The sequence below is a fragment of the Curtobacterium sp. 179-B 9B NHS genome, assembly GCF_045370965.1.
Classification (GTDB): Bacteria; Actinomycetota; Actinomycetes; order Actinomycetales; family Microbacteriaceae; genus Curtobacterium.
On the sequence record NZ_JBIQDQ010000003.1, the window covers coordinates 54,127 to 111,242 of the forward strand.

At 69.1% G+C, this 57,116-nt stretch carries 51 protein-coding genes and 3 tRNA genes (2 of these 54 only partly in view); 27 read left to right on the forward strand and 27 right to left on the reverse strand.

From position 1 onward, the window contains the following. The 4 genes in view from ACH0A8_RS03875 to ACH0A8_RS03890 are tightly spaced (at most 23 nt apart) and all read right to left on the reverse strand, a layout consistent with a single transcriptional unit that may run on beyond the window. On the reverse strand, nt 1-1,278 hold the 5' portion of the coding sequence (locus tag ACH0A8_RS03875; RefSeq protein WP_251160812.1) for an FAD-dependent oxidoreductase. Its footprint begins 123 nt before the window's first position; only the first 1,278 of its 1,401 coding nucleotides appear in the window; the start codon lies at nt 1,276-1,278; its stop codon lies beyond the left edge, outside the window. Nucleotides 1,279-1,298: 20 nt separating this feature from the next. Further along, a complete protein-coding gene (locus tag ACH0A8_RS03880) occupies nt 1,299-1,715 on the reverse strand; it encodes an arsenate reductase ArsC (protein ID WP_251160826.1) in 417 nt (138 codons plus the stop codon). A 23-nt stretch (nt 1,716-1,738) separates the two neighbouring features. Beyond that, on the reverse strand, nt 1,739-3,142 hold the full coding sequence (locus tag ACH0A8_RS03885) for an arsenic transporter (RefSeq protein WP_251160813.1): 1,404 nt from the start codon (nt 3,140-3,142) through the stop codon (nt 1,739-1,741). Then, a complete protein-coding gene (locus tag ACH0A8_RS03890; RefSeq protein WP_251160814.1) occupies nt 3,142-4,530 on the reverse strand; it encodes an FAD-dependent oxidoreductase in 1,389 nt (462 codons plus the stop codon). Before ACH0A8_RS03890 ends, ACH0A8_RS03885 begins: the two co-directional genes overlap by 1 nt. Nucleotides 4,531-4,641: 111 nt before the next feature. Here ACH0A8_RS03890 and ACH0A8_RS03895 point away from each other — a divergent pair, with 111 nt between their 5' ends. The 3 genes from ACH0A8_RS03895 to ACH0A8_RS03905 all read left to right on the forward strand — a co-directional run bounded on the left by ACH0A8_RS03895 (nt 4,642) and on the right by ACH0A8_RS03905 (nt 6,358). Then, nucleotides 4,642-4,998, forward strand: coding sequence for a helix-turn-helix transcriptional regulator (locus ACH0A8_RS03895; RefSeq protein ID WP_058724395.1), 357 nt, complete (start codon nt 4,642-4,644; stop codon nt 4,996-4,998). A gap of 51 nt (nt 4,999-5,049) precedes the next feature. Then, nucleotides 5,050-5,454: a hypothetical protein gene (locus ACH0A8_RS03900; RefSeq protein WP_175325521.1), complete on the forward strand. Its 405-nt coding sequence runs from the start codon at nt 5,050-5,052 to the stop codon at nt 5,452-5,454. 130 nt (nt 5,455-5,584) lie between these two features. Then, on the forward strand, nt 5,585-6,358 hold the full coding sequence (locus ACH0A8_RS03905; protein WP_251154403.1) for a hypothetical protein: 774 nt from the start codon (nt 5,585-5,587) through the stop codon (nt 6,356-6,358). Between the two features lie 278 nt (nt 6,359-6,636). Here the strand turns inward: ACH0A8_RS03905 and dnaB are convergent, their stop codons facing one another. The 6 genes from dnaB to ACH0A8_RS03935 all read right to left on the reverse strand — a co-directional run bounded on the left by dnaB (nt 6,637) and on the right by ACH0A8_RS03935 (nt 11,864). Then, nucleotides 6,637-8,001, reverse strand: coding sequence for a replicative DNA helicase (gene dnaB / locus ACH0A8_RS03910; RefSeq protein WP_066657525.1), 1,365 nt, complete (start codon nt 7,999-8,001; stop codon nt 6,637-6,639). A 527-nt stretch (nt 8,002-8,528) separates the two neighbouring features. Continuing rightward, nucleotides 8,529-8,981 carry a 50S ribosomal protein L9 gene (gene rplI / locus ACH0A8_RS03915; RefSeq protein ID WP_058728351.1) on the reverse strand — a complete coding sequence of 151 codons (453 nt, stop codon included), beginning with the start codon at nt 8,979-8,981 and terminating at the stop codon, nt 8,529-8,531. Between the two features lie 14 nt (nt 8,982-8,995). Continuing rightward, a complete protein-coding gene (gene rpsR, locus ACH0A8_RS03920; protein ID WP_017887834.1) occupies nt 8,996-9,253 on the reverse strand; it encodes a 30S ribosomal protein S18 in 258 nt (85 codons plus the stop codon). A 50-nt stretch (nt 9,254-9,303) separates the two neighbouring features. Next, nucleotides 9,304-9,879, reverse strand: coding sequence for a single-stranded DNA-binding protein (locus tag ACH0A8_RS03925; RefSeq protein ID WP_209684775.1), 576 nt, complete (start codon nt 9,877-9,879; stop codon nt 9,304-9,306). A gap of 3 nt (nt 9,880-9,882) precedes the next feature. Then, complete coding sequence (gene rpsF, locus ACH0A8_RS03930; protein WP_058728349.1) at nt 9,883-10,254, reverse strand: 30S ribosomal protein S6; 372 nt, start codon at nt 10,252-10,254, stop codon at nt 9,883-9,885. Between the two features lie 173 nt (nt 10,255-10,427). Next, a complete protein-coding gene (locus ACH0A8_RS03935) occupies nt 10,428-11,864 on the reverse strand; it encodes a CCA tRNA nucleotidyltransferase (protein ID WP_066658858.1) in 1,437 nt (478 codons plus the stop codon). Between the two features lie 123 nt (nt 11,865-11,987). Here ACH0A8_RS03935 and ACH0A8_RS03940 point away from each other — a divergent pair, with 123 nt between their 5' ends. The 6 genes from ACH0A8_RS03940 to ACH0A8_RS03965 all read left to right on the forward strand — a co-directional run bounded on the left by ACH0A8_RS03940 (nt 11,988) and on the right by ACH0A8_RS03965 (nt 20,851). Beyond that, nucleotides 11,988-16,163 carry a DUF6049 family protein gene (locus tag ACH0A8_RS03940; protein ID WP_406906578.1) on the forward strand — a complete coding sequence of 1,392 codons (4,176 nt, stop codon included), beginning with the start codon at nt 11,988-11,990 and terminating at the stop codon, nt 16,161-16,163. A gap of 149 nt (nt 16,164-16,312) precedes the next feature. Beyond that, nucleotides 16,313-17,311 (forward strand): thioredoxin-disulfide reductase, encoded by a 999-nt coding sequence (gene trxB / locus ACH0A8_RS03945; RefSeq protein WP_271825893.1) that lies wholly within the window; start codon nt 16,313-16,315, stop codon nt 17,309-17,311. A 63-nt stretch (nt 17,312-17,374) separates the two neighbouring features. After that, a complete protein-coding gene (gene trxA / locus ACH0A8_RS03950; protein ID WP_022832611.1) occupies nt 17,375-17,701 on the forward strand; it encodes a thioredoxin in 327 nt (108 codons plus the stop codon). A gap of 177 nt (nt 17,702-17,878) precedes the next feature. Then, nucleotides 17,879-19,183: a PLP-dependent aminotransferase family protein gene (locus tag ACH0A8_RS03955; RefSeq protein WP_209684773.1), complete on the forward strand. Its 1,305-nt coding sequence runs from the start codon at nt 17,879-17,881 to the stop codon at nt 19,181-19,183. Nucleotides 19,184-19,223: 40 nt separating this feature from the next. Continuing rightward, entirely contained in the window at nt 19,224-20,186 is a 963-nt protein-coding gene (locus ACH0A8_RS03960; RefSeq protein ID WP_066657533.1) for a D-alanine--D-alanine ligase, read from the forward strand. A gap of 107 nt (nt 20,187-20,293) precedes the next feature. Further along, nucleotides 20,294-20,851, forward strand: a complete 558-nt coding sequence (locus ACH0A8_RS03965) for a YdcF family protein (protein WP_209684771.1) — start codon at nt 20,294-20,296, stop codon at nt 20,849-20,851. Between the two features lie 1,808 nt (nt 20,852-22,659). Here the strand turns inward: ACH0A8_RS03965 and ACH0A8_RS03970 are convergent. From ACH0A8_RS03970 to rpmH, 8 genes are all read right to left on the reverse strand, one after another. Continuing rightward, nucleotides 22,660-23,637, reverse strand: a complete 978-nt coding sequence (locus ACH0A8_RS03970; RefSeq protein ID WP_251154398.1) for a ParB/RepB/Spo0J family partition protein — start codon at nt 23,635-23,637, stop codon at nt 22,660-22,662. Beyond that, nucleotides 23,637-24,530, reverse strand: a complete 894-nt coding sequence (locus ACH0A8_RS03975; protein WP_066657539.1) for a ParA family protein — start codon at nt 24,528-24,530, stop codon at nt 23,637-23,639. The genes ACH0A8_RS03970 and ACH0A8_RS03975 overlap by 1 nt, the downstream gene beginning before the upstream one ends. 80 nt (nt 24,531-24,610) lie before the next feature. After that, the gene (rsmG, locus tag ACH0A8_RS03980) at nt 24,611-25,255 is read right to left on the reverse strand and encodes a 16S rRNA (guanine(527)-N(7))-methyltransferase RsmG (RefSeq protein WP_406906583.1); all 645 of its coding nucleotides are present in this window, start codon (nt 25,253-25,255) and stop codon (nt 24,611-24,613) included. Further along, nucleotides 25,252-25,755, reverse strand: coding sequence for a R3H domain-containing nucleic acid-binding protein (locus ACH0A8_RS03985; RefSeq protein ID WP_209684765.1), 504 nt, complete (start codon nt 25,753-25,755; stop codon nt 25,252-25,254). Before ACH0A8_RS03985 ends, rsmG begins: the two co-directional genes overlap by 4 nt. Continuing rightward, a complete protein-coding gene (yidC, locus tag ACH0A8_RS03990) occupies nt 25,756-26,718 on the reverse strand; it encodes a membrane protein insertase YidC (RefSeq protein WP_066658860.1) in 963 nt (320 codons plus the stop codon). It abuts the gene before it with no gap. A gap of 8 nt (nt 26,719-26,726) precedes the next feature. Beyond that, nucleotides 26,727-27,122: a membrane protein insertion efficiency factor YidD gene (gene yidD, locus ACH0A8_RS03995; protein WP_081985178.1), complete on the reverse strand. Its 396-nt coding sequence runs from the start codon at nt 27,120-27,122 to the stop codon at nt 26,727-26,729. After that, nucleotides 27,119-27,481: a ribonuclease P protein component gene (rnpA, locus tag ACH0A8_RS04000; RefSeq protein WP_406906585.1), complete on the reverse strand. Its 363-nt coding sequence runs from the start codon at nt 27,479-27,481 to the stop codon at nt 27,119-27,121. Before rnpA ends, yidD begins: the two co-directional genes overlap by 4 nt. Before the next feature lie 61 nt (nt 27,482-27,542). Next, on the reverse strand, nt 27,543-27,680 hold the full coding sequence (rpmH, locus tag ACH0A8_RS04005) for a 50S ribosomal protein L34 (RefSeq protein WP_043595303.1): 138 nt from the start codon (nt 27,678-27,680) through the stop codon (nt 27,543-27,545). Nucleotides 27,681-28,198: 518 nt separating this feature from the next. Between rpmH and dnaA the strand changes: the two genes are divergently transcribed. The 10 genes from dnaA (at nt 28,199) to ACH0A8_RS04055 (ending at nt 39,629) form a co-directional block, all read left to right on the forward strand. Then, nucleotides 28,199-29,665 (forward strand): chromosomal replication initiator protein DnaA, encoded by a 1,467-nt coding sequence (dnaA, locus tag ACH0A8_RS04010; RefSeq protein ID WP_400340207.1) that lies wholly within the window; start codon nt 28,199-28,201, stop codon nt 29,663-29,665. A 553-nt stretch (nt 29,666-30,218) separates the two neighbouring features. Next, entirely contained in the window at nt 30,219-31,364 is a 1,146-nt protein-coding gene (gene dnaN / locus ACH0A8_RS04015; protein WP_066651122.1) for a DNA polymerase III subunit beta, read from the forward strand. 69 nt (nt 31,365-31,433) lie between these two features. Beyond that, a complete protein-coding gene (gene gnd, locus ACH0A8_RS04020; RefSeq protein WP_066651124.1) occupies nt 31,434-32,321 on the forward strand; it encodes a phosphogluconate dehydrogenase (NAD(+)-dependent, decarboxylating) in 888 nt (295 codons plus the stop codon). A gap of 33 nt (nt 32,322-32,354) precedes the next feature. Continuing rightward, entirely contained in the window at nt 32,355-33,533 is a 1,179-nt protein-coding gene (recF, locus tag ACH0A8_RS04025; protein ID WP_066651126.1) for a DNA replication/repair protein RecF, read from the forward strand. After that, complete coding sequence (locus ACH0A8_RS04030; protein WP_066651128.1) at nt 33,533-34,033, forward strand: DUF721 domain-containing protein; 501 nt, start codon at nt 33,533-33,535, stop codon at nt 34,031-34,033. The genes recF and ACH0A8_RS04030 overlap by 1 nt, the downstream gene beginning before the upstream one ends. A gap of 133 nt (nt 34,034-34,166) precedes the next feature. Continuing rightward, nucleotides 34,167-36,176, forward strand: a complete 2,010-nt coding sequence (gene gyrB, locus ACH0A8_RS04035; RefSeq protein ID WP_245172033.1) for a DNA topoisomerase (ATP-hydrolyzing) subunit B — start codon at nt 34,167-34,169, stop codon at nt 36,174-36,176. Between the two features lie 131 nt (nt 36,177-36,307). Further along, nucleotides 36,308-38,971: a DNA gyrase subunit A gene (gyrA, locus tag ACH0A8_RS04040; RefSeq protein ID WP_066651131.1), complete on the forward strand. Its 2,664-nt coding sequence runs from the start codon at nt 36,308-36,310 to the stop codon at nt 38,969-38,971. After that, nucleotides 38,964-39,371: a DUF3566 domain-containing protein gene (locus ACH0A8_RS04045; RefSeq protein WP_066651132.1), complete on the forward strand. Its 408-nt coding sequence runs from the start codon at nt 38,964-38,966 to the stop codon at nt 39,369-39,371. Before gyrA ends, ACH0A8_RS04045 begins: the two co-directional genes overlap by 8 nt. Before the next feature lie 76 nt (nt 39,372-39,447). Then, nucleotides 39,448-39,524 (forward strand) — tRNA-Ile (locus tag ACH0A8_RS04050). A 32-nt stretch (nt 39,525-39,556) separates the two neighbouring features. Continuing rightward, a tRNA-Ala gene (locus tag ACH0A8_RS04055) sits at nt 39,557-39,629 on the forward strand. Between the two features lie 640 nt (nt 39,630-40,269). Here ACH0A8_RS04055 and ACH0A8_RS04060 read toward each other — a convergent pair. Beyond that, nucleotides 40,270-40,845: a hypothetical protein gene (locus tag ACH0A8_RS04060; protein ID WP_066651134.1), complete on the reverse strand. Its 576-nt coding sequence runs from the start codon at nt 40,843-40,845 to the stop codon at nt 40,270-40,272. A gap of 116 nt (nt 40,846-40,961) precedes the next feature. Here ACH0A8_RS04060 and ACH0A8_RS04065 point away from each other — a divergent pair, with 116 nt between their 5' ends. Both ACH0A8_RS04065 and ACH0A8_RS04070 read left to right on the forward strand, forming a co-directional pair. Next, nucleotides 40,962-41,501 carry a peptidylprolyl isomerase gene (locus tag ACH0A8_RS04065; protein WP_066651135.1) on the forward strand — a complete coding sequence of 180 codons (540 nt, stop codon included), beginning with the start codon at nt 40,962-40,964 and terminating at the stop codon, nt 41,499-41,501. A gap of 5 nt (nt 41,502-41,506) precedes the next feature. Next, a complete protein-coding gene (locus ACH0A8_RS04070; RefSeq protein WP_066651137.1) occupies nt 41,507-42,373 on the forward strand; it encodes a rhomboid family intramembrane serine protease in 867 nt (288 codons plus the stop codon). 404 nt (nt 42,374-42,777) lie between these two features. Here the strand turns inward: ACH0A8_RS04070 and ACH0A8_RS04075 are convergent, their stop codons facing one another. After that, on the reverse strand, nt 42,778-43,032 hold the full coding sequence (locus tag ACH0A8_RS04075; RefSeq protein WP_022907010.1) for a cell division protein CrgA: 255 nt from the start codon (nt 43,030-43,032) through the stop codon (nt 42,778-42,780). A gap of 82 nt (nt 43,033-43,114) precedes the next feature. Here ACH0A8_RS04075 and ACH0A8_RS04080 point away from each other — a divergent pair, with 82 nt between their 5' ends. Beyond that, entirely contained in the window at nt 43,115-43,759 is a 645-nt protein-coding gene (locus ACH0A8_RS04080) for an aminodeoxychorismate/anthranilate synthase component II (RefSeq protein WP_066651138.1), read from the forward strand. Between the two features lie 124 nt (nt 43,760-43,883). Here ACH0A8_RS04080 and pknB read toward each other — a convergent pair whose 3' ends face one another. From pknB to ACH0A8_RS04115, 7 genes are all read right to left on the reverse strand, one after another. Beyond that, on the reverse strand, nt 43,884-45,719 hold the full coding sequence (gene pknB / locus ACH0A8_RS04085; RefSeq protein WP_406906593.1) for a Stk1 family PASTA domain-containing Ser/Thr kinase: 1,836 nt from the start codon (nt 45,717-45,719) through the stop codon (nt 43,884-43,886). Nucleotides 45,720-45,840: 121 nt separating this feature from the next. Further along, nucleotides 45,841-47,574, reverse strand: coding sequence for a protein kinase domain-containing protein (locus ACH0A8_RS04090; RefSeq protein ID WP_406906595.1), 1,734 nt, complete (start codon nt 47,572-47,574; stop codon nt 45,841-45,843). Further along, on the reverse strand, nt 47,571-49,025 hold the full coding sequence (locus tag ACH0A8_RS04095) for a peptidoglycan D,D-transpeptidase FtsI family protein (RefSeq protein WP_406906597.1): 1,455 nt from the start codon (nt 49,023-49,025) through the stop codon (nt 47,571-47,573). The genes ACH0A8_RS04090 and ACH0A8_RS04095 overlap by 4 nt, the downstream gene beginning before the upstream one ends. Beyond that, entirely contained in the window at nt 49,022-50,470 is a 1,449-nt protein-coding gene (locus ACH0A8_RS04100) for an FtsW/RodA/SpoVE family cell cycle protein (protein WP_251154392.1), read from the reverse strand. The genes ACH0A8_RS04095 and ACH0A8_RS04100 overlap by 4 nt, the downstream gene beginning before the upstream one ends. After that, nucleotides 50,467-51,852, reverse strand: a complete 1,386-nt coding sequence (locus tag ACH0A8_RS04105; RefSeq protein WP_406906600.1) for a Stp1/IreP family PP2C-type Ser/Thr phosphatase — start codon at nt 51,850-51,852, stop codon at nt 50,467-50,469. The genes ACH0A8_RS04100 and ACH0A8_RS04105 overlap by 4 nt, the downstream gene beginning before the upstream one ends. Before the next feature lie 7 nt (nt 51,853-51,859). Continuing rightward, the gene (locus tag ACH0A8_RS04110; protein ID WP_251154391.1) at nt 51,860-52,429 is read right to left on the reverse strand and encodes an FHA domain-containing protein; all 570 of its coding nucleotides are present in this window, start codon (nt 52,427-52,429) and stop codon (nt 51,860-51,862) included. Beyond that, nucleotides 52,426-53,106, reverse strand: a complete 681-nt coding sequence (locus ACH0A8_RS04115) for an FhaA domain-containing protein (RefSeq protein WP_406906602.1) — start codon at nt 53,104-53,106, stop codon at nt 52,426-52,428. Before ACH0A8_RS04115 ends, ACH0A8_RS04110 begins: the two co-directional genes overlap by 4 nt. A 110-nt stretch (nt 53,107-53,216) precedes the next feature. Between ACH0A8_RS04115 and ACH0A8_RS04120 the strand changes: the two genes are divergently transcribed. The 5 genes from ACH0A8_RS04120 to ACH0A8_RS04140 form a co-directional block, all read left to right on the forward strand. Next, nucleotides 53,217-53,303 (forward strand) — tRNA-Leu (locus ACH0A8_RS04120). A 272-nt stretch (nt 53,304-53,575) separates the two neighbouring features. Beyond that, a complete protein-coding gene (locus tag ACH0A8_RS04125) occupies nt 53,576-54,571 on the forward strand; it encodes a matrixin family metalloprotease (protein WP_251160823.1) in 996 nt (331 codons plus the stop codon). Nucleotides 54,572-54,665: 94 nt separating this feature from the next. Then, nucleotides 54,666-55,382: a GntR family transcriptional regulator gene (locus tag ACH0A8_RS04130; protein WP_209684753.1), complete on the forward strand. Its 717-nt coding sequence runs from the start codon at nt 54,666-54,668 to the stop codon at nt 55,380-55,382. Nucleotides 55,383-55,472: 90 nt separating this feature from the next. Beyond that, complete coding sequence (locus tag ACH0A8_RS04135; protein WP_251154389.1) at nt 55,473-56,471, forward strand: sugar phosphate isomerase/epimerase; 999 nt, start codon at nt 55,473-55,475, stop codon at nt 56,469-56,471. Beyond that, nucleotides 56,468-57,116 carry the 5' portion of a 3-hydroxyacyl-CoA dehydrogenase family protein gene (locus tag ACH0A8_RS04140; protein ID WP_406906605.1) on the forward strand. The gene runs 305 nt beyond the window's last position, so 649 of the gene's 954 nt are visible here — the first part of the coding sequence; its start codon is at nt 56,468-56,470; its stop codon lies off the right edge, out of view. The genes ACH0A8_RS04135 and ACH0A8_RS04140 overlap by 4 nt, the downstream gene beginning before the upstream one ends.

Genomic DNA, 57,116 nt, shown 5'->3' on the forward strand with positions numbered 1-57,116 from the left:
GTCGGTGGTGCAGACGCCGGTCTCGGGGAGGACAAGCTGCACGTCGCGGGCGGCCTGGTGGTCGCCGGCGAGTTCCGCGGCGATGGAGCGGACCTGCTCGTAGCCGGTGAGGAGCAGGAACGTGGGGGCGCGGCCGTAGGACTTCATGCCTGCGATGAAGAAGTTCGGTTCCGGGTGCGACAGTTCCGCGACACCGTGCGGCGGGACGGAGCCGCAGGAGTGGAGGTTCGGGTCGATCAGGGGTGCGAGGGCCCGGGGTGCTTCGACGACGTCGTCGAGTCCGAGGCGGATCTCGCGGAGCATGTCGAGGTCGGGGCGGAACCCGGTGGCGTTCACCACAACGTCGACCGCGACGGTGAACGGCTCCCCGGCGCGGCGGCCGGTGACGGTGACCTGGTCACCGTCGCCCCGGACGTCGTCGATCTCGAACGAGGCGAGCTGCTGAACCTGCCCGGACTCGACGAGGCCGTGCACGGTGGATCCGAGCTGCCCGCGGGCGGCAAGCCCATCGGCGGCATCCGCGCCGAGACGGGCGGTGCCGGCGTTCCGGATCGCCCACAGCAGCGTCGTGCCGGGTTCGTCCTTGGCGAGAGCGCCGAGCTTGATGAGCGTGTTCGCGGCCGAGTGCCCGGCCCCGACGACGAGGACCCGCTTCCCGGCGAACCGTGCCCGGTCCTCGCCGAGCACGTCAGGGAGAGCATGCACGATGCGGTCGCCGAGGTCCGCTGTGGGGGCGAGGCCGGCGGCTGTGAGCGGGTTCGGGGACGTGTAGGTGCCGGAGGTGTCGATGACGGCGCGGGCGGTGATGTCCTCGACACCGTCCGCGGCATGGAGGCGGAGGAGGAACGGGGTGTCGGCGCGGCCGGTGGAACGGGTGCGGTCCATGCCCTGCCGGGACACCGCCTCGACGCGGACGCCGTACCGGATCACCGGCGCCAGCTGGGGCGTCCGGGCGAGGGGGTCGAGGTACTGCTCGACGAGGTCGTGCCCGGTCGGCAGCGACGATCGGCGCGGCTCGGTCCAGCCGGTGGGTTCGAGGAGGCGGCGGGCGGCGTCGTCGATGACGTACCGCCACGGGGAGAACAGTCTGGTGTGCCCCCACGCCCGAACGGACGTGCCGACCTGGTATCCGGCTTCGTAGACGACGACGGATAGGCCCTGCTCGAGCAGGTGCGCGGCGGCTGCGAGCCCGACGGGGCCGGCGCCGATGACAGCGACGGGCAGCCCGGTCAGGCGGTCCGCGTCAGCACGGGGTGGGACGGTGAGGGTGAGGGTCATGGTCGTGGTCCTTCCGGTGGTTAGGCGGATGCTTCGGTGGGCAGCAGCTCGGCCAGGAGTGCCTGCACGCGGGTCTTGATCTCGTCGCGGATCGGGCGGACGTCGTCGATGCCCTTCCCGGCGGGATCGGTGAGGTCCCAGTCCTCGTACCGCTTGCCGGGGAAGATCGGGCACGCGTCACCGCAGCCCATCGTGATGACCGCGTCGGACTCGCGGACAGCGTCGGTGGTGAGGATCTTCGGCTGGTTCGAGGCGATGTCGATGCCGTCCTCCGCCATCGCTTGGATCGCGATCGGGTTGATCTGGTCCTTCGGCGCGGAGCCGGCGGAGAGGACCTGGACGCGTTTGCCGCCGAGGGCCTGGGCGTAGCCGGCGGCCATCTGGGAGCGGCCGGCGTTGTGGACGCAGACGAACAGGATCGTGGGGGTCGCGGTCATGGCGGTGCTTTCGGTTCGGGCGGTCATCGGATGAGGGTGAGCCAGCCGGCGAGGGCGGCGAGGGTGACGGCGAGGACGGGGACGGTGAGGACGATGCCGGTGCGGAAGTACTGCCCCCAGCCGATGTGGATGCCCTTCCGGTCGAGCACGTGCAACCACAGCAGCGTCGCCAGCGACCCGATCGGTGTGATCTTCGGGCCGAGGTCGGAGCCGATGACGTTGGCGTAGATCATCACCTCATGGGTCAGGCCGGTCGCTCCGGCTCCGCCGATCGCGAGGGCGGCGATGAGGACGGTCGGCATGTTGTTCATCAGCGACGCGAGGATCGCGATCACGAACCCGACCCCGAGCGCAGTGACGAGGACCCCGTGGTCCCCAAACACGTCGAACAGGCGGGCGAGGTAGTCGGTGAGGCCCTGGTTCTGCAGCCCGTACACGACGAGGTACATGCCGATCGAGAACAGCACGATCTGCCACGGCGCCTCCCGGATCGTCTTCCACACCGGAATCACCCGCCCCGACCCGCCACCGGTCCCACTGCCACCGGTGGTGACGGTGGCGGTGCCGCCGGTGGTGACGAGGACTGGGGACGCCGCCTGGCGGGCGAAGAGGAACGCGGGTTGCCGGGCGGCGACGAGGACGATCACGACCGCGCCGACACCGGCGACCGCGGCGAGGGGAACCCCGAGCGGGTCGGCGGCGAAGTAGCCGACTAGCAGCACGGCGAGGACCACCCATCCGGCGCGGAACGTCGCCCGGTCCTTCACAGCGGCGGCGGGCCGGGTGAGGGCGAGGACGTCGTACTGCTTCGGGATGCTCCTGCCGAAATAGGCCAGCAGCATCCCGAGGGACGCCAGCACGGACACGATGCCGACGGGCACCATGACGGCGGCGTACTCGGCGAACCCGAGGCTGAAGTAGTCGGCGGAGACGATGTTGACCAGGTTCGACACCACCAGCGGGAGGCTGCCGGTGTCGGCGATGAACCCGGTGGCGAGGATGAACCCTAGCGCCGCCTTCGCCGGCATGTTCAGCGCGCGGAGCATCCCGACGACGATCGGGGTGAGAATCAGCGCGGCCCCGTCGTTGGCGAACACGGCCGCGATGACCGCGCCGAGGCCGACGATCAGCACGAACAGCAGCCGACCGTTCCCGCGACCCCACCGGGCTACGTGGAGCGCGGCCCACTCGAAGAACCCGGCCTCGTCGAGGATCAACGAGATCAGCACCACCGCGACGAACGTCAGCGTCGCGTTCCACACGATCCCAACCACCGTCGGCACATCACCGAGCCCCACCACCGTGGTCACGAGAGCGATGACGGCACCGATGAGCGCGGTGTAGCCGATCGGGAAGCCCTTGGGCTGCCAGATCACCACCACGAGCGTCGCGACAAAGATCGCCGCAGCGACGACCGCCAGCACCATCAGACGCCCACCCCGGCCTGGCTCGACGCCGCGGCGGCGCGCTCCCAGCCCTGCGCGGCGACCTGCACGGCATCCCACGGGGACCCGAGCGGCGGCGTGTAGCTGAGGTCCAAGTCGATGACGTCGTCGACCGACAGGCCGGCGTGCAGGGCGGTGGCGAACGTGTCGATCCGCTTGCTGATCTCCGCGGTGCGTTCCCCGACGATCTGCGCCCCGAGGAGCCGTCCGGACGTGTGGTCGCCGGTGACGCTGATCGTCAACGGCACTGCACCCGGGTAGTACCGCTTGTGGTCGTCCGCGACCGTGACACGGGTCAGCGGCGACACGTCCAGCGGGGCGGTTTCGTGTTGGCGGAGGCCGGTGCGGGCGGCGACGAGGTCGAACACCTTCACCACCTGCGTCCCCACCGAGCCCGCGAAGGTCCGGGACCCGCCGAGCATGTTCTCCCCGGCGACGCGTCCCTGCTTGTGCGCGGTTGTCCCGAGCGGCAGCCAGGTCGTCCCGAGCAGGCGGTGGTGTGTCACGACGCAGTCACCCGCTGCCCACACGTGCGGCACCCCGGTGCGCATCTGCTCGTCGACGACGATCGCGCCGGCCTGCCCGAGCTGCGCACCTGCCGCGACCGCGAGATCCGTCACCGGCCGCACCCCGACACAGACCACCACGAGCGCGAACGTTCCGGCGGCGTCACCAAACGTGGAGGTAGTCGCGACGCTCCACTGCCCGCCGCCCGCGGGCGTGATTCCGGTGACGGTCGCACCGGTCAGCACCGTCGCACCGTGCCGACGGACCTCCTCGGTGACCAGGGACCCGAGTCCCGGGTCGAGGGTGGAGAGCACTTCCGGGCCGCGCTGGATCAGCGTCGTGTCGAACCCGCGGGCGACGAGCCCCTCGGTCATCTCGAGACCGATGTAGCCGGCGCCGACGACCGCGACGCGGCTGCCGGCAGGCAGGAGCTCCAGGGCGGCGACAACCTGCTCGGCGTCGGTCATCGAGTGCAGCAGGTGGATGCCGGGCTTACCGAACGGGATCCCGGCCGGGCGGACCGGCTCCGCGCCGGTCCCGATCAGCAGCTCGTCGTAGGCGATCTGCTCCTCACCAGCCGGTCCGGTGACGGACAGCAACTGGCGGTCGACGTCGACGGCGGAAGCCCAGGTGGAGGAGCGGACGGTCATCCCGGCGGCTTCGAGGTCTCCGCGGGTGCGGTGCGCGAGAGACGCTTCCGTAGCGACGTCGCCGGAGACCCAGTAGGGGATGCCGCAGATGGAGAAGTTCGGGAACTCGTCGGCGAGGACCACCGTCACGTCGGCCGACGGGTCCAGCTCACGGGCGCGGAGCGCTGCGGCGATGCCGGCGTCGCTGCCCCCAACGGCAACAAGGTGAGTCATCGGAGTCGGTCCTTCACAGATCGAGCGGAAGTCGAACAGGGGTATCGAAGCACGTCGATATCGATGAGCGCAAATATCGACGTGCATCGAACGACGTGGGATGATGGTGCGATGACGACGATCGAGCTGCTCCCCATTCAGGACGTCACCGCATGCTGCTCGCCCGTCACGACGGAAGCGATGACGCAGGAGTCCGCGGAAGTCCTCGCGAAGTCGTTGAAGGCGATCGCCGACCCGGCGCGGCTCCGGCTGATCTCGATGGTCGCCGCGCACGAGGGTGCAGAAGCGTGCGTCTGCGACCTGCAAGAACCGCTCGGCCTGTCCCAGCCCACCGTCTCGCACCACCTCAAGGTGCTCGTCGACGCCGGCATCCTGCACCGCGAGAAGCGCGGCACCTGGGCCTACTTCTCCCTCGTCCCCGGCGCCCTCGAATCAGTCGCGGCACTGCTCACCTCACCCACCCGGTGAGATCACCAAACTCACCTCGCGATGAAGCCTCCGCACGGTGAGGATGAAGACATGACCGACGAGCAAGAATCCAACCCAATTGCGGACGCCCGTGCACAGATCCGTTGGATGATGGAGGAGCAACGCAAGCAGCCGAAGGTGTTCACCGAGGTGAAGGACAGAGACCTTGTCACCTTGATGGACCGATTCGCTGGATCGCTTGAGTTCAACTCGATGCTCGTTGCTTCGCAACTGATCGCGGAAGTCAGCCGACGACAACTGTGGGATGCCGTCATCGAGCGGCGCACCGCCATGCTTGCTTTGGGACATCCTGACGAGGACCGAGCGACACTCCGAGATCGTGCGCAGCTGGAGCTGGACCACTTCCGGAACGAGCACTTCCCAGTCGACCCTGACATCTTCGGTGATGACGGAGCAAAAGCAGAGGCAGCTTGGAACGGCTACATCCAATTCTGATCGAACGATCGAAACCCGCGTCCAGCAAAGCGGTAGAGCATGGGACCGTGGCGGCGACCACTCCCAACGAGCCCGACGACGGAGACGGCACGCTGAGTCAGCGACCAGTACGACGTCGCGGGAGGTTCGCGTGGCGACGGTAGTGCTCGAGATCCGCTATCAATGGCCGGCGCATCAGGTCGACCACTCTGCGGTCCGCCGTCACTTCAACGCTCCCCGCCTGACCGTCGCCGGCGAGGAGAACGGGCCAGAGACGTTGCGGTTCCAACCCGATGCGACTCAACGGGCCACTCTGACGTGGGTCCTCGGGGACCGAACCATGTGGACGATTGAGCCACCCGGCGAGACGCTGCCGGAGCCTGCGGAGGCATGGGACGACTGGCAGAAGCAGGCGGACATGGCGCTGTGGATGTTCCGCGGCGATCTCGCCAGCAGAGGTAAACGTCACTCAGTGGTCTACGCCCTACTGACCGGTGAGGTTGTGTTTTACGCAGCGGACGGAAACACCATCATGCGGTACCCCCATGAACCAATCCCGGACGAGACGCCGGAACCCGACGGCTACGTCGCAAGTGAGCTCGGAAAGGCGTGGGCCGACAACTGGGAGTTCGGTTTCGAGCCCTTGTCCGGCGATGAACGCGACTACGTTGGCCTGATTTGGCAGGCAGATGAACATCGATGGCTGGATGCTGGCACGTACAAACCGGTCGACAAAGACGAATACCCGGAGCTAATCAGCTTCGCCGAGCAGGATCTCCAGCGCATCCGCCGCGCTGAAGAGATCGCAGATGAGTGGTACGAGGCGTACCTACTGGTCCTCATCAACCTGTTCCCTGGCGGAGTCAGCATCGAGCATCGACGACGGGCAGTTCGGCACGACGATCTGAGCGCCGGGCTGGCGTAACGCCGAGTAGGGACACACCACTCCTCGCGGGCGCCGAGGTAGCGAGCGGTCACGACGCCACCGCGTGGTCACTCAGGTCTGAGGAAGACCGGCGGGACTGCCAAATAACGTGTCCACCTCCGTATTTCAGGACACGTTGTGTGGCAGTTGGACACGTTCGTTGGCGGACGACATCAACGACGAACTCTGCCGCCGTGTACTGCGTTTTCAGGCCCACATGCCAAGCTTACAGTTTGGCAAACTTGTTGAACAAGCGCGAGAAAAAATAACTTTGTCTATCACTGCGGCATGTCGACGAACCGCGAGAACATCCCGTGGAACGCCACCGTGATGGTGTCCGTCGGGCCGTTGCGGTGCTTCGCCACGATGAGGTCCGCCTCACCCTGACGCGGGTTGTCCTTCTCGTACGCCGACTCACGGTGCAGCAGGATGACCATGTCGGCGTCCTGCTCGATGGAGCCCGACTCACGCAGGTCCGAGATCATCGGCTTCTTGTCGGCGCGCTGCTCGGGACCACGGTTCAGCTGCGACAGCGCGATGACCGGCACGCCGAGCTCCTTCGCCATGAGCTTCAGCGCACGCGAGAACTCCGAGACCTCCTGCTGACGGCTCTCGACCTTCTTGCCCGAGGTCATCAGCTGCAGGTAGTCGATGACCACGAGCTTGAGGTTGTGCTGCTGCTTGAGCCGGCGGCACTTCGCCCGGATCTCCACCAGGGTCATGTTGGGGGAGTCGTCGATGAAGAACGGGGCGTCGTTGATGCGCCCGCGGGTCTGCGCGATGGTCGTCCAGTCACGGGAGTCGACGGTGCCCTTGCGCATGTTCTGCAGCGGCACGCTCGACTCGGCGGACAGCAGACGCATCGCGATCTCGGCGCGACCCATCTCGAGCGAGAAGAACGCGGCGGTCTGGTCGTGCTTGAGCGCTGCGGCGCGGCACAGGTCGAGCGCCAGGGTCGACTTGCCGAGCGCGGGCCGGGCGGCGACGATGATGAGCTGCCCGGGGTGGAAGCCGTTCGTCAGGGCGTCGAGGCCACTGAACCCGGTCGGGACGCCGGTCATCTGCCCGTCGCGCCCCTTGGCGGCCTCGATCTCGTCGATCGCGGCGCCGATGGCGTCGGTGAGGGGCACGTAGTCCTCGGTCTGCACGCCGCCGGCGACGTTGTAGACCTCCGCCTGCGCGCTGTTCACGAGGTCGGTGACCTCACCCTCGGACGCGTAGCCCATCTGCACGATGCGGGTGCCCGCGTCGACCAGACGGCGGAGCACGGCCTTCTCGGCGACGATCGCTGCGTAGTACCCGGCGTTCGCCGCGGTCGGCACCATGCTCGTGACGCTGTGCAGGTACTCGGCGCCGCCGGCCCGGGAGAGCAGTCCGGTCTTGGTCAGCTCGTCGGTGACGGCGATCACGTCGGTGGGCTCACCGTGCGAGTACAGCGACAGGATCGCGTCGAAGATGACCTCGTGCTTCGGGATGTAGAAGTCCACCCCGCGCGCGGTCTCGATGACGTCGGCGACGGCGTCCTTCGACAGCAGCATGCCGCCGATGGTGGACTGCTCCGCGAGCAGGTCGTGCGGCGGCGTCCGCTCCGAACCCCGTTCGGACAGGTCCTGCGGGGACGGATCGAGATGCGCGATCGACACACGGACTCCCTCTTGTCGTGACGGTGCGGGCCTCGGCCCACACCGGCTTTCCTACCCCGGACGACCGACATCCCCTGCCCTCCGCCGAGTCGCTGGGCCAAGCTACGGGGACAGAGTTATCCCCAGCAAACGGCCCTGTGGATAACTCTGTGGAGAGGATGCGGAACACGCCGGACTCGCATGTGCACAACTGTGGATGGACGTGTGGACAAGTCGGCATTCGAACACGTGTTCTTGCCCCGGACCTGGGCTTTTCCGTTCCACACCGTGTGTGGAGAACCGCGGTTCAAGTACACCTTGAAGGTTCCGATTCGGGGCGTTTCGACTGTGTAAAACGACTTGACAACAGGCCCTCCTGTGGGGAGCGTTCTCGGTTCGTTCCCAGCAAGCCCGGACGGGCGCGAGGGGTAACCGGCCAACGCAGCAACACCTGTCCCACAGCAACACCCTCGCGCGCGGCGAGCCGCGCGCACGACGAAGGGCGGGCCTCCCGGAGGAGACCCGCCCTTCGACGGTGGTGACGCTGCTTACTTGGCGGCGACGACCTGCAGGGAGATCACCGCGGTGATGTCCTCGCGCAGACGCACGGTGGCCTCGTGGTCACCGACGGTCTTGATGGTCGCGGGGACCTCGACCTTGCGCTTGTCCAGCGAACCGACGCCCTGCGCCTGGACCGCGTCGGCGACGTCCGCCGGGCGGACCGAGCCGAACAGGCGGCCGTCCTTGCCGGCCTTGACGGTCAGCTTGATGGTCGCGTTCTCGAGCTTCATCTTGAGGTCCTGGGCCTCTTCGATGGTGGCGAGCTCGCGAGCGGCACGGGCCGCACGGATCGACTCGACCTGCTTCTCGCCGCCCTTGGACCACGCGACGGCGAAGCCCTGGGGGATGAGGTAGTTGCGGGCGTAGCCGTTCTTGACGTCGACGACGTCACCGGCGGAACCGAGGCCGGAGACCTCGTGGGTGAGGATGAGCTTCGACATGGTGATCCTCCTGATCAGCGGCCGGAGCCGGCGTAGGGGAGGAGCGCCATCTCACGGGCGTTCTTCACGGCACGGGCGATGAGGCGCTGCTCCTGGACGGAGACGCCGGTGATGCGACGGGCGCGGATCTTGCCACGCTCCGAGATGAACTTGCGCAGGGTCGCGACGTCCTTGTAGTCGATGACGCCGACCTTGATCGACTTCGCGGGAGCGGCGTTCTTGCCACCCTTGCCGCGAGGCTTCCGGCGGTCGCCGGTGCTCTTTCCAGCCATTGTTTGTCCTTAGAGAAGAAGAAGTTGTGTGTCCGTCAGACCGCTGAGGATCAGAACGGGGTCTCGTCGTCGTACGAGCCGCCGGGCTGGCTCCACACGTCGTTCGACTGTGCGTTGCCGCCCTGCTGGCCGCCCTGGGGCGACCACGGTGCGTCCGACTGACCGCCGCCGCTGTTGTTGTTCCAGCCGCCGCCGTTCCCGCCCTGGCCACCGCCGGAGGCGTTGCCGCCGCCGACCTGGCCACGACCGCCACCGGAGCCACCCGCAGCGCGGGTGATCTGGGCGGTCGCGTAGCGGAGCGACGGGCCGATCTCGTCGACCTCGAGCTCGATGCTCGTGCGCTGCTGGCCCTCACGGTCCTGGTAGGAGCGCTGACGGAGACGACCCTGCGCGATGACGCGCGAGCCCTTCGTCAGCGAGCCCGCCACGTGCTCGGCGAACTCGCGCCACACGCTCGCACGGAGGAACAGCGCGTCGCCGTCCTTCCACTCGTTCGCCTGACGGTCGAACGTGCGAGGGGTGGAGGCGATGGTGAAGTTCGCCACCGCGAGCCCGTTCTGCGTGTACCGCAGCTCCGGGTCTGCGGTGAGGTTGCCCACCACCGTGATGACGGTTTCGCCGGCCATGAGCTACTCGGCGCTCGCGGTCGCGTTCGCGGCCTTGCGGGCCGCGCGGGCCTCGTCGCGCTGCTTCTGCGCGGCGACCTGGGCGATCGCCTCTTCGGCGCGGAGGACCTTCGTGCGGAGCACGGCCTCGGAGAGACCGAGCTGACGGTCGAGCTCCTTGGCGGCCTCGGGCGTCGAGGTGAAGTCGACGACGGCGTAGATGCCCTCGGACTTCTTCGCGATCTCGTAGGCCAGGCGACGACGGCCCCAGACGTCCACGTTGTCGACGGTGCCACCGTCGTTGCGGATGACCGCGAGGAACTTGTCCAGGCTGGGAGCGACGGTGCGCTCGTCGATCTCGGGGTCGAGGATCGCCATCAGTTCGTACTGGTGCATGCGGAACCCACCTCCTTTGGTCTCGGCGGCTCCGGGCGGTTCCCGGAGCAGGAGGGTTGATGCATGTGTCCGGACGCGCAGGAGCGCGTGGACAACTCGAGTAGCTTAGCCCACGGCCTGGAGGCGCGCCACCGGTCGTGCAGAGCGGCCGGCGTCGTCAGGCGGTCGCGCCGTCAGGTGGTCGCGTCGCGCTCGGCCCACCAGGCGCGCAGGCGCTGCTCGGCCTCGTCGGTGCCGAGGGGACCCTCGTCCATGCGGACCTCGAGCAGGTGGCGGTACGCCTCGCCCACAGCACGCCCCGGCGGGATGTCGAGGATCCGCATGATGTCGTCGCCCGTCAGGTCCGGACGGATCGAGTCGAGTTCCTCCTGGTCGGCCAGCGCCGTGATGCGGTCCTCGAGGTCGTCGTACGCGAAGCCGAGCCGGTCGGCCTTGCGGCGGTTCCGCGTCGTGACGTCCGAGCGGGTGAGCTCGTGCAGGCGCTCGAGCAGCGGGCCGGCGTCCCGGACGTAGCGGCGGACGGCGGAGTCGGTCCAGGCACCCTCGGTGTAGCCGAAGAACCGCAGGTGCAGCTCGATCAGTCGGGAGACGGCGGCGATGGTGTCGTTGTCGAACCGCAGCGCCCGCAGTCGCTTCTTCGCGAGCTTCGCGCCGACCAGGTCGTGGTGGTGGAAGCTGACGGCACCGCCGGGCTCGAGCTTGCGGGTGGCCGGCTTGCCGATGTCGTGCAGCAGGGCCGCGAGCCGGAGCACGGTGTCGGGGGCCTCGCCCGGGTGCCGCTCGGCCTCGTACCCGATGGCCTGGGACAGCACCGTCAGCGAGTGCTCGTACACGTCCTTGTGGTGGTGGTGCTCGTCGATCTCCAGCCGCATCGCGGGGAGCTCGGGCAGGAAGCGCTCGGCGAGCCCGGTGTCCACGAGCAGGCGGATGCCGGGGACCGGCTCGGACGTGTTCAGCAGCTTCACGAGCTCGTCACGCACCCGCTCGGCCGACACGATGTCGATCGAGTCGGCGAGGTCCGTCATCGCGGCACGCACCTCGTCGGACACCGTGAAGCCCAGCTGCGCGGTGAATCGTGCGGCGCGCATCATGCGCAGGGGGTCGTCGCGGAACGAGACGGGCGCCGCCTGCGGGGTGTGCAGGCGCCCGGCGAGCAGGTCCTCGACCCCGCCGTGCACGTCGACGAGCTCACGCTGGGGGAGGCGGAGCGCCATGGCGTTCACCGTGAAGTCACGGCGGAGCAGGTCGTCCTCGATGGTGTCGCCGAACGCCACCTCGGGCTTGCGGGTCTCGCCGTCGTACACGTCGCTGCGGTAGGTCGTGATCTCGACCTGCTCGCCGGCGACCCGGGCGGCGATGGTGCCGAACTGCCGACCGACGTCCCACGTCGCGCTCGCGATCGGCTCGACGATGCGCAGGACGTCGTCGGGGCGGGCGTCGGTCGTGAAGTCGAGGTCGGTGACGGCACGGCCGAGGAAGGCGTCGCGGACGGGGCCGCCGACCAGCGCCAGCTCGTGTCCGGCGTCGGCGAACGCCCGAGCGAGGACGGCGACGGGCTCGGTGGCTGCGAGTGCGTCGAGTCGTTCGACGGCCTGGGCAACGGACTGCATGACGGACCTCATCCTCCCAGATCGGTGCGCCGAGTTCTCCACACGGCCCGCGCGCACGGGATCGTCCCCGTCCGCCCCTCGTACACTCGTGCTCGGCCGGAACCGACCCTCGGGCCCTCCTGTATGCACATCCTCCGCTCCACGCTCGCCGCCGCTGCCACGGCCCTCGTCGCCGTCGGCCTCGTCGCCACGCCCGCAGGTCCGGACCCGGCGCACGCCGCCTCCGTCGACCGCACCACGACGCGCACCGCGGCTCCGGCCGCCGCCGACCAGGGGAAGACCACCGTGTCGATCGCCCCGGCCGACCGCGGGATCGTCCGACGGGACGAGGACCTCCAGGTCACGGTCACGGTGACGAACGACACCGACACGGACGTCCCCGCCGGGTCGGTCGAGCTCGACATCTTCCGCTCCGAGAGCACGCGCGACGTCCTCTCCGACTGGCTCTCCGACACCACCACGACCGGTTACCTCGGCGCCCCGATGGACTCGGCGGACGTCCCGATCGTCCCGGCGCACCGCTCGGTGACCCAGACGGTGACCATCGTGCCGGGCAACGTCGCACTCGGCGGCTACTCGTCCTTCGGCGCCCGACGCATCGCGGCCGAGTACACCGCGGGCGACACCTTCGCCGTCGCCCGGTCCGCGATCACCTGGTACCCGGACTTCCAACAGACCCCGGTCGGTGTCTCGGTCGCGATGCCGATCACCCTGCCGAGCACGGCCGACGGCGTGATCGGTGCCAACGACCTCGCGGCGGCGACCGCAGTGGACGGCACCCTCACGCAGCAGCTCGACGCCGCCGTGGACCACAACGTGGCCGTCGGCGTCGACCCGAGGATCATCGCCTCGATCCGGCTGCTCGGCGAGAACGCCCCGTCGAGTGCGCGCAACTGGCTCGACCGGCTCGAGGGGCTCCGGAACGAGACCTTCGCGCTGTCGTACGCGGACGCCGACGTCACCGGGCTGCGCCAGGCCGGCGCGGACGGGATCCCGGGCGTGATCTCGCTCGACCAGGCGGTCAAGGAGCAGAACTTCCCCGGTGCCAGCACGCCGACCCCGACCCCGACGGCCACCGGGACGCCGACGGCCTCGGCCAGCGCGGGTGCCCCCGTCGACGAGACCCCGGACGCGACACCTACCCCCTCGGACGACGTGACCGCCGGCACCCAGGACGGCACAGGTCAGGACGGCTCGGGGCAGGACGACACCGACGGCACGACCACGACGCTGCCGACCACCGCCAGCCTGCTGGACTTCCCGTACGCACTCGACGACGTCGCGTGGCCGGTCGAGAACACCGTGGCCACCGACGACCTGCCCGCACTCGCGAAGGCCGGCACCGAGACGACGATCATCGCGAGCGGCAACACCTCCGCCGGCCCGGACACCACCGTCTCCGCCGCCGAGCGCATCGGCGACCAGAAGGTCCTCGTCGCCGACCAGGGCATGTCTGCCCTGCTGCGGGACGCCGCCGACGCCACCGACCAGCGCGCCTACGACGCGTCCGTGGCGGAGCTCACCGCGACCCTGGCGACGGCGGCGCGTGCCGGTACCGCGCAGAGCCCCGTGCTCCTGACCCTCGGCCGCAGCTGGCCGACCGAGACCGGTCGACTGAGCGCCGTGCTCGACGCGCTCGAGGACACCCCGTGGGTGTCGCCCTCGGACCTGTCGACCGCGGCGAAGGCGACCGCCGGCTCGCTCACCCTGGCACCGGCCGACGACGGCGACGCCCGCCTCGACCGCCTGCGGACCCTGGTGGACAGCGAGCGCGAGCTCGTCGCCTTCGCATCGGCCGTCGACGACCCCGCGACCGTCACCGCCCCTGCGCGGCTCCAGCTGCTCGCCCTGGCGTCGAACGCCTGGCGGGACGAACCCGACGCCCTCACCACCGCCGTCGACCGGCAGGCCCGGTCCTGGACGAAGACCACCGACCAGGTGAGCATCCCCGACTCCAGCTCGCTGACGCTGCTCGGGGACCGATCGTCGCTGCCCGTGTCGGTCCGCAACCGGACGGACTACCCGGTCACCGTGCGCCTCAACGTCCAGCCGTCCAGCTCGGCGCTGCAGGTCGTGCGGAACGACATCGAGGTGAAGCTCCAGCCGCAGTCCTCCGCCCGCACGACCATCCCGGTCCGGTCGGTCGCGAACGGCACGGTCAACCTGACGATGTCCCTGACCACGCCGACCGGGGTCACCGTGTCGCAGCCCACCACGGTCGAGCTCAACGTGCAGGCGCAGTGGGAGACCGTGATCACCGCGGTGGCCGCGATCGGCCTCGTCGCGATCTTCGGCTTCGGGATCTTCCGCAGCATCCGGAAGCGCATCCGCCGCCGCAACGGCGAGCTCGACGACGAGGACGACGACGACCCGAACCGTCCGCTCGCGGTCCAGCCCGATGCCCCCGGCGCCCCTGCCCGATCGGGAGGCCCGTCCCACGTCGCACAGGCGGCGCCCGCCGCCGCCGTGGTCGGCACCACTGCCGCGTCCGGTCCCGCGCGCGTCGCACCGCAGCAGGCCGGTGCGCGCCCTGCGGACGCGACGGTGCGCGACGGCGGCGAGCCGCGCCTCCAGGCCGGCCGTCCGGACCAGGACGACACCCCGCCAGATCCCGAGGAGCCGACCATCAGCACGCAGCAGCAACCCGCCGTCGACGCGGAGCCCGCGGCCGAACGGAACCTCGGTCGGGCGAGCGCGATGCTCGCGGCGGGCACGATGCTCTCGCGGGTCCTCGGCTTCGGCAAGACGTTCGTGCTCGCCTACGCGATCGGTCAGGCGAAGTCGCCCGGCGCCGACGCGTTCGCGCTCGCGAACCAGCTGCCGAACAACATCTACGCGCTCATCGCCGGTGGTCTGCTCTCCGCGGTGCTCATCCCGCAGATCGTCCGGTCGATGCGGGAGAGCAGCGACGGCGGTACGGCCTACGTCAACAAGATCGTCACGCTCGGCGCGACGGTGTTCGTGGTGATCACCATCGTCGCGACGGTCCTCGCGCCGTTCCTCGTGTTCGTCTACAGCCAGCAGGCGACCGGGGACGGCAAGGGCTTCACGCCGGCACAGACCGACCTGGCCGTGGCGTTCGCCTTCTGGTGCCTCCCGCAGATCCTCTTCTACGCGCTGTACTCGCTCCTCGGTGAGGTCCTCAACGCCAAGCAGGTCTTCGGCCCCTTCACGTGGGCACCGCTCATCAACAACGTCATCGCCATCGCCGGTCTCGTCGTCTTCATCGCGATGTTCGGCGGTCAGGACGTCAACTCCTCGGTCGACGGCTGGACACCGCTGAAGATCGCGGTGCTCGCGGGGAGTGCCTCGCTCGGCGTCTTCGCGCAGGCCGCGTTCCTGCCGTTCTTCTGGCGGCGCGCCGGCCTGTCGTTCCGCCCGGACTTCCGCTGGCGCGGTGTGGGCCTGAAGGCGACGGGCACGGCGGCCGGCTGGCTGTTCGCGATGATCCTCGTGACGCAGCTGGCGGGCATCGTGCAGTCGCGCGTCGCGTCGCTCGGTACGGGCGCCGCAGGCAACGCGGTGCTGCAGAACGCGTGGCTGCTGTTCATGCTGCCGCACTCGATCTTCGCGGTGTCGATCGCGACGGCGTACTTCACGCGGATGAGCCACGACGCCGGCCGCGGCGACCTCGACGCCGTCCGGCGCAACCTGTCGCTGTCCCTGCGGATCGTCGGACTGTTCACGGTGTTCGCGTCGGTGGCGCTGATCGTCGTCTCCGTGCCGTTCGGTCGCATGTTCGCCGGCACCTTCGAGCAGGCGCTCTCCATCGGCGCGGTGCTCCTCGCCTACATGCCCGGCCTGGTGCTGTTCAGCATGCTGTTCATCATCCAGCGCGTCTTCTGGGCGATGCACGACCACCGCACGCCGTTCCTCATGCAGTGCGTGCAGTCGGTGCTGTTCGTCATCGGAGCCCTGGCCGTCGCGACGTTCCCGCAGAGCATCGTCGGCGTCTCCATCGCGGCGTGCACGACGCTCGCCGGCACGGCGCAGACGATCATCGCGCTCGTGCTCGTCCGTCGTCGCCTGAACGGCATCGAGGGCCCCGTGGTCACCCGCTCCCACGTGCAGTTCGTCATCGCGGCACTCATCGCCGGCGTCGCCGGGGCGGCCGTCGTCACCGCCCTCGGGACCTTCTCGCCCGACGGCTTCGCCATGTCCGACCGGACGGGCGCGCTCGTCACCATCGCGCTGACCGGAGCCGTCATGGCGCTCGTGTACTTCGGCGCCCTGGTCGTGTCGAAGAACGGCGAGATCGCGAACGCGGTCGCGCTGCTCCGCAAGCGGCTCGGACGCTGACCGCCGATCGTCCGCACATCGGCTGTCCGCACACCGGCTGTCCGCACACCGGCTGTCCGCTCATCGGTTGTCCGCTCACCGGTGGGCCGGAATGTCCCGCCGCTACCATGTGTTGACCCGGTCAGCACTCAACGGAAGGGCAGCGAGGCATGCGCCAGCTCATCATCATCGGTTCCGGTCCCGCCGGGTTCACCGCCGGCATCTACGCCGCGCGCGCGGAGCTCAAGCCCCTGATCGTCGCGTCCAGCGTCGAGACCGGCGGCGAGCTCACCAAGACCACCGAGGTCGAGAACTTCCCGGGCTTCCCCGAGGGGATCCAGGGCCCGGACCTCATGATCAAGATGCAGGAACAGGCCGAGAAGTTCGGCGCCGAGGTCCTGTACGACGACGCGGTCTCGGTCGACCTGACCGGTGAGGTCAAGAAGGTCACCGTCGGGTCCGGCGAGACGTACGAGGCCCTCGCGGTCATCTACGCGACCGGATCGGCGTACCGCCACCTCGGTCTCGCCGACGAAGAGCGTCTGTCCGGCCACGGCGTCAGCTGGTGCGCCACGTGCGACGGGTTCTTCTTCCGGCAGAAGAACATCGCCGTCGTCGGCGGCGGCGACTCCGCGATGGAAGAAGCCACGTTCCTCACCCGGTTCGCCGACAAGGTGACGGTCATCCACCGCAAGGACAGCCTGCGCGCGTCGAAGATCATGCAGGACCGTGCGATGAACGACCCGAAGATCGAGTTCGCGTGGAACAAGGAGGTCACCGGCATCACGGGTGACTCCTCGGTCGAGGGCGTCACCCTCCGCGACACCGTCACCGGGGAGGAGTCCTCGCTCCAGCTCGACGGCCTGTTCATCGCGATCGGCAACGACCCGCGGACGCACCTCATCCACGGGCAGATCGACCTCGCACCCGAGGGCACGATCGCGGTCCAGGGCCGTTCGTCGAAGACCAACCTGCCCGGGGTCTTCGCCGCGGGCGACGTCATCGACCCGACCTACCGCCAGGCGATCACGGCAGCCGGTTCCGGTACCGTCGCCGCCCTCGACGCGGAGAAGTACCTCGCCGAACTCGACGACGCGCTGGTCGACCAGGCCGAGGGCGTCACGCCCGAGGGCCCGGCGATCATCGACGTCGAGGCCGCACGGGCCTGACCCAGTCCGGAATACCGCAGCGGCCCAACCGTTGCACCAACTGAACTTCTCGAAGGAGCACACATGTCCAACGCCAAGGCCGTCACCGACGCCACCTTCTCAGACGAGGTCCTCAAGTCCGACAAGACCATCCTCGTCGACTTCTGGGCCGAGTGGTGCGGCCCGTGTCGCGCCGTCTCCCCGATCCTCGACCAGATCGCCGCGGAGCACGCCGACAAGATCGAGATCGTCAAGCTCAACGTCGACGACAACCCGCAGTCGGCCATGAACTACCAGATCACGTCGATCCCGGCGATGAAGGTGTTCAAGGGCGGCGAGGTCGTCAAGACCGTCATCGGCGCCAAGCCGAAGCCGGCGCTCGAGGCCGATCTCGCCGAGTTCCTGGCGTAGTCCGACCAACAGACCGCGAACGGCCCCGCTCTCCTCGGAGGGCGGGGCCGTCGCCGTTCCCGGATGCCGGCTGCGCGCGCCAGGGCCACAGCTTCAGGATCGGCCCCCGCCTCCCACCGCGGATCCGGCAACGCATGTCGTAGTGTGGCGGGAATGTCCCACTGAACGGAGCACACGATGACGAACGGCAACAGCCTCGACCCCTGGTACGACTCCTACGCCCAGCGCACCGCCGGGCTGAGCGCCTCCGAGGTCCGAGCCCTGTTCGCCGTGGCATCGCGGCCCGAGGTGGTCTCCCTCGCCGGCGGCATGCCGTACGTCTCGGCGCTCCCGCGAGAGCTCGTCACGGGGTCCATCGACCGCGTGATGACCGAGGACGCCGCGATGGCGCTGCAGTACGGCGGCGGACAGGGCCTGCGCTCCCTCCGCGAGCACATCGTCGACGTGATGAGCCTCGAGGGCATCCGTGCCAGCGCCGAGGACGTCGTGGTCACCACCGGCTCGCAGCACGCGCTCGACCTCGTCACGCGGCTCTTCATCGACCCGGGCGACGTCGTGCTCGCCGAGTCGCCGTCGTACGTCGGCGCCATCGGCGTCTTCCGCTCGTACCAGGCGGAGACCGTCCACGTGACCACCGACGAGCACGGCCTGGTCCCCGAAGCGCTGCGCGAGGCGATCGCGAACCTGCGCACGCAGGGCAAGCGGATCAAGTTCCTCTACACGATCCCGAACTTCCACAACCCGGCGGGTGTCACGATGAGCCGTGAGCGCCGCATCGAGGTCCTCGACATCTGCCGCTCGAACGGCATCCTCGTGCTCGAGGACAACCCGTACGGACTGCTCTGGTTCGACGAGCCCGCTCCGCAGGCGATCCGGTCGATCGACGACGAGGGCGTCGTGTACCTCGGGTCCTTCTCGAAGACACTGGCTCCCGGCTTCCGTGTCGGTTGGGCCCTCGCCCCGCACGCCATCCGCGAGAAGCTCGTGCTCGCCAACGAGTCGGCCGTCCTCGCTCCGAACTCCTTCGGTCAGTACGTCGTCAACGCCTACCTGGACGCCGCAGACTGGAAGGGGCAGGTCGACACCTTCCGGGGCCTCTACGCGGAGCGCAGGGACGCGATGATGGCCGCCCTGGGGGAGTTCCTGCCGGACCTCACCTGGACGAAGCCGAACGGTGGGTTCTTCGTCTGGCTGACGCTGCCCGACGCCCTCGACTCGAAGGGCATGCTGCCCCGTGCCGTGAAGGAACTCGTCGCGTACACACCGGGGACCGCCTTCTACGCCGACGGCCGTGGCGGCGGCAACATCCGCCTGTCCTTCTGCTACCCGACCCCCGATCAGATCCGGGTCGGCGTCAAGCGCCTGGCCACCGTCATCAACGACGAGCTCGAGCTCCTCGAGACCTTCGGACACACAACCCGTCCGAGCGCGGTGTCCGAGTCGCGCTCCACCGTCGTCGCGCCGCCGCCGAACGTGTCCTGATCAGCACTTTCATCGTTCGCTCTTCCCGGAGGACCCTCGCATGGCCGAGCTCACCCGTCGTCACGTCGTCGTCGTCGCGGGAGGGATCTCGCACGAACGAGACGTCTCCCTGCGGTCAGGGCGACGCGTCGCCGACTCACTGACCGGTTACGGCTGGACGGTCGACCTTCGCGATGCCGACGCGTCGCTCCTGCCCGCGCTGCGCGAGTCACGCCCGGATGTCGTCTGGCCGGCCCTGCACGGCGCGTCCGGCGAGGACGGCGCGCTGCGGGGCATCCTGGAGGCGCTGGACATCCCGTTCGTCGGCTCCCGTTCCACGTCAGCCCGGCTCGCATGGGACAAGCCCACCTCGTCCGCGCTCGTCGCGCGGGCCGGTGTGCGGACCCCTCGGTCGGTCACGTTGTCGCACGACGTCTTCCGCGAGCTCGGTGCCGTGGGCGTCCTCGACGCCATCGCCGCGGAACACCCGGTGCCGCTCGCCGTGAAGCCGGCACGAGGCGGGAGCGCACAGGGGGTCACGCTCGTCGAGGACGCACACGATCTCCCGCGTGCGATGGTCAGCGCGTACACCTACTGCGACGACGTCGTGGTCGAACAGCTCATCCGCGGCACCGAGGTCGCCGTCGGGATCATCGACACGGGTGACGGCCCGGTGGCGCTCTCGGCGGTCGAGATCGTCCCGAAGAGCGGGACGTACGGGTTCGAGGCGCGCTACAACGCGGGGGAGACGACCTTCTTCACGCCCGCCCGACTGTCGGGCGACTTCGCCTCCGCCGCCGCAGACGCAGCCGTGTCAGCGCACACGGCGCTCGGTCTCCGCCACATCTCGCGCGTCGACCTGATCATCGATGCGGCAGGGACGCCGTGGTTCCTCGAAGCCAACGTCCTCCCGGGTCTGACCGAGACCTCCCTCGTTCCGCAGGCGCTGAGTGCCTCCGGCTTCGACCTCGGTTGGACCTACGCGGAGCTCGCGGAACAGGCCATCCGGGACCACCGCAGCTGACCATGTCAGTACGACGCAGGGGCAGTGTTCCACGTGGAACACTGCCCCTTCTCGTTGTGGCCGTCCCGTTGGGCGCTGCCGCGATCGTCGGCGAGGTTGCTCATGCTGTGGCATCGGTGACCGCGCGGCGCGCGCTCGGCACGATTCCGACTCGCAGCGCAGGGAGGACCGCGGGTACCGGAGCGGTGACGGCCATCGTCGTCCTCGGTTTCGCGAATGCAGGCCCCGAACCGAACGCGGTGAACCGGTGGCGCGCCCGTATCGCGGTGCGCACGGCGCGGCGGTACGAAGCGGCGGGTGACACTGCCACCGTCGTGTGCTGCGGCGGAGCGGTGCGCGGTGCGTTCCCTGAGGCTGATCTACTCGAGGATGCGGTGCGCAGGCTCAGATGGACCGGTGCGGTCAGGAAGGATCGCGACAGCGTCTCCACATGGGAGAACATCGCGAACGCGAGGCCGATGATCGCCGCCGCAGACCGCGTCGTCATCTGCTCGAACGGACTCCACGCCGCGAAGGGGCGAGCGTACCTCCGCCGCCAGGACCCGCACCTGGCGTCGAAACTGGCCCCAGCGCTGGACTATCGCGTCGGAGAGATGCTCTGGGCGAAGCCGGTCTTCGCCGCCGTCGGTATCTGGAAGCTCCTCCGGACGCGCCGTTCCACGTGAAACACTCCGACGAGTGGTCCCCGGATGCACTGTCGCCCGTCGTGGGACGGTTGACGAGGACGTCTCCGGGGAGGGCGCCGAACCACGTGATCCGGACGCGGTGAACAGAGCCGGCGTGCGTTCGTCATCTCCATCGGGAGAGGGGCGCGGAGGCCGATCATGCTCGCCAGCGCGGTAGAGGTACTGCATCGCCGGTTCCCAAGCGGAGATTGCGCCGATCAGTCCCTCGGCTGCTGACCGGGTGCGGACAGCTCTCGCACGACGGTCGTCGTCGAGGTGCACCGCGCCGCCGATTCTCCAACCTCGACCCTTCGTGCAGCCCCGACCCTCGCACTGGTGCAGGAGCGGACTCACGGCGCCTCGTGCACCAGGGGCAAGCCGGTCGTGAATTGGTGCATCCGGCGCACAGGTGCCGCACATCGCTCCGGTCCTGGTCGACCCTGACGGTGGCCTACGGGCGTCGCAGGATGCATTGGGTTTGCGCTCGCACCTCCGAACGGCTCGGCTCGAGCCTCACCTGAGCCGATGCCGTCGGTCGCAGCGATCCTCGTCCTCCTCGATGAACCCCCGCCAGCCCAGAGACCGTATCCCACGGCGCGCGTCGCTTCGCGCGCGTCGCGGGCCGAGCGGGGGAGGGCGGCGCTGCAGAACGATCAGTGCGGACGAGTTCGAGCAAAGCAGGCCCCTTCCCACCGTGGCGCACTGCAGCCACGGGATGCGGGCCAGCCGCGCGACACCCTCCGCAGGTCGCCTCCCGTGGATGGTGCGGGCATCTGCATCCTCACCCCGGACGTCACGCTACCGTCACCAGGGGGCGAGGTAGGGATCACATCACGTGGCTCCGTCGAGGTCGTCGCACCGCTGTCGACCGTCCGCGGCGCCCGACGGTACTGCCGACGGCCAGGGAGCCGTGCCGCCCGTAGCCGCAGACGGACCGCTCGTTGTCGCACCTTGCGCACATCCGGGTTGGGCCGACCTACTCAGTTCGAAGTCCACAGCGCCCGCTCGCTCGTGCCGCCAGCGTGAGGACGAACGATGCGCTGCCCGCTTACGGTGTGAGGTCGGGTCTCAGCACCAAGCCACGCGGCCGTCGTCCGCCCGAGGTCCGGCGCCGCACCCGTCCCGGGTTGTTCTGATCGAACGCCGTCACAAGCATCGTTGCGCCGTCGCCGTCGCCGTTGCCAGGGAGGCCGAGCACCAAGCCGTTTCTGTCGCGCACGACCGCTCGTTTGACGGGCGCACCGCCGGTACCGCGAACACGAGGATCGTGGTCGAGGTCGAGGTCGACGACCGACGCACTCGGAGGACAAGAGGGAGAGAGACCATGGAGCAGTGATGGTGCCAGCACGTCCGGTGGCCCGTCATCGCGTAGCGGCCATGCGATCCGCGTACTGCCGCAGGCTCACCCCAGCTGCACTCCGCGAGCCGTACGCCGGCACAGGCTCCGATCGGTAGCACCGGAAGAACTCGGTGGCGTACGCAGCCTTCTCCAGCTCGCAGGGACCACCGGCAGGCACGCACATCGTCACATCGTCGAGATGTGCGGGCCGCGAGCGCCCGAGCAGCCTCGCGAGACGAGACGGCTGACCCGAACAACCGGATTCAGACGTTTCACGTGGAACACTGCCTCAACGGCCTTGGCGTACGCGCGAGCGCAGCTGTCGCCCTCGGCGCCTCGTCAACGCCGCCGTACGCCCCGCAGGCGGCCGAACAGGTCCGACCGGGGACTGGATGACGGGGACGCACAGTACGCTCCGCACACGGCCACAGGGCGCCGTCCCTGCACCAACGACGGCCTCCGAGCGCGTCTAGCCAGCGATGTCGCTGATGCCCAGCTCGCCGAGGATGCGGTTGAGATCATCGCCGTTCGCGAAGTCGATCGTCACCGAGCTCTTGCGAGCACCAACCGCGATCTTCACGCGTGTGTTCAACCGATCACCGATGCGCTCGGCGAGGTCGTTGAAGTGCGCCTGTCGCTTCGTCGGCTCCGCCTTCGGCTTCACCGGCGTCTTGGCCGACAACTGCTGCGCGATCGCCTCTGCGGCCCGGACGGAGAGGTCCTCGTTGACGATCTTCTCGGCGAGGTACTCCATCGCCTCGGCGTCCGGTGCCGCGAGGACGGCACGTGCGTGTCCCGCGGACAGCACACCGGCAGCGACGCGGCGCTGGACGGGGGAGGGCAACCGGAGCAGACGGATCGTGTTCGTGATCTGCGGACGCGACCGGCCGATGCGCTGCGCGAGCTGCTCCTGCGTGATCCCGAAGTCCGCGAGCAGCTGCTGGTACGCCGACGCCTCTTCCAACGGATTGAGCTGTGCACGATGCAGGTTCTCGAGCAGCGCGTCCCGAAGCATCGCGTCATCAGGGGTGTCCTTGACGATCGCGGGGATGGTCGCGAGCCCGAGCTCCTTCGTGGCACGCAGACGACGCTCACCCATGATGAGCTCGTACTGCGCCTCGGTGCCTGATGCGCCGGCGATCGGACGGACGACGATGGGCTGGAGCACACCGATCTCGCGGATCGAGTGGACGAGCTCCTGGAGCTCCTCCTCGCGGAACTCCTTGCGCGGCTGCTGTCCGTTCGGCACGACGTCGAGCGGATTGAGGTTCGCCAGACGTGCGCCGGGAACGGCGACGAGGTCCTCAGCGGTCGCACCGGCGGAGGGTGCCGAGGCCGGGGAGCCGCCCGTCGGGAAGAACACGTCGACGGGCCGGTCCTGCTGGTCCGACGCCGTCGGGATCAGGGCGCCGATGCCTCGTCCGAGTCCAGTTCGCTTGGGTGCCATCAGTCCTGCGCTCCTCGTGCTGCGATCTCGGCGGCTGCCTCGAGGTACGAGAGCGAGCCCGACGAGTTGACGTCGTACGACACGACGCTCTGTCCGTAACTCGGTGCTTCGCTGACGCGCACCGACCGGGGGATCACGGCCTTCAGCACCTGCTCGCCGAAGTGCTCACGGACATCCGCTGCAACCTGGTTGGACAGGTTCGTGCGTCCGTCGAACATCGTGAGCAGGATCGTCGACACCCGGAGGTTCGGGTTGAGGTGCCGTTCGATCAGCTCGATGTTCCGCAGGAGTTGGCTGAGGCCCTCGAGCGCGTAGTACTCGGTCTGGATCGGGATCAGCACCTCCTGCGCGGCGACGAATGCGTTGATCGTCAGGAGGCCGAGCGAAGGCGGGCAGTCGATGAAGACGTAGTGGTACGGCTCCTCGAGCGACGACAGGTACTGGTCGAGCGCCGTGCGCAACCGCTGCTCGCGCGCCACGAGGGAGACGAGTTCGATCTCCGCGCCCGCCAGGTGGATGGTCGCCGGGACACACCAGAGCGTCTCGGACTCTGGCGATCGTTGAACAGCATCGGCGATCGGCGCCTCGTCCACGATCACGTCGTAGACGCTGGTCACTTCGGCCTGGTGCTCGACCCCGAGCGCGGTCGAAGCATTGCCCTGCGGATCGAGGTCGATCACCAGGACACGGGCACCACCGTGCGCGAGGGCAGCCGCGAGGTTCACCGTGGTGGTCGTCTTCCCGACGCCACCCTTCTGGTTCGACACGGTGAACACGCGAGTCTTCGCGGGGAGCGGGAACTGCTGCGTGGCGATCGCTCGCCGCCGGCGGTTGAGGTCAGCGATCTCGCGAGCCAGGGGCGTCGACGAGTCGTAGTCGGTCGATGAACTCAACGAAGACCTCTTCCCCGGGTCAGTGTTCCACGTGGAACGTCGGGCTCTCTGGTCCAGCACAGCCGGACCCAGCCGCGGCGTCAGTCAACTGTAGCCCGGAAGACTCGCGTGGTCTCCTCAACCACACCGTCTCCGAGCTCGAGCACCTCGACATCGGCCAGGCGCTTCCGGAGGATCACCTTCCGAGCCTTCTCGATCTCTTCGTCGACCCGCGCACCCTTCATCAGGATGAGCTGACCACCCGACCGCACCAGCGGAACCGTCAGCGGGATGAGCTTCGACAGCGCACTCACCGCACGAGCCGTGACCTGGTCGACGACGACCGCGTCTGCGACGTCCTCAGCCCGCCCGCGGAGGACGGTGACGTTCCCCAGCCCGAGTCGCTCGGATTCGGCGTTCAGCCAGTCGCAGCGACGCTCCATCGGTTCGATGAGCGTGAAGGAGACGTCGGGACGGGCGATCGCGAGCACCAGGCCCGGGAGCCCCGCTCCGGAACCGACGTCCGCGACGCGACCATCGGCCTCCAGGAGCGGCGCGAGCAAGGCAGAGTTGAGGATGTGTCGCGTCCACAGGCGGGGGAGTTCGAGGGGTCCGATGAGGCCCAGTTCCTCGCCGCGACGAGCGAGCTCGGCCGTGAAGGACCGCGCGACCTCGATCCGGTCGCCGAACAGCTCCGCAGCGGCAGCCGGCTCCCGCTCGAGGACCGGCGTGACCTCGTCGGTCATCGCGTGACGACCGTGTGGCGGTCTCGTCCCTCGCCCTCGGACTCCGAGTGGAAGCCCTTCTCGGCAACCAGGTCGTGCACGAGCTTGCGCTCGTAGGACGACATCGGGGGGAGCGCCGCCGACGACGAACCGCTCTCGATGCGCTCGACAGCCGTGTCGACCAGACGCTGGAGCTCCGTCGCTCGGGCGTCACGCGAGCCACCGACGTCCAGGATGAGGCGGCTGAACTCGCCGGTCTCGGCCTGCACGGCGATGCGGGTCAGCTCCTGCAGGGCCGACACCGTGTCCGGCTTCGAGAGCACCCGCAGCGCGCCGCCCTCGTCGCTCACGGACAGGTACACCCGTCCGCCACGCTCCTCGATCTCGATGTCCCCGTCGAGGTCGCAGATGTCGAGGAGTTCCTCGATGTAGTCCGCCGCGATGTCCGCTTCGTCGCGGACCTCGTCGGTCTCGGTCTCCGCCGCGGCGTCGACGGTGGGTGCGGTGTCCTGCTCGGTCACTTACTTCTTCCCGTTCTTCTTGGAGCGGTTCTTGCCGACGGGCTGCTGACGCTGCGTGGTCACGCGGACGGGCTCGACCTCGACCGCGGTGGAGCCAGCGCCGGCCTCGGCGAGCACCGGGGTGCCGCGACGCTGGGCCTTCTTGGCCAGGCGGGCCTCACGAGCGAGTGCGGCCTCGGAACCCGGGGTCGGCATGCTGCGGATGACGAAGTACTGCTGCGCCATCGTCCAGATGTTGGAGGCCAGCCAGTAGAACATGACGCCGAGGGGGAAGCTCAGACCCGAGATCACGAACACCAGCGGGAGGATGTACAGCATCATCTTCTGCTGGCGGTACATCGGCGACGCCTTGGTCTCCGGCGACATGTTCTTCGCCACGAGCTGCAGCTGGGTGACGAACTGCGACGCGGTCATCACGACGATCATGAAGCCCGCGATGACCCGGACCTCCCACCCGGAGGCGTTCGTGAAGGTCTCGTGCAGGGGAGCGCCGAACAGGGCCGCGTTGCCGAAGTCCTGCGCCAGGGTGTTCGTGAGCAGACCGATGCCGGTCTTGTTGATCTGCGCCTCGTGCAGCACCGAGTACAGCGAGAAGAAGATCGGCATCTGGATGAGCAGCGGCAGGCAGGAGCTCAGCGGGTTCGTCCCGGTCTCCTTGTAGAGGGCCATGGTCTCGCGGCTCATGGCCTCACGCGAGAACTGGTCCTTCTTGCCCTTGTACTTGTCCTGGATCTTCTTCAGCTGCGGCGCCACCTCGAGCATGCGTCGCTGCGACTTGATCTGCCGGACGAAGATCGGGATGAGCGCGGCCCGCACCACGAAGGTGAGGAAGATGATCGACAGCACCCAGGTGATGCCGGCCGACGGGTCCATGCCGATCGACTCGAAGATCCAGTGGAAGGCCACGAGGATCGCCGAGACCACCCACTTCAGTGGCCAGAGGATCGTTCCGATGAAGTCCATGAGGACGGTCACGCCTTTCGAGTGCGCTGGGGGAGCAGGACCGGACGACGGGCATCGCCGGACGGCTGGGGGTGCAGCTGGGACGGGGGGAGCACGAACCCGAACCGGGTCAGGCGGTAGGGGCGGCGGCGGTCACGCACGTCGTCGATCCCGCCTGCGGCCCACGGGTTGCACCGCGCGATCCGCCAGGCCCCCATCGCCGACCCGCGCACGACGCCGTACTGCTGGATGGCCTCGAGCGCGTACCGTGAGCACGACGGGTGGTAGCGGCAGACGTTCCCGTACAGGGGAGAGATGACCGCGCGGTAGGCGCGCAGCACGACGACGCACACGTTGCGCGGGAGCAACGCGACGACCCAGGCCAGTCGGTTCAACGCCAGCCGGGTCCACTGGATGCGGTTCATGCTGCCTTCTCCACCCCGCGCGCGAAGGAGCGCGAGACGTCTCCGAGCAGGCTAGGCCATCCGGCCTGCGCCGCGGCTGGCAAGGCCCTGATGACCACGTCGTGGCCGCTCGGCACCTCGGTCAGCAGCTCGTGGGCGATCGCCTTGAACCGACGTCGCACCGTGTTGCGGGTGACGGCGTTGCCGACCGTCTTCGCGACGATGAACCCGAAGCGGGTCGGGTCGTCCGGACCGGGCTCGGCCCCGGCGGGTCGACGGACCACGGATACGACGACGTGCGCCGTGGCGCTCCTGCGACCACGACGCACGACGGACCGGTAGTCCTCACCGCGGACGATGCGGTTGGCGCGGGCCAACACGATCGCTACCGGGTTCCGATTCGGGACCGGATCAGGCGCTGCCCCGAGGGGCGCAGCCCGATCAGGCGCTGAGCTCGGTGCGGCCCTTGCCGCGGCGCGCGGCCAGGATGGCGCGGCCGGCACGGGTGCGCATGCGGGCGCGGAAGCCGTGCTTCTTGGCACGACGACGGTTGTTCGGCTGGAAGGTGCGCTTGCTCATGATGATCTCCACACGGCTGCGCTCGAGGACGGGCTCAGCGCGAGCCGACACGTATGTCTGGACAGCCGCTCGACGAGGCCGAACGACACGATGGGCGCGACCAGGTGGCCGCAGTCAACTGGTTAACGGTACGTGACAGCGGCGGTGAGGTCAAACGGCGGCGACGGCCGCCCTCGTCCGAGGTGAGCGCACGATCATCATCCACATTGGGGAAAACGTGCGTTCGGTACGACTCGGTCGGACCCTTTACAGTGGTGTGATCGATCGGCCCGTTCCGCGGAGCGACGGGGGAGTCACCTCACCGTCCGCAGCCGGGCCACCGTGGACAGGACTGTGGACAACCCTGTGGATCACCGCCACGGCGTGACGGCGGTCCGGCCCGTGGATCGGCCGCGCCGGACACTGCTCGCGGAACGGCACCGACCGGGCGCGCCCGTGTCCCGCCGTAGCGAGCACCACGGCGCGGGACCGGCACCACGACACCAGCACACCGACACCAGACCAGGAGACCAGCGCGAATGACGATGCCGGCCGACCCCGTCGAGGACCTCTGGTCCTCCGTCCTGGGCCTCCTCTCCGAGGACGACCGCATCACCCCGCAGCTGCACGGCTTCCTCAACCTGGTCGAACCGAAGGGCGTGCTCGCCGGCACCCTCTACCTCGAGGTCCCCAACGACCTGACGCGGGGCATGCTCGAGCAGCGGATCCGCGTCCCGATCACCGAGGCCGTCTCGCGGGTCGGTGACGACTCGGTCGCGAACTTCGCCATCACGGTGAACCCGGACATGGCGTCGGAACCGCGGGTCGACGCGGTCGTCCCGAGCCACGTCCCCGAGTACGCCGAGCCGGTGCAGGCGCCGGTGGAGCAGAGCGCGGCACCCCGCCAGTACATCGAGGCACCGTTCGTCCCGAGCCAGATCGACTCCCCGGGCACCGGCGGTCGCCCCGAGTCGCGACTCAACCCGAAGTACAACTTCGACAACTTCGTCATCGGCTCGTCGAACCGCTTCGCCCACGCCGCCGCGGTCGCGGTCGCCGAAGCTCCGGCCAAGGCGTACAACCCGCTCTTCATCTACGGCGACTCCGGTCTCGGCAAGACGCACCTCCTCCACGCGATCGGCCACTACGCCGAGAGCCTCTACCCGGGCATCCGCGTCCGGTACGTGTCGAGCGAGGAGTTCACCAACGACTTCATCAACTCGATCGCGAACAACCGGTCGAACCAGTTCCAGCAGCGCTACCGCGACATCGACATCCTGCTGATCGACGACATCCAGTTCCTGCAGGGGAAGGACTCCACGCAGGAGGCCTTCTTCCACACGTTCAACACGCTGCACGACCACAACAAGCAGGTCGTGATCACGTCGGACGTCGCGCCGAAGCACCTGACCGGCTTCGAGGACCGGATGCGCTCACGGTTCGAGTGGGGCCTCATCACGGACGTGCAGGCGCCGGACCTCGAGACGCGCATCGCGATCCTGCGCAAGAAGGCGCAGTCCGACCACCTGCAGGTCCCCGACGACATCCTCGAGTTCATGGCGTCGAAGGTCTCGAGCAACATCCGTGAGCTCGAGGGGACGCTCATCCGCGTCACGGCGTTCGCGAGCCTGAACCGGACGGCCGTCGACATGGCCCTGGTGCAGACGGTCCTCAAGGACCTGATCACCCTCGACGACGACAACGTGATCGCGCCGACGGACATCATCAACCACACCGCGGAGTACTTCAAGCTCTCGGTCGACGACCTGTACGGCTCGTCCCGGTCGCAGGCGATCGCGACCGCGCGGCAGATCGCCATGTACCTGTGCCGTGAGATGACGAGCCTGTCGCTGCCGAAGATCGGGCAGCTGTTCGGCAACCGCGACCACACCACGGTCATGTACGCGAACAAGAAGATCACCGAGCTGATGAAGGAACGACGGTCGATCTACAACCAGGTCACCGAGCTGACGAGCCGCATCAAGCAGGACCGCCGCTACCGCTGACGCGGACGCGAGCAGGACGCGGACGCGACCAGCTGACGGACGGGAGGCACGGTGCGACACGGCACCGTGCCTCCCGTCCGTCGTCTCCCCTCGACCCGACATCCGTCGCACCGGTGTCCGACCGGGAGGCCCGCCCCACGGCCCCGGATCGGCCCGCCTCGGCGCGCATCCACCATCTGAGACGGTTCCATGCGCCGAGTTTCCCCCAGTGTGGAAAGCCTGTGGATAACTGTGGAGGACACGCGGTCCGGTTGTTCACAGTTTTGTACCCACCTGTGGAGACTGGGGATGGAAGCGGATAGATGAGATTTGTTCATCCAGACGCTGCCAACACGGGACTCACAACTCACACGTGTGTAGTTCCCTGTGGAGAAGCGGGATGCACAGAGTTATCCACACTGTGCACAGGCGTTAACACCATTGATCCTGGTTAACGATGAAGTTCCGCGGGCCAACCTTGTGGACGGCGGGATGACAAGAAATCCGGGCCCTGCTCCGCTGTGCCACAATGGGGCGGCCGGACAGTCCGCACCGATCGACAGGGGTCCCAGCTGTGAAGTTCGAGGTCAACCGGGACGTCTTCTCCGAAGCCGTCTCCTTCGCGGTGAAGCTCCTCCCACAGCGCACGACCCTCCCGATCCTGTCCGGAGTCCTCATCCACGCCGAGGGCGATCGGCTCACGCTGTCGTCGTTCGACTACGAGGTCTCGGCGCAGACCTCGATCACGGCGCAGATCGACGAACCGGGCACCGTGCTCGTCTCCGGCCGTCTGCTCAACGACATCTCGAGCCGACTCCCGAACGCCCCGGTGACCTTCACCACCGAGGACACGAAGATCTCCGTCACCTGCGGATCGGCGCACTTCACGCTGCTGTCCATGCCGGTCGAGGAGTACCCGACGCTGCCGGAGATCGGTGAGCAGACCGGGGTCGTCCCCGGCGACGCCTTCTCCGAGGCCGTGTCCCAGGTGGCCGTCGCCGCGAGCCGCGACGACGTCACCCCGGTCATCACGGGTGTGCAGCTCGAGGTCGGCGACAACGACCTGTCGCTCATCGCGACCGACCGCTACCGCGTCGCGGTCCGCACGATCGCGTGGGACTCCGGTCGTGTCGGATCCGACCCGCTGCACGCGCTCGTCCCCGCCCGCACCCTGCAGGAGGTCGGCCGCACGTTCGGGTCGGCGTCCACGGTGTCGGTCTCGATCAGCGGGTCGTCGGACCGCGAGCTGATCGCGTTCCACGCCGACGACAAGACCGTGACCTCGCTGCTCATCAAGGGCAACTACCCGCCGGTCCGCCGGCTCTTCCCCGAGACGGTGAACGACCACGCGGTGATCAACACCGCTGAACTCGTCGAGGCCGTCCGACGGGTCTCCCTCGTCCTGGAGCGCGAAGCGGCGCTCCGGTTCTCCTTCTCGGTCGACGGGCTCACGCTCGAGGCGATCGGATCCGAACAAGCGCAGGCGTCAGAGTCGATCAGTGCGTTGCTGACCGGGGAGGAAACGGTGGTCTCGCTGAAGCCCGCCTTCCTCCTGGACGGGTTGAACGCGGTGCACTCCGAGTTCGTCCGCATCTCCTTCACCAAGACGGAGAACCCCAACAAGCCGGGTCCGGTGCTCATCACCGGGCAGACCTCGCAAGAGGCCGCGGCGACGGACGGATACCGGTACCTGCTGCAGCCCAATCTCCTGCTGCGATAGCGCAACAGCCGTACCACTGCGCTGACGCGCCTCTGGCCACCAGCGCGACGACGAACAGAAGAGGAAATCATGCACATCGGTCTTGTCGGCCTCGGTCGCATGGGCAACAACATGCGTGCCCGTCTCCGCAACGCAGGCATCGAGGTCACCGGGTACGACGCGAACCCCGCCGTCTCCGACGTCGCGGACCTCGGCGCCCTGGCAGCCGCACTGCCCGAGGGCAAGAAGCTCGTGTGGGTCATGGTCCCGCACGGCAAGATCACCGACGACGTGATCACGGACCTCGCCGGCGTCCTGGGTGAGGGCGACCTCGTCATCGACGGTGGCAACTCGAAGTGGCTGGACGACACGATCCACGCCGAGCAGCTCGACGCCAAGGGCATCCGGTACATGGACGCCGGTGTCTCCGGTGGTGTCTGGGGCAAGGACAACGGCTACGGCCTGATGGTCGGTGGCGCCCCCGAGGACGTCGAGTTCGCCATGCCGGTCTTCGACGCGCTCCGCCCCGAGGGCCCCCGCGAGGAGGGCTTCTCGCACGCCGGCCCCGTCGGCGCCGGTCACTACGCCAAGATGGTCCACAACGGCATCGAGTACGCGATCATGCAGGCGTACGGCGAGGGCTACGAGCTCCTCGAGGCCAAGGACATCATCAAGGACGTCCCCGCGGTCTTCGCCGGGTGGCAGCGCGGCACCGTCGTGCGCTCCTGGCTGCTCGACCTGATGGTCCTCGCGCTGAACGAGGACCCGAAGCTCGACGCCATCGAGGGCTACGTCGACGACTCCGGCGAGGGCCGTTGGACGGTGGAGGAGGCCATCGAGCACGCCGTGCCGATGCCGACCATCTCCGCGTCGATCTTCGCGCGCTTCGTCTCGCGTCAGGGCAGTGCGTCCCCGACGATGAAGGCCGTCGCGGCCCTGCGCAACCAGTTCGGCGGTCACGCCGTGAAGAAGGCGTAGTTCAGGTCACCACCTGAGCTCGTCCCGGCCCGCGTGCACGTCGACCACCTGCAACTCACCGACTTCCGGAACTACCGGGAGGCGGACGTCGACCTCGCACGCGGGCCGAACCTGTTCGTCGGGCGGAACGGACAGGGCAAGACCAACCTGGTCGAGGCGATCGGCTACCTGTCGACCCTCGGGTCGCACCGGGTCCCGACCGACGCCGCCCTCGTCCGTCAGGGCTGCGACGCCGCGATCGTGCGCGCTCGACTGGCGCACGAGGACCGCAGCATCCTGGCCGAGGTGCAGATCAACCGCACCGGGTCGAACCGCGCGCAGGTCAACCGGGCCGCGATCAAGCCCCGCGAACTGCCGCGGTACTGCACCAGCGTGCTCTTCGCCCCCGAGGACCTGGCCCTCGTCCGCGGTGAGCCCTCGGGCCGTCGGCGCATGCTCGACGAGCTGCTCGGCCAGATCGCACCCCGGATGCAGGGCGTGCTCGCCGACTACGACCGGACGCTCAAGCAGCGGAACACCCTGCTGAAGTCGGCACGGGCGACCGGTGCGCGGTCCGGCTCCCTCGCGACGCTGGACGTCTGGGACGACCGGCTCGTCGCGTTCGGTTCCGAGATCATCGCGGCCCGCGACCACCTCACCCGTCGGCTCGCGCCGTTCGTCACGGAGGCCTACGCCACGGTCGCGGGCGAACGGCACGAGGCGACCATCTCGGGTGTGCTCAGCGTGCGCGGCGGTGACCCCGAGGACGCTGCCGCGACCGACCCGGTGCTCGGGACGCCGGACGAACCGGTGTCCGTCGCCGCTGCGGCCGAGGCCTTCCGTGGTGCGCTCGAGCGTCGGCGTCGGGACGAACTCGACCGCGGACTGACCCTCGTCGGACCGCACCGCGACGACGTTCTCTTCCAGCTGAACGGGTTACCTGCGCGCGGGTACGCCAGCCACGGCGAGTCGTGGTCGTTCGCCCTCGCGATCAAGCTCGCCGGCGCCGCGGTGCTCCGGGCGGAGTCGACGCTCGGCGACCCGATCATCATCCTCGACGACGTGTTCGCCGAGCTCGACGAGTCACGGCGTGAACGGTTGGCGGGGGCGGTCGCCGACTACGAGCAGGTGCTCATCACCGCCGCGGTGTTCGGGGACGTGCCCGACCAGCTCGCCGCCCACACTGTCCGGATCGAGGCGGGCACGATCGTGACGGACGAGGCTCGCGCCTGATGCCCAAGCCGTGGAAGCCCTCCGAGCCCTCGCGGGTGTACCGGCACCTGCGCGCCGTGTTCGGCGACCCGTCCCTCCGCACCGTCGACGCCCGACGTCGCCGGTCCCGCGAGCTCGACGCCGACACGGTCCCGTACGGCAAGGGTCGCGAACCCCGGGGGCTCGGCGACGTGGTCGGCGCGCTGGCCCAGGAACTCGGTTGGTCGGAGCCGTTGGCGCGCTCGGAGCTCTTCGTCGACTGGCCCGCCGTGGTGGGCGACGAACTCGCGAAGCACTCGCGCCCGATGACGATCGACGACGGCACGCTCGTCATCCGCTGCGACTCGACGGCGTGGGCGACGCAGCTCCGTCTGATGCGCGCGACCGTGACGACGACGATCGCCGAGCGGCACCCGGGAGCGGGCGTGCAGTCGATCCGGGTTTCCGGCCCGGACGTCCCCACCTGGAAACGCGGTCCCAGGACCGTCCAGGGGCGTGGTCCTCGCGACACCTACGGTTGACGCGACGAAATCGTCCTCGGGGATGAAGAACACCCGTCCAGCGGGCGGATGAGCCCCGTGGAGAGGGGCTCCTGCGGTAGACTGGCGAGTGCAGTGTGCGGGCGTTCCGCGCGCAGGCAGGAGCAATCCCGACATGGCATCAGAATCTGACGACGACCGGACGATCCCGCAGGACGAGACCGAGCAGGCTCCACCGACGGAACCATCGTACGGCGCAGACCAGATTCAGGTGCTGGAGGGGCTCGAGGCGGTCCGCAAGCGCCCGGGCATGTACATCGGCTCGACGGGTCCGCGCGGTCTCCACCACCTGGTGCAGGAGATCGTCGACAACTCCGTCGACGAAGCACTGGCCGGCTACTGCGACACGATCGACGTCACCATCCGCGAGGACGGCGGTGTCCGCGTGGTCGACAACGGCCGTGGCATCCCGGTCGACACCCACGCGGCCGAGGGCGTCTCGACGCTCCAGGTCGTCCTCACCGTCCTGCACGCCGGCGGCAAGTTCGGTGGCGGCGGGTACGCGGTGTCCGGTGGTCTGCACGGCGTGGGCTCCTCCGTCGTGAACGCCCTGAGCTCCGAGCTCGACGTGGAGGTCCGCCGCCAGGGCCACGTCTGGCGCCAGAGCTACACCGACGGCGTCCCGGTCGCCCCCGTCTCGAAGGACGAGGAGACCGACGTGACCGGCACCACGATCACGTTCTGGCCGAACGCCGACATCTTCGAGACCGTCGAGTTCGACTACGAGACGCTGCGCACGCGCTTCCAGCAGATGGCCTTCCTCAACAAGGGCCTCCGCATCAACCTCACCGACGAGCGCACCCCGGACGAGGGCGAGGAGTCGCGCCGTGACTCCTTCCGCTACGAGCGCGGGCTGCCCGACTACGTCGAGTACCTCAACGCGCAGAAGAAGGCCGACCTCGTCCACCCCGACGTCATCGCGATCGAGGCCGAGGACACCGAGCGCAAGATCGCGCTCGAGATCGCCATGCAGTGGAACACCTCCTACCAGGAGAGCGTCCACACCTTCGCGAACACGATCAACACGCACGAGGGCGGCACCCACGAAGAGGGCTTCCGTGCGGCCCTGACGAGCCTGGTCAACCGGTACGCCCGCGAGACCAAGATCATCAAGGAGAAGGACGACAACCTCACGGGTGACGACATCCGCGAAGGGCTGACCGCCGTCATCTCCGTGAAGCTCGGCGAGCCGCAGTTCGAGGGCCAGACGAAGACCAAGCTCGGCAACACCGAGGCGAAGTCGTTCGTGCAGCGCGTCGTCGGCACCGAGCTCACCCACTGGTTCGAGAGCAACCCGTCCCAGGCGCGCGACGTCGTGCGGAAGGCGATCCAGGCGTCGCAAGCCCGGCTCGCCGCCCGCAAGGCCCGCGAGACCACCCGGCGCAAGGGGCTGCTCGAGTCGGGCGGCATGCCCGGCAAGCTCAAGGACTGCCAGTCGAAGGACCCGACGCTGTCGGAGATCTTCATGGTCGAGGGTGACTCCGCCGGTGGTTCCGCCGTGCAGGGTCGCAACCCCATGACCCAGGCGATCCTGCCGCTGCGCGGCAAGATCCTCAACGTCGAGAAGGCCCGTCTCGACCGCGCCCTGGCCAACCAGGAGATCCAGTCGATGATCACGGCGTTCGGCGCCGGCATCGGCGAGGACTTCGACCCGGACAAGGCCCGGTACCACAAGATCGTGCTGATGGCCGATGCCGACGTGGACGGTCAGCACATCACGACGCTGCTGCTCACGCTGCTCTTCCGCTACATGCGTCCGCTCATCGAGCGCGGGTACGTGTACCTCGCACAGCCGCCGCTGTACCGCCTGAAGTGGTCGAACGCGGCACACGAGTACGTGTTCAGCGACCGGGAGCGCGACGCCCTGATGCAGGCGGGCATCGCCGCCGGCAAGCGCATCCCGAAGGACAACGGGATCCAGCGCTACAAGGGTCTGGGCGAGATGGACTACAAGGAGCTCTGGGACACCACGATGAACCCGGACACCCGCACGCTCCTGCAGGTCACGCTCGAGGACGCCGCCGCGGTCGACAGCGTCTTCGCGACGCTGATGGGTGAGGACGTCGAGTCGCGACGCCAGTTCATCCAGCAGAACGCCAAGGACGTCCGCTTCCTCGACATCTAGTACCGGCCTGGAGGCGCGGTGCCAGCCGCGTCGACCAGTCCCGACCCCCTGTGGTCGCGCCCGGCGCGACCGACGGAACCAGTGCCTCCCGGCCGACGACCGGAGGGCCACCAGAAAGGTGACCAAGCCACATGGCTGACGACAACGAGAACGGCGCCGACGAGCAGCCCGAGATCGTGCACGGCGAGGTAGGCGACATCGTGGTCTCCGGCGACCGCATCTCGCAGGTCGACCTGCAGCTCGAGATGCAGCGGTCGTACCTCGACTACGCGATGTCCGTCATCGTCGGACGTGCGCTGCCGGAGGTCCGTGACGGTCTGAAGCCGGTCCACCGCCGCGTCATCTACGCGATGTTCGACGGCGGCTACCGGCCGGACCGGGCGTTCTCGAAGTGCTCCCGCGTCGTCGGTGACGTCATGGGCCAGTTCCACCCGCACGGCGACAGCGCGATCTACGACGCGCTCGTCCGCCTCGTGCAGCCGTGGTCGCTCCGGTACCCGCTCGCGCTCGGCCAGGGCAACTTCGGGTCCCCGGGCAACGACGGCGCCGCGGCCCCGCGGTACACCGAGACCAAGATGGCACCGCTCGCCATGGAGATGGTCCGGGACATCGACGAGGACACCGTCGACTTCCAGGACAACTACGACGGCCGCACGCAGGAGCCGTCGATCCTGCCGGCGCGCTTCCCGAACCTGCTGGTCAACGGATCGGTGGGCATCGCGGTCGGCATGGCCACGAACATCCCCCCGCACAACCTGCGCGAGGTCGCCGAGGGCGCCCAGTGGGCGCTCGCACACCCGGACGCGACGCGTGAGGAGCTCCTCGGCGCGCTCATGCAGCGGATCAAGGGCCCGGACTTCCCGACCGGCGCGCAGATCCTCGGCACGAAGGGCATCCAGGACGCCTACCGCACCGGTCGTGGCTCGATCACGATGCGCGCGGTCGTCAACGTCGAGGAGATCCAGGGTCGCACGTGCCTGGTCGTCACCGAGCTGCCGTACCAGGTGAACCCGGACAACCTGGCGATCCGCATCGCCGAGGGCGTGAAGGACGGCAAGCTCGCCGGCATCGCGGACATCCGCGACGAGACCTCCGGCCGCACCGGTCAGCGCCTGGTCATCGTGCTGAAGCGCGACGCGGTGGCGAAGGTCGTGCTCAACAACCTGTACAAGCACACGCAGCTGCAGGAGAACTTCGGCGCGAACATGCTCGCCATCGTCGACGGGGTGCCGCGCACGCTGTCGCTCGACGGCTTCATCTCGGCGTGGGTCGACCACCAGATCGACGTCATCGTCCGCCGTACCCAGTACCGGCTCCGCGAGGCCGAGAAGCGCGCGCACATCCTGCGCGGCTACCTCGCGGCGCTCGACGCCCTCGACGAGGTCATCGCGCTCATCCGTCGGTCGCCCGACGTCGAGGAGGCGCGGACCGGCCTGATGGACCTGCTGTCCGTCGACGAGATCCAGGCACGCGCGATCCTCGAGCTGCAGCTCCGCCGCCTGGCCGCCCTCGAGCGCCAGAAGATCCACGACGAGGCCGAGGAACTCGAGCGCAAGATCGCCGACTTCCAGGACATCCTGGCGTCGGAGACCCGGCAGCGCACGATCATCGGCGACGAGCTCGCCGAGATCGTCGACCGCTTCGGGGACGACCGTCGCAGCGAGATCATGCTCGGCTACGACGGTGACATGTCCATCGAGGACCTCATCCCGGAAGAGGAGATGGTCGTCACCATCACCCGCGGCGGGTACGTCAAGCGCACGCGGAGCGACAACTACCGGTCGCAGCACCGCGGCGGTCGCGGCGTCAAGGGTGCGCAGCTCCGCGCGGACGACATCGTCGAGCACTTCTTCGTCACGACGACCCACCACTGGCTGCTCTTCCTCACCGACCAGGGTCGCGTGTACCGCGCCAAGGCGTACGAGCTGCAGGAGGCGAGCCGTGACGCCAAGGGGCAGCACGTCGCCAACCTGCTCGCCATGCAGCCCGACGAGCAGATCCAGCAGGTGCTCGACATCCGCGACTACGAGGCGGCGCAGTACCTCGTGCTCGCGACAGAGCAGGGTCTGGTCAAGAAGACCGCGCTGACCGAGTACGACACCAACCGCACCGGCGGCATCATCGCGATCAACCTCCGCGAGGGCGACAAGCTCCGCCAGGCACTGCTCGTCGACGAGACCGACGACCTGCTGCTCGTGTCGAAGCACGGCATGTCGCTCCGCTTCACGGCGACCAACGACACCCTCCGTCCGATGGGCCGGTCGACCTCCGGCGTGAAGGGCATGTCCTTCCGCGGCGACGACGCACTGCTCGCCGCACGTGTGGTGTCGGACGACGGCTACGTGTGGGTGATGACCGAGGGCGGCTACGCCAAGCGCACCTCGGTCGACCAGTACCGGGTGCAGGGCCGCGGTGGTCTCGGCATCAAGGTGGCCAAGCTGGCCGCCGATCGGGGCGACCTCGTGGGGGCGCTCATCGTCGGCGAGGACGACGAGGTGCTCGTCGTGCTGCAATCGGGCAAGGTGGTAAGGTCTGCCGTGTCCGAGGTGCCCGCCAAGGGTCGCGACACGATGGGTGTGGTCTTCGCGAGGTTCGCGGAGAACGACCGGATCATCGCGGTGGCCCGGAACAGCGAGCGGAACCTGGATGACCAGGACGACGCCGACCCCGAGATCGAGCCTGCGGGCCCGGTGGAGACGGTGAGCCCTGACGAAGCGGCCCCCGAACCCGCCGACCCCGCCGACACCGAGCCTGTCGAGGACGAGGCCGGAGAGGACCAGTCGAACAATGAGTAGTGTCGCCGAGAAGCTCCAGAAGAAGGCGAAACGTCCCAGCGGTACCCGGCAGGTCCGCCTGCGTCTGGTGTACCTCGACTTCTGGTCGATGGTGAAGCTGAGCTTCCTCATCGCGCTCGCCGGTTCGATCGTGATCATCGTCGCGACCGCGCTGGTCTGGGTCATCCTCAACCAGACCGGTGTGTTCACCCAGATCGACGCCCTGCTCAAGGACGTCACCGGGCAGAACAGCTACTCGATCATGGACCAGTTCTCGCTCGGGCAGGTCCTCGGGTTCTCGGTCGTGGTGGGCATCCTCAACGTGGTCGTCGGCACCGTGCTCGGCGCGATCGTGAGCGTCCTCTACAACCTCAGTGTGCGGATCACGGGCGGCCTGCTCGTGGGCTTCACGAACAACTGACACACCCGGGCCGGACGGCAGTCGCCCCTCGATTTCGTTCTCCGAGATCGGTACGGTAGGCTTTCTTCTGGTCTGAGGGGCTATAGCTCAGGCGGTTAGAGCGCTTCGCTGATAACGAAGAGGTCCAAGGTTCAAGTCCTTGTAGCCCCACCACTTCCCACCGGGACCAGTACGCTGGTCCTCACGGGGCCTTAGCTCAGTTGGTAGAGCGCCTGCTTTGCAAGCAGGATGTCGGGAGTTCGATTCTCCCAGGCTCCACTCCCTCAGGGCGGATACTGCTCCGCTCGTTCCTCGCTCCGCCGGTTTCGGTCGTCGTGTTCGTCGGCGCCTCCGGCGCGCCGCTCCGCGATGGTCGCCTTCTTCCGGGCGTTGCCGCTGCGGGATGGTCGCCTCGGTCGTCTTCGGGCGTGAGGTGCTGCCGCTGCGGGATGGTCGCCTCCGTTGTCTTCGGGCGAGAGGTGCTGCCGCTGCGGGCGTTCGGCCCGGCGCTGGCGCACGACATGCCGTCAGTGGTGCTTCGACGCGGCATGTCGTGGCACCTGTGCGAGCGACGGCGGCATGTCGCGCGACGGCGCATCAGCGGCTGACGGAATGAGGGCGTGCCTCCAGTCTGAGGCTGGGGCTGAGGCCGGGCCTGTGCCTGAGGCTGGGACCGGTGCTGTGCCTGAGCCTGAGGCTGAGGCTGTCGAGCGGGCAGGACGTGCCGCGTGCGGGGCGTCGACAGGGTTCTTCTCGTCGAGTCTTAGCGGTGAGCGGGCCGTATGTCGCCCGTTCGAGGCTCGGGGCAGGTGGCACGGGGCCGGGGCCGGGGCCGGGGCAGGTTCTGCGGCGTGCGGGACGGCCGGGGACGACGAAGGGCCCCGGCGCGGTGCCGGGGCCCTTCGTACGAACCGGGAGGTCAGGCGGCGGGCTTCTCCGCCGTGTCGGCGTCGTCGGCGACCCACAGGTCGTCGTCGGCGCGGAGCGTCTGGTAGGCGGCGTACGCGGCACCGGCAACGGCGACCACACCGACGACGATGAGGGCGACCCCACCGAACCCGAGGCCCTTCTTCTGCTGCCCCGGCGTGTACTTCGCCGCGGCCTTCTTCGCCTTCTTGCCCTTCTTCTGGGCGTCCTTCACGATCTTCTTGACGCGCGGGTCCTTCGCGAGGTCCTTCACGCTCATCACCGAACCAGCGGTCGCCACGAGGCCGGGGACGACCTCGGTCTGGAAGCGGTGCGACGCGCTGTGCGCGGCCGAGGTCGCTGCGTGCACGCCCGTCGCGACGGCGGGACGGATCCCGTTGTCGATCGCGTTCTGCACGCGGGGGGCGATGTCCTTGCGGGCTGCGTCAGCAGCGTGCGAGCGGGCCTCGGCGAGGATCGCGTTCGCGTGCTCGAGGACCTTGCGCTGCTCGCCGAGGAGCGAGGCCGTCTTGCCCTTGAGCTTCTTGATCTGCTTCCGACGCTTGCGCGGGATCTCGATCGTCGTCATCTGGTACCTCCATCGGATCGGCGTGACCCCATCCTGCCACCGAGCACCCTGACAGGTCACGGATCGTCGGCTGTGTGATCCGTGTCACCGTCAGGAGTGCATGCGAGAATCGACACATGTCTCTGCACACCGCTGTCGCAACGATCCACACGAACAAGGGCGACATCCGCGTCAACCTGTTCGGCAACCACGCCCCGAAGACCGTCAAGAACTTCGTCGACCTCGCGACCGGCAAGCAGGAGTGGACGCACCCCGGCACGGGCAAGGTCTCGACCGACAAGCTCTACGACGGTGTCGTCTTCCACCGCATCATCAAGGACTTCATGATCCAGGGCGGCGACCCGCTCGGTCAGGGCATCGGTGGTCCGGGCTACCGCTTCGACGACGAGATCCACCCGGAGCTCACCTTCCAGGAGCCGTACATCTTCGCGATGGCGAACGCCGGCATCCAGGGCGGGCGCGGCACGAACGGCTCGCAGTTCTTCATCACGACCGTGGCGACCCCCTGGCTGCAGGGCAAGCACACCATCTTCGGTGAGGTCGCCGACGACGAGTCGCGCGCGGTCGTCGACGCGATCGAGGGCGTGCCGACCGACGGTCGCGACAAGCCCGTCGAGGACGTCGTCATCGAGAGCATCGACGTCGAGGACGTCTGAACCCGGTGACCGACCAGGCCCCGGGGCGGGACAACTACTGCTACCGGCACCCGGACCGGCAGAGCTTCATCCTGTGCCAGCGGTGCGGGCGGACGATCTGCACCGAGTGCCAGACGCCGGCGGCCGTCGGCGTGCACTGCCCGGAGTGCGTGCGTGAACAGCGCGCGCAGTTCCAGGCGAACCGTCGTGCCTCCGGGGCCCCGGGCGGCCTGACCGTCGCCCGTCGTCGGTTCGCGATGATGGACCAGAAGGCGACCACGGTGATCATCGCCGTGTCGGTCGTGATCTGGCTGCTGAACCTGCTGTCCGGCAACGTCGTCAACCAGTGGCTCAGCTACTGGACGCCGTTGGTCGGGACACAGCCGTGGCGCCTCGTCACGGGGCTGTTCGTCCACTCGTCGATCTTCCACATCGGGTTCAACATGCTCGCGGTGTTCATCTTCGGGCGGATCCTCGAGAACCTCCTCGGCACGTGGCGCTTCGTCGCGCTGTACTTCCTGGCGGGCCTCGGCGGTGACCTCGCGGTGTCCCTGCTGACCCCCGGTACGCCGGTGGTCGGTGCCTCGGGTGCGATCTTCGGGCTGTTCGCGGCGTTCTTCGTGATCCAGCGCAGCCTCGGCTACAACGCCGTCCAGCTGCTCGTCATCATGGGGCTCAACCTCGTCGTCGGCTTCCTGCCCGGGACCAACATCTCGTGGCAGGCCCACGTCGGTGGCATCGTGCTCGGGTTCGTCACGGGCTTCGTCTTCTCGAAGACCCGGAACGTCCGGCAGCGTGGCCTGCAGGTCGGGCTCCTCGTCGCCGAAGCGGTCCTGCTCGTGGCCGGGATCGGCGCCGCGTACATCAGCATCGGTGGCTACGCGATCGGCTGACGAGTCCGCCGCCGCTCAGGACGCCCCGTCCCACCACAGTGTGGGGCGGGGCGTTCTGCCTCTCTGGAGGCCGCTTTCCACAGCCGTCCGGTGAGTTCTCCACAGTTGGGGACAACTCGGTGAGTTACACGGGTGTGATTATCCCCACTGTGGACGGGCCTGTGGACAACTCGGGGGCCATGGTGTGGATGGTCGTGTGGAAAGTGTGGACAACTGTGGAGAACGTGGTCCCGGGTGTGGACGGATGCGTCGGGGTGGTGTCGGGCTTGTGGACAGCGAGCAGGAACCCGGGCCGAGACGGGACGGGCCGGGACAGGACGGGCCGGGAGGGGACGGGCCGGGGCGAACGACGACGCCCGCCGTACCGGGCGGTACGACGGGCGTCGGGAGATGCTGGGCGGCGGTCAGCGCCACCGCGTGGTCATGAGGAACCCGATGAACATGATCCCGAAGCCGATCAGGATGTTCCACGACCCGAGCGACGGTACGGGCAGCGTCGTGTTCGAGATGTAGAAGACGATGACCCAGGCCAGCCCGATGAGCATGAAGCCGAACATGACCGGCTTGAACCACACGGGGTTGGGCTGGTCGCCCGCCGTGTCGACCGAGTCGGCTCGGGTCCTCCGGGCGGGCTTGGTGCGGTCCTTGTCCTTGGCCATGGCCGGTATCCTACCGTGACCACGTCTGTGGGAAGACCCTCAGCAGCCCGCGCACATCCCCCACGAGTACGGTGATCCGACCATGACCAAGATCCTCGTCGTCGACAACTACGACAGCTTCGTCTACACGCTCAACGGCTACCTGCAGCAGCTCGGCGCGGACACCGACGTCGTCCGGAACGACGCGTTCCCCGAGGACGAGATCGCCGAGCGCATCGCCGACTACGACGGTGTGCTGCTCTCGCCCGGGCCGGGCACCCCCGCGGACGCCGGTGTCTCGATCCCCACCGTGCGTGCGGCCGTCGACGCCGAGACCCCGCTGCTCGGCGTGTGCCTCGGGCACCAGGCGATCGCTGAAGCCATGGGCGCCACGGTGACCCACGCCGAGGAACTCATGCACGGGAAGACCTCGCAGGTCGACCACGACGACAGCGTGCTCTTCGCCGGTGTCCCGCACCCGTTCACCGCCACGCGGTACCACTCGCTCGCGATCGTCGACGGGACGGTGCCCGACGAGCTCACCGTCACGGCGCGGACCGCAGGTGGGGTGATCATGGGCGTGCAGCACCGTGACCACCCGGTGTACGGCGTGCAGTTCCACCCGGAGTCCGTCCTCACCGAGGGCGGGTACCGGATGGTCGGCAACTGGCTCGAGACCACCGGTCTGACCGGTGCTGCCGAGCGGGCCGCAGCGCTCAACCCGCTGATCGCCGAACACCGGTCCTGACGCCGGAGCGGTACGACCGCCGACGCGTCCGGTGGCCACCGGCGCAGGCGGCGTCCGCGGGGATGCTGCCGCGTGCCTCCAGGCCGACGGACGGACGCTCGCCGCAGCCGACGTGACGGACGGACTACTGTCCGGCGCCGCCGCCCTGGACGGTCCCGCTGCCGCCGCCACCGTCACTACCGCTGATGTCGTCGCCACCCCGGTCGGGGACGGACGGCGCCTGCGACGGCCGCTGTGCCGAGGCTGCGCAGTACGTCAGCGTGATGGTGCTGCCCTGCGCGACGTCGCCCTGCGGCACGCTCTGCTGCACCACGGTGCTGCCCGTGCACGTGTACGTCGGGGACGCCACGACCTTCAGCCCGAGGTTCGCGAGTGCCTCGTTGGCGGCGCTGATCGGCTGCTGCGTGACGTCCGGCATCTGCACCTTGCCGTTGGAGACCGTCAGGTTGACGACGGAACCCTTCGTCAGCTGCGTGCTGCTGCCCGGGTCGCTGCTCATCACGGTGCCCTCGGGCACGTCGCTCGAGTAGTCGCTGTTGATCGCTCCGACCGCGAACCCGGCGTCCTTCAGGGCCTGTTCCGCCGCGTCCTGCGTCTGGTTGGCGACGTCCGGGACGGCGACCTGCTCCGGTCCCAGGGAGACGACGACGCGGATGCTCTGCTTGCGGGCGACGTTCGTGCCCTCCCCGGGCTCGGTGCGGATGACCGTGTCCTTGGCGACGTCGTCGGAGTTCTCGCCGACCTCGACGGCGCTGAGGTCTCGCTTCTCGAGTTCGGTCCGCGCCGAGTCCCACGTGGCGCCGACGACGTTCGGTACGGACACCGACGACGACACCGGTGCCTTGCCGGGCTGCAGGTTCGCGACGAAGAACACCACGCCCGCGATGACGGCGGCGGTGAGGATGATGCCGAGCCAGATCCAGGCGACCGGAGGGCGGTTCTGCGTGCGCTGGGGTCGGTGGTCAGCGGCGTCGTCGTCGAGCTCGCGGAACGCCACGGCAGGGTTCGAGGTCGTGCGGGGGTTCACGCCGAAGAGCATCGTGGACGCGTCGTGTGCCGCGTTCTGCTGGAGCGTGCGCGTGGACACCGGGACCTTGCCGGCGGCGGCCTGCTGCAGGTCGGTCCGGAAGTCCGCGGCGGTCTGGAACCGACGGGTGCGGTCCTTCACCAGGGCGTGCAGCGTCACCGCGTCGAGCGCCGGGGACACCTCGGGCACGAGCGTGGAGGGCGCGACCGGCTGCTCGCTCACGTGCTGGTAGGCCACGGCCACCGGGGAGTCGCCGACGAAGGGCGGGCGGCCGGTGAGCAGCTCGAAGAGCAGCACGCCGGTCGAGTACAGGTCGGTCCGGGCGTCGACGGTCTCACCGCGGGCCTGCTCCGGCGAGAAGTACGAGGCCGTCCCGAGGATCGAGGTCGTCTGCGCGACCGTCGCGGACGTGTCGGTGATGGCACGGGCGATGCCGAAGTCCATCACCTTGACCTGGCCGCTGTGCGTCACCATGACGTTCGCGGGCTTGATGTCGCGGTGCACCACGCCGGCGCGGTGCGAGTACTCGAGGGCGGTGAGGATCCCCTCGGTGATGCGGACCGCCTCGGCCGGGTCGAGCGGGCCGTCGTCGAGCACGTCGGAGAGTGCGCGACCGTCGACGTGCTCCATGACGATGTAGGGCACCTGGACCTGGGCGCCGGAGGGCTCGGTGACCGTCTCCTCGCCCGCGTCGTAGACGCGCACGATCGTCGGGTGCGCCATGCGGGCCGCCGCCTGGGCCTCCTGCCGGAAGCGGATCCGGAAGGTCGGGTCCGAGGCGAGGCTCGGCTTGAGGAGCTTCACCGCCACCTTGCGACCGAGTCGCGTGTCGGTGCCCACGTGCACCGTCGCCATGCCCCCACGACCGATGACGTCACCGATCTCGTAGCGGTCGGCGAGGAGCGTGATCCCCGCGGTCACACCTTCTGGCACGTACTCCTCCGAATGTTCGTCCGGGCAAGTGTACGGCAGGGGTTCCTGCCCGAACGCTGACGACGGGGGCTGCCGACGAACCGTTACACAACGGTGTCGACAGCCCCCGTTCGGGTGACGATCAGTTGTCGTCCTGCGGCCCCTCGGTGTTGCTCGGGGACGGCGTGTCCGACGGTGTCGGCTCCTCCGCCTGCTCCCACGTCGCGTTCGCGGCGTCGGACGGTTCAGAGGCAGCGAGCGAGCCGCACGTGACCGTGTAGGTGAAGGACACCTCGTCGTTCACGGCGTCCGCCTGGATGGTGACGGCCGTCGAGCTGGTGTCCCCGGAGGTGGCTCCCGAGGCGTCCTTGCCGCCCGTGACCGTCCACGTGTACTTCGACACGTCGTAGCCGTCGGGGCACGTCGCGCCCGACCAACTGAAGGTGACCTGGCCGGACTCGGACACCGTCCCCGCGGTCGGGGTGTTCGGCTTGTTGGCCGTCGGCGGCGTCGTGTACTGGGTGAGCGTGACGAGGGTGCCCTCGACGACGCTGCCGGTCGGGGTGAGGTCCGCGACGGTGCCGGCCTGCTCCGCCGTCGGCGCGGGGCTGCCGTCCTGCACGGTGACCTCGAAGCCGCGGCCCTGGAGCTCGTTCCGGACCTCGTCGGCGCTGCGGCCGACGTAGTCGCTCTTGTTCAGGAACACCCGTGCCGTGGTCGGTGTCGGTGTCGGCGTCGACCTGGTCGGCGCGGCCGAGGCCGACGTCGGTGCGGGGTCCGGATCGTCGGAGCCGCCGAGCGCGAAGGCCGCGATGACCCCACCGATGACGAGCACTGCGAGGACCCCGACGAGCCACCAGATCCAGGCGCGCTTCTTGGTCGGCTCCTCGTCCTCCGGCGCTGCCGGTGACCGCGGCGTGCCGGGAGGGCCGGCGACGGCTCCGGCCTGCGTGCCGATGAGCGCGGTCGCCGCGTCGTTGCCCGGACGCTGCGGCGGGTTGAACGCGACGGTGCCCGCGCCGCCGACTGCAGGCACGGCGACGGTCGCTGCGGCGACGTCCCCGCGCCGCAGCGCCTGGGACGCGCGGGCCAGGTTCGCCGCGGTCGCCGGACGGTCCGCCGGCTTCTTGGCGATGCAGGACAGCACGAGTGCCGAGACCGGCTCGGGCACGTCACCGGGCAGCGCGGGCGGCTGCTCGTTGATGTGCGCCATCGCGATCGCGACCTGGGACTCGCCGGTGAACGGACGACGCCCGGCCAGGCACTCGTACGCGACGATGCCGAGCGAGTAGATGTCGGTCGACGGCGATGCCGGGTGGCCGCTCGCCTGCTCCGGGGACAGGTACTGGACGGTGCCCATCACCTGGCCCGTCGCGGTGAGCGGGACCTGGTCGGCGATGCGCGCGATGCCGAAGTCGGTGATCTTCACACGGCCGTCGGGCGTGATGAGCAGGTTCCCGGGCTTGATGTCACGGTGCACCAGGCCGACGGCGTGGGCGGCCTGCAGGGCGTTCGCCGTCTGGGCGACGATGTCGAGCACCTTGTCGACCGGCAGCGTGTGCTCCCGCTCGATCATGGTGGACAGGGCCTCGCCCGGGACGAGTTCCATCACCAGGTAGGCGCTGCCGTCCTCCTCGCCGTAGTCGAAGACGTTGGCGATCCCCTCGTGGTTGACGAGGGCAGCGTGGCGCGCCTCTGCGCGGAAGCGCTCGAGGAAGCCCGGGTCGCCGAGGTACTCGTCCTTGAGGATCTTGAGTGCGACGGTCCGGCCGATGACGAGGTCGGTCGCCTGCCACACCTCACCCATGCCGCCGATCGCGACCCGCGAGGAGAGCTGGTACCGCCCACCGAAGGTGAGTCCGCTGGTGGGTCTCATTTGTTCAGCACCGCCTCCATGACCTTCTTCGCGACCGGGGCCGCGACCGTGTTGCCGACACCGGACTGCCCGAGTCCGCCGCCGTTCCCGACGACGACCGCGACGGCCACCTCCGGGTTCTTCGCCGGGGCGAACCCCGTGAACCACAGCGTGTACGGATCACCCGTACCGCCTTCCGCCGTACCCGTCTTGCCGGCGACGTCGACTCCGTCGATCTTGGCATTGGTGCCGGTCCCGCCGCTCACGACGCTCTGCATCGCCTCGGTCAGGTCGGCGGCCTCGGAGCCGGACAGCGGGTCGCTGTACTGCTTCGGCGAGAACGACTCGACGGTCTTCAGGTCGCTCGTGGTGATCGAGTCGACGAGCGAGGGCTGCATGACCTTGCCGCCGTTCGCGATGCCGGCCGACACCATCGCCATCTGCAGCGGCGAGACGCGCACGCTGGCCTGCCCGAACGCGCTCAGCATGAGCTGGGCGGTCGAATCGACGTCGGGGTACTGGCTCGCGGTGGCGCGCATCGGGACCTCGATGGCGTCACCGAAGCCGTACTCGTCCGCGACGGACTTGATCGTGTCGTACCCGAGCTTCTGGCCGAGCTCGGCGAACGGGATGTTGCACGAGAACTGGATCGCCGTCCGGAGCTTGACCGTGTCGCCGCCGCCGCAGGAGCCGCCCTCGGCGTTGTTGATGTACGAGCTGGTGCCCGGCAGCTGCAGGCGCGACGGGTTCGGGAACTCGGAGTCGAGCGAGTACTTGCCGTCCTTGAGCGCGGCGGAGGCCACGACGAGCTTGAAGACCGATCCCGGCGTGTACAGGTCACCGCCGATCGCCCGGTTCTGCAGCGGGGTCGGGGCCTGCTGCAGCAGGGCGTCGTACTGCTGCTTGACCTGCGCGGTGTCGTGCGAGGTCAGGGCGTTCGGGTCGTACGCCGGCTTCGACACCATCGCCAGGATCTTGCCCGTGCTGGGCTGGATCGCAACGACCGCACCGCTGTTCTCGCCGAGTGCGTCGTACGCGGCCTGCTGCACGTCCGGGTCGATGGTGAGGTTGACGTTGTCGCCCTGGACGTCCTGCCCGGTGAGGATCGCGTTGAGGTTCTGGAAGAACGACGCGTCGGAGTTGCCGGAGAGCACGGCGTTCTCGGCGCTCTCGATGCCCGTGTTGCCCTGGCCGATCGTGAAGTAGCCGGTCACGGCGGAGTACAGCGCACCGTTCGTGTACTTGCGCTGGTACTGGTACTGGTCGTCCGAGGGGGTCGACTCGGCGATCGGGCTGCCGTCGACCAGGATCGCGCCGCGCTTGGTCGAGTAGCTGTCCAGGATCGTGCGGGAGTTCCGTGAGTCGGCACGCAGGGTGTCGGCGGCGAAGAACTGGATCGAGGTCGTCGACACGAAGAGCGCGACGAACATGAGCACGATGACGGTCGAGACGCCGCGGAGCTGTCGGTTCACCGGGTGCGCTCCTTCCTGGTCGTCGCACCGCGTCCGGAACGGCCACGGGCGGCGGGGACCGCGCCCTGCTGGACGCGCTGTTCTGCGGGGATCGAGTCGGTCAGTCGCAGCAGCATCGCCGCGATGATCCAGTTCGCGATGAGCGACGAGCCACCCGCGGCCATGAATGGTGTGGTCAGACCGGTCACCGGGATGATCCGGGTGATGCCGCCGACGACGACGAACACCTGCAGGGCGATGATGAAGCCGAAGCCGACACCGAGCAGCTTGCCGAAGTCGTCCTGCGCCATGAAGGCCACGCGGAGGCCCCGCGACGCCAGCACGATGAACAGGGCGAGGATCGCGAAGACGCCGATCAGCCCGAGTTCCTCGCCGAGCGACGCGACGATGTAGTCCGCGTTGGCGACGGGCGTGATGTACGGGCGGCCCTGACCGAGGCCGGTACCGGTGATCCCGCCGTTCGCGAAGCCGAACAGGCCCTGGACGAGCTGGTAGCTGCCCTGGGTCTGTCGGTCGAAGATCGCCTGGTCGAACGGGTCGAGCCACTGCTCGAAGCGACCCCGCACGTAGACCAGGACCGACTGCGCGACGAGGGCACCGCCGACGAACAGCCCGAGCCCGATGACGACCCAGCCGAGCCGGGCGGTCGCGACGTAGATCATCACGAGGAACAGGCCGAAGTAGAGCAGCGCCGTGCCGAGGTCGCGCTGGAACACCAGGACGGCCATGGCCGACGCCCACATCACCAGGATCGGGCCGAGGTCACGGGCGCGCGGGAAGGTCATGCCGGCGAACTTCTTGCCGACGATCGACAGCGAGTCCCGGGCGGTGACGAGGTACCCGGCGAAGAACAGCGCCATCGTGATCTTCGCGAGCTCGCCGGGCTGGAACGAGAACGGGCCGATGCGGATCCACACGCGGGCGCCCCCGACGTTCTCCCCGATGCCGGGGAGCATCGGGAGGAGCAGCAGCGCGATCGTCGCGAACATGAAGATGTAGCGGTAGCGCTGCAGGAAGCGGTGGTTGCGGACCGCGACGACGGTGATCGTCGCCAGGACCATCGCGAGCATCGTCCAGACGATCTGCTTGACGCCGATCGCGTCCCAGCCGGTCAGGCCGTTGTGCACGTCGATGCGGTAGATCTCGGCGATGCCGATGCCGTTGAGCACCAGGGCGATGGGCAGCACGAACGGGTCCGCGTGCTTCGCGACGACGCGGAGCACCACGTGCATGACGAGCGCGAGGCCGAGGATCCCGCCGCCGACCCAGAGCACACCGGTGTCGAAGATGCGGCCCTTGGTGCCGAGCTGGACGAGCACCATCGCGCCGGCGCAGATGCCGCACGCGATGACGAGCAGCACGAGCTCGAGGTTCCGGGCCCGGGCCGGCTCCCGCAGCTTGATGGTGATCGCCTGCGTGAAGGACTGCGCGGTCGCGGTGCTCATCGGCCGTCCTCCGGGCTCTCGGACGGCGAGGCGCTGCCGGACGGCGAGGCGCTGCCCGACGGTGACCCCGACCGGGTCGGGGTGGGCGACGGCGACGAGTCCGCATCGCCGCCCGTGCCGGCCTGGTCCTGGCCGGTCTCGGCGGCCTTCCGCAGCCGGTCCACGATGTCGCGCGCGTCGGAGAGCGAGGTCGCGTTGATCGTCGACCGCACGTTCTCGCGCGTGTAGTCCGGGAGCGACGTGACCGAGATGTCGGTGTCCTCGTAGACGTCCGAGAGCGCGATCGGCCCGATCGACTGCTGCACGCCCTGGTAGATGGCGACCGTGCCGCGGTCGGTGCCGACGTAGTAGTGCGCCTGGGTGATCCGCCAGCCCAGGAACACTGCCCCCACGAGGGCCGCGACGGCGACGACGAGCGCGATCGACCAGGCCACGCGACGCCGGATGCGCCGACGGCGGTCCTCGGCGATGAGCTCGGCGAAGTACTGGTCGGACTCGGGCTCGAAGTGGGAGTCCTCCGGCACGGCGCTCACCTTGAGCGGGTGGAGCAGGATCGTGGGGAGGCGGATCGGTTTGCGACCGGTCGACGCCTCGAAGGTCAGGGGTGCCGCGGCGGAACCGACCGTGGTGGCGGCGGCGTCGTCGTCCTCGGGTTCCGTGTCGGTGACGTCCATCACGACGACGGTCACGTTGTCCGGGGCACCGTGGTCGAGCGTCTCCTTGACCAGGCGCTGCGTCACCTGGTTCGCGTCCATGGTCGACGCGAGCGCGTGCCGGATCCGCTCCTCGGCCAGGTACGACGACAGACCGTCCGAGCAGAGCAGCCAGCGGTCGCCGGTCTGGATGTCCATGACGGCGGTGTCGACCTCGGGGGCGGCGTCGACGTCGCCGAGCACGCGCATGAGCACCGAGCGCCGGGGGTGGACGGCGGCTTCCTCCGGCGTGATGCGACCGCTGTCGACGAGGCGCTGCACGAAGGTGTGGTCGGAGGTGATCTGCTGCAGCTCGCCGTCGCGCAGGCGGTAGATGCGGGAGTCGCCGATGTGCGCGATGGCGATCTGCTCGCCGACCCGGATGAGTGCGGACACGGTGGTGCCCATGCCGGTGAGTTCCTGGTGCTCGAACACCGTCTCGGTGATGAGCTGGTTCGCGGCGATGAGCGCGGACTGCAGGGCGAACTCGGCATCGTGCGCGGACGGGAACTCGCGGTCGACCTCGCGGATGCGGCGGATGGCGATCGCGGACGCGACGTCGCCGCCGGCGTGGCCGCCCATGCCGTCCGCGACGGCGAAGAGGTGCGTGCCGGCGTAGCCGGAGTCCTGGTTGTTGGCGCGGATGCGCCCCACGTGGGACACAGCGGCGCTCAGCGTGCGAGCCGTCATGTCCCGGTTACCGCCGCAGCTCGAACGTCGTCGTCCCGATCGTGATCGGCGTCCGTTCCGCGATGGTCACGGGGCCGGTCACCTTCTGACCGTTGACGAACGTGCCGTTCGTGGACTCGAGGTCGGACAGGACCCAGCCCTCGCCGCGGAGGTCGAGGCGGGCGTGGTTGGTCGACGTGTAGTCGTCGCGGATGACGACGTTCGACTCGCTGGAGCGTCCGATGGTGATCGGACCGCCGCCGAGGGGCATCTCCATGCCCTCGCGGGAGCCCTCGGTGATGACGAGGCGCGTCGCGACGCCGGTCGGCGGTGCGGAGCCGGACTGCTGCTGGGTCGGGCCCGCGGGTTGGCCGATCAGCTCCGTGAACGCGCCGGGCGCTGCGGCGGCAGGAGCTGCGGCGGCGGGCACGGTCGGCGTCGTCGGTGCGGACGCTCCGGCCTTCGGGTCGGTCGGGATGGTGCGGACACGTTGGCCGAACAGGTCGCTCCGCAGGGCGAAGACGATGACGAACACGAACAGCCACAGCACCGCGAGGAAGGCGAAGCGCAGGACGAGCAGGGTCAGGCCCGTGGTCATCGCGCACCTCCGTCGTTCTCCGGGATCACCCGGAACACCATACGGGTACGACCGATCTCGATGGTGGAGTCCGGCTCGACGATGGCCTGCTGGAAGCGTTCGCCGTTCAGCTTCGACCCGTTCGTGGACCCGAGGTCGTTGGCCTGCGCGTGCTTGCCGTCCCAGATGATCTCGACGTGCTTCCGACTCGTCCCGGTGTCGGCGACGGTGATGTCCGCGTCGGTGCCGCGCCCGATCACGGTGCGGCCGCGGTGCAGCCGGTGGCGCTGCGACCCGATGTCGAGCACGGCGACCCACGCCACGTCACGCTGCACCGTCGACGAGTCGACCTGCAGGATGCCGGTGGACAGCGTGCCGTCCTGCTGCAGCGTGATCAAGACCGGTCCGGAGAAGGAGTAGTTCTGTGCCACCGCGTGCTGCTGCACCATCTGCGACAGCTCGTCGATGAGCGGGCGCCCGATGTCGTTCATCCGCGTGTGGTCCGGCGGCGCGAGGCGCACCGTGAACTCGTTCGGGACGAGGATCCGCTCGCGGGAGACCACGGCGGCCTTCGTGTCGAGCTCCCGCCGCAGCGCGCTGGAGATCTCGACGGGCTGCACGCCGGAGCGGAAGGTCTTCGCGAAGGTGCCGTTGACGGCGCGCTCCAACCCTCGCTCGAAGCTGTCCAAGAGGCCCATGTGTCTCCGTGTTCGTCGGTCAGGGACCACTGCATGGTAGTGGGTGGCGCTCGTGCCCGTCTGTGCGTGGTCACGGGCACCCTCCGTCGCGTGCTAGTGTTGCCGGGCTGGCGCGAGTGGCGGAATTGGTAGACGCGCACGGTTCAGGTCCGTGTGCTGGAAACGGCGTGGGGGTTCAAGTCCCCCCTCGCGCACCAGGTGAGGAACGGCCCCCGGAGGAATCCGGGGGCCGTTCCGCGTTCCGGCGCCGATGCTCCCCACGACCGGCCTGGAGGCTCGTCCCACCTCCGTCCGTCGGCCGCAGCCGTGCACGGATCGGGTCCGCCTCGGCACGCCGACCGGGTCGGCCCATCGACCCCGTGGTGACCGCCGGCCTGCCCGTTCTGGGGGTTGCCCCTCCGCTGCCGCTCTCCGCACACTGATCGGCGTCGTACCGGGTCGTGCCGGTGCGCCTGCTCCTGGAGGACCCATGCGGACGTCGTCCGTGACCGCTGCCGTGGTCGCACTCGGGACCGCGCTCGTCGCGGTCGTCACCACCAGCGTCGGGGTCGCCCCCGCGCACGCCGCGCCGTCGTGCCGCGGTGACCGGATCACGGTCGCCGAGCTGTCCGGTGGCTGCGTCGTCGCGTCCGGCTCGGTCGTGCTCCCCGACGGTCGCGTCTTCGCGGTGCCCGACGCCGGCACGACGGTGACCGCGCTGCCGGTGGCGACGACGACCGGTGGTGACCCCGGGGACGCCTCGGTGACGAACACCGGCGCGGCAGGCATCGCCGTGGCGGTCGACGGCCGCTGGTCCGGCGCCACTGCTGCCGTCCGGCGGGTGCTCGCACTGCGCGAGGGCCGCGTCGCCGCCGGGCACGACGCCGGTGCGGGTGCGGCCACGACCGGCACCGGATCGGCCGCCTCGAGCTGCACGGACCGGTCGTACACGCTCCTGGCGTACCGCTGGACGAGGGACGTCCGGTGGTGGTCGAACCCGACGGGAGCGAAGGCGGCGGACCGCGTGGCGATCCGTGCGGGTGCGACGGCGTGGAGCGGACGGCTCGGGACCTGCGGGCGCTCGATCACGTCGAGTGCCGCGAACACCTGGGTCAGCACGACGGCGAGGACCCCCGCGGTCTCGAGCACCGGGGGCTGCGGCGACCCCGACCGTCGGAGCGTCACCGGCTGGGGCTCCCTGCCCGCGGGCACGCTCGCGACCACGTGCGTGTGGTCGCAGGACGGCATCGCGGTCGAGGCAGACCAGCGCTACTCGACCCGGTACGCGTGGTCGTCGACGGCGACGTGCTCCGGGAACCGGTACGACCTGCGCGGCGTCGCGACGCACGAGTGGGGGCACGCGTACGGCCTCGGGCACACCGCAGCCTCGTCGGCCCTCGTCATGAAGCCCGCGGCCGCGCCGTGCGACGTCGCCCAGCGCAGCCTCGGGCTCGGGGACGCCCTGGGCATCGACGCCCGGTACTGACGATCGCCACCGGTGCCCGGCGCCGGCGCACACCGGCCACCGCCGCCGCGGGACGCGCAGGTCGCGGGACCCTGCACTCTCTAGGATCGACCGCATGACGAGCACGATGCCGGGCTTCGGCTCCGCGCGGATCACCCAGATCGGGTTGCGCGACCGCGTGTACGACCGGGTGCTCGAGGTGCTCATGGGGCACGACGTCGAGCCCGGGATGCGCCTGTCGATCGACGGTCTCGCCCGGACGCTCGGCGTCTCCCCGACCCCGGTGCGCGAGGCCCTCGTGCAGCTCGAGCGGACCGGCCTGGTCACGCGCGAGGCCAACAAGGGGTACCGCGTCGCACCGCCGCTCGCCGGCGACCAGCTCGAGGCGCTGTTCGACGCGCGGCTCATCGTCGAGAGCGGGGCGGTCGAGCTCGCGGCACGCGGGGACGTGGCCGTGCTGCGGGAGCGGCTCGCTGCGGCGCTCGCCGAGCAGGAGGCCGTGGCCGCCGAGGTCGCCCGGGTCGGCGCCCGCCGTGCGTCCGAGGAGCTGATGGCCCGGTTCTTCCGCTCCGACTGGCGTTTCCACCAGCTCGTGTTCGACGCGACGAGGAACCCCTTCCTCGAGGAGATGTCCGCGATCATCACGACGCGGGTGCACCGCATGCGGCAGATCGTCGAGGGCGGGGACGACGACACCGAGCGGGCGGTCGCCGAGCACCGTGCGGTCCTCGATGCCCTCGCCGTGGACGCGCCCACGGCCGTGGCGGCGATGCGGCACCACATCGACGCGGTGCGGGTGCGCTCCCGGGCCGACGCGTCACACTCCGCCTGACGGAACGGGGTTGCGCTCTGGCTCAGCGCGAGTATCTTTCCTATAGGAAAGAGGTTCAAGGATGAACCGTGTGATGCAAGGGAGCACTCCGTGAGCACACCGCAGGACTGGGTCGAGCAGGACTGGGACCCGGACAGCTGGACCGACCGGACGTGGCCGATCGCCGTCTGCCTGCACGGCTTCGACCGGGTCACCCGGGACGGCACCGCCTTCCACGACGCCCCCGTCGAGGTGTGGGACGACGTGTTCGCGCAGATCGCCGCAGCGGGCTTCTCGCTCGCCGAGCTGGCCGACAGCCACGTCCGCCCCGCGGACCTCGAACGGTCCCGGCGCGACGAGCTCTTCGCGGTCGCGGCGGCCCACGGCGTGGGGATCCCGTCGGTGCACCTGCAGCGTCGGAGCGTGATCCAGCCCGGGCACGAGGAGGAGAACCTCGCCTACGCCCACCGCACGATCGACGCGGCGGCCGAGTGGGGCATGCAGGTGTTCTCGACCGGACTGCACCAGCCGTTCTCGGAGGCCCAGCAGCGCGCGCTCTGGTTCTGGACGGCTCCCGGGCCGAAGGACCCCGAGGACCCCGACGTGTGGGACGCGGCCGTCCGACGCCTCCGCGAACTCGGGGAGCACGCGGCGAGCGTCGGCCTGCCGATGGCCCTCGAACTGTACGAGGACACCTACCTCGGCACCGCGGACAGCGCGGTCCGGCTCGTCGAGGAGATCGGGCTCGACACCGTCGGTCTCAACGCCGACGTGGCGAACCTCGTCCGCCTGCACCGTCCGGTCGAGGACTGGCGGGAGCTCTTCGCGAAGACGATGCCCCACACGAACTACCTGCACGTGAAGAACTACACGCGCGACGAGGCGGGCGACGGCAGCTGGGCGACGAGTGCGCCGAGCACGATGGAGACCGGGCTCATCAACTACCGCCAGGTCCTCCGGGACGCGGTCGCCGACGGCTTCCGCGGGATCGTCATGACCGAGCAGTACGGCGGGGACAGCCTCGGCGTCTGCGCCACCAACCAGCAGTACATCCGGTCGGTGCTCGCCACGACGAGCATCGGCACGAAGCACGGAGGAGCAGTCCGATGAGCACCCTCGACATCGCCGTCGTCGGGTCCGGGTACATGGGCGGCGGGATCGCCCAGGTCCTCGCCCTCGCCGGTCACACCGTCCGCATCGCCGACGTCTCGGCCGAGATCGCGCAGCAGAACCTCGAGCGGCTGATCCGGGAGACGGGCCAGTTCGTCGCCGACGGCCTGTTCCCGGAGGACGCCGTCGCGCGGGTCACCGCGCACCTCAGCGCCGCCGAGTCGATCGAGGCCGCCGTCGCGGACGCCGACTTCATCGAGGAGGCGGTCCCCGAGAAGCTCGCGATCAAGCACGAGACCCTGCTTCGGATCAGCGCCGCCGCCCGACCCGACGCCGTCATCGGCTCGAACACGTCGACGATCCTCATCGAGAGCCTCGCCGAGGCCGTCACCGGTCCGGAGCGCTTCCTCGGCGTGCACTTCTCGAACCCGGCGCCGTTCATCCCCGGTGTCGAGCTCATCCCGCACCCCACCACCGGCGAGCACGCCGTCACCGTCGGCGAAGCAGTCGTCGCGGCGACCGGCAAGCAGTCCGCACGGGTGCAGGACTCGACCGGGTTCGTGCTGAACCGCCTGCAGTACGCCCTGTTCGAGGAAGCATCGAAGATCGCGGACGAGGGCATCGCCAGCCCCGACGACATCGACA

Excerpts from the sequence above, each read along its gene's own strand:
- ACH0A8_RS03880 (WP_251160826.1), bottom strand. The coding sequence starts at position 1,715 with ATGACCGCGACCCCCACGATCCTGTTCGTCTGCGTCCACAACGCCGGC.
- ACH0A8_RS03885 (WP_251160813.1), bottom strand. The coding sequence starts at position 3,142 with ATGGTGCTGGCGGTCGTCGCTGCGGCGATCTTTGTCGCGACGCTCGTG.
- ACH0A8_RS03890 (WP_251160814.1), bottom strand. The coding sequence starts at position 4,530 with ATGACTCACCTTGTTGCCGTTGGGGGCAGCGACGCCGGCATCGCCGCA.
- ACH0A8_RS03895 (WP_058724395.1), top strand. The coding sequence starts at position 4,642 with ATGACGACGATCGAGCTGCTCCCCATTCAGGACGTCACCGCATGCTGC.
- ACH0A8_RS03900 (WP_175325521.1), top strand. The coding sequence starts at position 5,050 with ATGACCGACGAGCAAGAATCCAACCCAATTGCGGACGCCCGTGCACAG.
- rplI (WP_058728351.1), bottom strand. The coding sequence starts at position 8,981 with ATGTCGAAGCTCATCCTCACCCACGAGGTCTCCGGCCTCGGTTCCGCC.
- rpsR (WP_017887834.1), bottom strand. The coding sequence starts at position 9,253 with ATGGCTGGAAAGAGCACCGGCGACCGCCGGAAGCCTCGCGGCAAGGGT.
- ACH0A8_RS03925 (WP_209684775.1), bottom strand. The coding sequence starts at position 9,879 with ATGGCCGGCGAAACCGTCATCACGGTGGTGGGCAACCTCACCGCAGAC.
- rpsF (WP_058728349.1), bottom strand. The coding sequence starts at position 10,254 with ATGCACCAGTACGAACTGATGGCGATCCTCGACCCCGAGATCGACGAG.
- ACH0A8_RS03935 (WP_066658858.1), bottom strand. The coding sequence starts at position 11,864 with ATGCAGTCCGTTGCCCAGGCCGTCGAACGACTCGACGCACTCGCAGCC.
- ACH0A8_RS03940 (WP_406906578.1), top strand. The coding sequence starts at position 11,988 with ATGCACATCCTCCGCTCCACGCTCGCCGCCGCTGCCACGGCCCTCGTC.
- trxB (WP_271825893.1), top strand. The coding sequence starts at position 16,313 with ATGCGCCAGCTCATCATCATCGGTTCCGGTCCCGCCGGGTTCACCGCC.
- trxA (WP_022832611.1), top strand. The coding sequence starts at position 17,375 with ATGTCCAACGCCAAGGCCGTCACCGACGCCACCTTCTCAGACGAGGTC.
- ACH0A8_RS03955 (WP_209684773.1), top strand. The coding sequence starts at position 17,879 with ATGACGAACGGCAACAGCCTCGACCCCTGGTACGACTCCTACGCCCAG.
- ACH0A8_RS03960 (WP_066657533.1), top strand. The coding sequence starts at position 19,224 with ATGGCCGAGCTCACCCGTCGTCACGTCGTCGTCGTCGCGGGAGGGATC.
- ACH0A8_RS03970 (WP_251154398.1), bottom strand. The coding sequence starts at position 23,637 with ATGGCACCCAAGCGAACTGGACTCGGACGAGGCATCGGCGCCCTGATC.
- rsmG (WP_406906583.1), bottom strand. The coding sequence starts at position 25,255 with ATGACCGACGAGGTCACGCCGGTCCTCGAGCGGGAGCCGGCTGCCGCT.
- yidC (WP_066658860.1), bottom strand. The coding sequence starts at position 26,718 with ATGGACTTCATCGGAACGATCCTCTGGCCACTGAAGTGGGTGGTCTCG.
- yidD (WP_081985178.1), bottom strand. The coding sequence starts at position 27,122 with ATGAACCGCATCCAGTGGACCCGGCTGGCGTTGAACCGACTGGCCTGG.
- rpmH (WP_043595303.1), bottom strand. The coding sequence starts at position 27,680 with ATGAGCAAGCGCACCTTCCAGCCGAACAACCGTCGTCGTGCCAAGAAG.
- dnaA (WP_400340207.1), top strand. The coding sequence starts at position 28,199 with ATGACGATGCCGGCCGACCCCGTCGAGGACCTCTGGTCCTCCGTCCTG.
- gnd (WP_066651124.1), top strand. The coding sequence starts at position 31,434 with ATGCACATCGGTCTTGTCGGCCTCGGTCGCATGGGCAACAACATGCGT.
- ACH0A8_RS04030 (WP_066651128.1), top strand. The coding sequence starts at position 33,533 with ATGCCCAAGCCGTGGAAGCCCTCCGAGCCCTCGCGGGTGTACCGGCAC.
- gyrB (WP_245172033.1), top strand. The coding sequence starts at position 34,167 with ATGGCATCAGAATCTGACGACGACCGGACGATCCCGCAGGACGAGACC.
- gyrA (WP_066651131.1), top strand. The coding sequence starts at position 36,308 with ATGGCTGACGACAACGAGAACGGCGCCGACGAGCAGCCCGAGATCGTG.
- ACH0A8_RS04045 (WP_066651132.1), top strand. The coding sequence starts at position 38,964 with ATGAGTAGTGTCGCCGAGAAGCTCCAGAAGAAGGCGAAACGTCCCAGC.
- ACH0A8_RS04060 (WP_066651134.1), bottom strand. The coding sequence starts at position 40,845 with ATGACGACGATCGAGATCCCGCGCAAGCGTCGGAAGCAGATCAAGAAG.
- ACH0A8_RS04065 (WP_066651135.1), top strand. The coding sequence starts at position 40,962 with ATGTCTCTGCACACCGCTGTCGCAACGATCCACACGAACAAGGGCGAC.
- ACH0A8_RS04075 (WP_022907010.1), bottom strand. The coding sequence starts at position 43,032 with ATGGCCAAGGACAAGGACCGCACCAAGCCCGCCCGGAGGACCCGAGCC.
- ACH0A8_RS04080 (WP_066651138.1), top strand. The coding sequence starts at position 43,115 with ATGACCAAGATCCTCGTCGTCGACAACTACGACAGCTTCGTCTACACG.
- ACH0A8_RS04090 (WP_406906595.1), bottom strand. The coding sequence starts at position 47,574 with ATGAGACCCACCAGCGGACTCACCTTCGGTGGGCGGTACCAGCTCTCC.
- ACH0A8_RS04100 (WP_251154392.1), bottom strand. The coding sequence starts at position 50,470 with ATGAGCACCGCGACCGCGCAGTCCTTCACGCAGGCGATCACCATCAAG.
- ACH0A8_RS04105 (WP_406906600.1), bottom strand. The coding sequence starts at position 51,852 with ATGACGGCTCGCACGCTGAGCGCCGCTGTGTCCCACGTGGGGCGCATC.
- ACH0A8_RS04110 (WP_251154391.1), bottom strand. The coding sequence starts at position 52,429 with ATGACCACGGGCCTGACCCTGCTCGTCCTGCGCTTCGCCTTCCTCGCG.
- ACH0A8_RS04115 (WP_406906602.1), bottom strand. The coding sequence starts at position 53,106 with ATGGGCCTCTTGGACAGCTTCGAGCGAGGGTTGGAGCGCGCCGTCAAC.
- ACH0A8_RS04125 (WP_251160823.1), top strand. The coding sequence starts at position 53,576 with ATGCGGACGTCGTCCGTGACCGCTGCCGTGGTCGCACTCGGGACCGCG.
- ACH0A8_RS04130 (WP_209684753.1), top strand. The coding sequence starts at position 54,666 with ATGACGAGCACGATGCCGGGCTTCGGCTCCGCGCGGATCACCCAGATC.